The sequence below is a fragment of the Gemella taiwanensis genome (genome assembly GCF_054054385.1).
In genome coordinates this window covers 1-57,671 of sequence record NZ_JBSMTL010000010.1, presented here as the reverse complement: position 1 = coordinate 57,671, position 57,671 = coordinate 1, and the positions used below count along the sequence as shown (strand labels likewise).

General features: G+C 32.7%; 62 protein-coding genes (1 of these 62 running past the window's edge). 57 read left to right on the top strand and 5 right to left on the bottom strand.

Annotated elements, in window-relative coordinates; translation table 11 throughout:
• Together ACWOA3_RS07250 and pdhA are read right to left on the bottom strand one after the other, a co-directional pair.
• Positions 1–257: the 5' end (the start) of an alpha-ketoacid dehydrogenase subunit beta gene (locus ACWOA3_RS07250; RefSeq protein WP_003147587.1), read on the bottom strand. It extends 721 nt beyond the left edge of the window; the window shows 257 of its 978 coding nt (coding positions 1–257); the start codon lies at positions 255–257; the stop codon falls past the left edge of the window.
• Between the two features lies 1 nt (position 258).
• Complete coding sequence (gene pdhA, locus ACWOA3_RS07245; RefSeq protein ID WP_003147589.1) at positions 259–1,365, bottom strand: pyruvate dehydrogenase (acetyl-transferring) E1 component subunit alpha; 1,107 nt, start codon at positions 1,363–1,365, stop codon at positions 259–261.
• 303 nt (positions 1,366–1,668) lie between these two features.
• On the opposite strand from pdhA, the gene ACWOA3_RS07240 reads away from it, so the two are divergent.
• From ACWOA3_RS07240 to ftsH, 4 genes are all read left to right on the top strand, one after another.
• Positions 1,669–2,283: a S1 RNA-binding domain-containing protein gene (locus ACWOA3_RS07240; protein WP_456885022.1), complete on the top strand. Its 615-nt coding sequence runs from the start codon at positions 1,669–1,671 to the stop codon at positions 2,281–2,283.
• Complete coding sequence (gene tilS / locus ACWOA3_RS07235; protein ID WP_456885020.1) at positions 2,273–3,589, top strand: tRNA lysidine(34) synthetase TilS; 1,317 nt, start codon at positions 2,273–2,275, stop codon at positions 3,587–3,589. Before ACWOA3_RS07240 ends, tilS begins: the two co-directional genes overlap by 11 nt.
• Before the next feature lie 4 nt (positions 3,590–3,593).
• A complete protein-coding gene (gene hpt, locus ACWOA3_RS07230) occupies positions 3,594–4,139 on the top strand; it encodes a hypoxanthine phosphoribosyltransferase (RefSeq protein ID WP_003147592.1) in 546 nt (181 codons plus the stop codon).
• 100 nt (positions 4,140–4,239) lie between these two features.
• A complete protein-coding gene (ftsH, locus tag ACWOA3_RS07225) occupies positions 4,240–6,246 on the top strand; it encodes an ATP-dependent zinc metalloprotease FtsH (protein WP_003147593.1) in 2,007 nt (668 codons plus the stop codon).
• Between the two features lie 126 nt (positions 6,247–6,372).
• On the opposite strand, the gene ACWOA3_RS07220 is transcribed toward ftsH, so the two are convergent.
• Positions 6,373–8,598, bottom strand: coding sequence for an HAD-IC family P-type ATPase (locus tag ACWOA3_RS07220; RefSeq protein WP_456885017.1), 2,226 nt, complete (start codon positions 8,596–8,598; stop codon positions 6,373–6,375).
• Positions 8,599–8,862: 264 nt separating this feature from the next.
• Here ACWOA3_RS07220 and ACWOA3_RS07215 point away from each other — a divergent pair, with 264 nt between their 5' ends.
• Both ACWOA3_RS07215 and ACWOA3_RS07210 read left to right on the top strand, forming a co-directional pair.
• Positions 8,863–14,196 (top strand): S8 family serine peptidase, encoded by a 5,334-nt coding sequence (locus tag ACWOA3_RS07215; RefSeq protein WP_456885015.1) that lies wholly within the window; start codon positions 8,863–8,865, stop codon positions 14,194–14,196.
• Between the two features lie 223 nt (positions 14,197–14,419).
• Complete coding sequence (locus ACWOA3_RS07210) at positions 14,420–15,169, top strand: protein-ADP-ribose hydrolase (protein WP_442566453.1); 750 nt, start codon at positions 14,420–14,422, stop codon at positions 15,167–15,169.
• Positions 15,170–16,210: 1,041 nt separating this feature from the next.
• Here the strand turns inward: ACWOA3_RS07210 and glpK are convergent.
• Positions 16,211–17,707 carry a glycerol kinase GlpK gene (glpK, locus tag ACWOA3_RS07205; RefSeq protein WP_456885013.1) on the bottom strand — a complete coding sequence of 499 codons (1,497 nt, stop codon included), beginning with the start codon at positions 17,705–17,707 and terminating at the stop codon, positions 16,211–16,213.
• A 217-nt stretch (positions 17,708–17,924) separates the two neighbouring features.
• Between glpK and ACWOA3_RS07200 the strand changes: the two genes are divergently transcribed.
• The 6 genes from ACWOA3_RS07200 to pyk all read left to right on the top strand — a co-directional run bounded on the left by ACWOA3_RS07200 (position 17,925) and on the right by pyk (position 25,672).
• Complete coding sequence (locus tag ACWOA3_RS07200; RefSeq protein ID WP_456885012.1) at positions 17,925–18,338, top strand: hypothetical protein; 414 nt, start codon at positions 17,925–17,927, stop codon at positions 18,336–18,338.
• A 2-nt stretch (positions 18,339–18,340) separates the two neighbouring features.
• Entirely contained in the window at positions 18,341–19,069 is a 729-nt protein-coding gene (gene yaaA / locus ACWOA3_RS07195) for a peroxide stress protein YaaA (RefSeq protein WP_456885010.1), read from the top strand.
• A gap of 44 nt (positions 19,070–19,113) precedes the next feature.
• Positions 19,114–19,707: a flavin reductase family protein gene (locus tag ACWOA3_RS07190; protein WP_456885008.1), complete on the top strand. Its 594-nt coding sequence runs from the start codon at positions 19,114–19,116 to the stop codon at positions 19,705–19,707.
• A 48-nt stretch (positions 19,708–19,755) separates the two neighbouring features.
• Entirely contained in the window at positions 19,756–23,025 is a 3,270-nt protein-coding gene (locus tag ACWOA3_RS07185; protein ID WP_456885006.1) for a DNA polymerase III subunit alpha, read from the top strand.
• Between the two features lie 129 nt (positions 23,026–23,154).
• Positions 23,155–24,117 carry a 6-phosphofructokinase gene (pfkA, locus tag ACWOA3_RS07180; RefSeq protein WP_456885004.1) on the top strand — a complete coding sequence of 321 codons (963 nt, stop codon included), beginning with the start codon at positions 23,155–23,157 and terminating at the stop codon, positions 24,115–24,117.
• A gap of 109 nt (positions 24,118–24,226) precedes the next feature.
• The gene (gene pyk, locus ACWOA3_RS07175) at positions 24,227–25,672 is read left to right on the top strand and encodes a pyruvate kinase (protein ID WP_271966240.1); all 1,446 of its coding nucleotides are present in this window, start codon (positions 24,227–24,229) and stop codon (positions 25,670–25,672) included.
• 828 nt (positions 25,673–26,500) lie between these two features.
• On the opposite strand, the gene ACWOA3_RS07170 is transcribed toward pyk, so the two are convergent.
• Positions 26,501–27,499: a D-2-hydroxyacid dehydrogenase gene (locus ACWOA3_RS07170; RefSeq protein WP_456885002.1), complete on the bottom strand. Its 999-nt coding sequence runs from the start codon at positions 27,497–27,499 to the stop codon at positions 26,501–26,503.
• A 540-nt stretch (positions 27,500–28,039) separates the two neighbouring features.
• Between ACWOA3_RS07170 and ACWOA3_RS07165 the strand changes: the two genes are divergently transcribed.
• The 45 genes from ACWOA3_RS07165 to ACWOA3_RS06945 form a co-directional block, all read left to right on the top strand.
• Complete coding sequence (locus tag ACWOA3_RS07165; RefSeq protein WP_048803215.1) at positions 28,040–28,312, top strand: autorepressor SdpR family transcription factor; 273 nt, start codon at positions 28,040–28,042, stop codon at positions 28,310–28,312.
• Positions 28,299–28,913: a DUF1648 domain-containing protein gene (locus tag ACWOA3_RS07160; protein ID WP_456885000.1), complete on the top strand. Its 615-nt coding sequence runs from the start codon at positions 28,299–28,301 to the stop codon at positions 28,911–28,913. The genes ACWOA3_RS07165 and ACWOA3_RS07160 overlap by 14 nt, the downstream gene beginning before the upstream one ends.
• A 240-nt stretch (positions 28,914–29,153) precedes the next feature.
• Positions 29,154–31,037: an ABC transporter ATP-binding protein gene (locus ACWOA3_RS07155; protein ID WP_456884998.1), complete on the top strand. Its 1,884-nt coding sequence runs from the start codon at positions 29,154–29,156 to the stop codon at positions 31,035–31,037.
• Positions 31,038–31,475 (top strand): ABC transporter permease, encoded by a 438-nt coding sequence (locus ACWOA3_RS07150; protein WP_456884994.1) that lies wholly within the window; start codon positions 31,038–31,040, stop codon positions 31,473–31,475.
• A 203-nt stretch (positions 31,476–31,678) separates the two neighbouring features.
• Positions 31,679–32,716, top strand: coding sequence for a YdcF family protein (locus ACWOA3_RS07145; protein ID WP_456884992.1), 1,038 nt, complete (start codon positions 31,679–31,681; stop codon positions 32,714–32,716).
• Between the two features lie 158 nt (positions 32,717–32,874).
• Positions 32,875–33,342 (top strand): tRNA adenosine(34) deaminase TadA, encoded by a 468-nt coding sequence (gene tadA / locus ACWOA3_RS07140; protein ID WP_442566737.1) that lies wholly within the window; start codon positions 32,875–32,877, stop codon positions 33,340–33,342.
• 421 nt (positions 33,343–33,763) lie between these two features.
• Positions 33,764–34,579 carry a methyltransferase domain-containing protein gene (locus ACWOA3_RS07135; RefSeq protein ID WP_456884990.1) on the top strand — a complete coding sequence of 272 codons (816 nt, stop codon included), beginning with the start codon at positions 33,764–33,766 and terminating at the stop codon, positions 34,577–34,579.
• Between the two features lie 42 nt (positions 34,580–34,621).
• Positions 34,622–34,912 carry a hypothetical protein gene (locus tag ACWOA3_RS07130; RefSeq protein ID WP_456884988.1) on the top strand — a complete coding sequence of 97 codons (291 nt, stop codon included), beginning with the start codon at positions 34,622–34,624 and terminating at the stop codon, positions 34,910–34,912.
• Positions 34,913–34,982: 70 nt separating this feature from the next.
• The gene (locus tag ACWOA3_RS07125) at positions 34,983–36,029 is read left to right on the top strand and encodes a competence protein CoiA (protein ID WP_456884986.1); all 1,047 of its coding nucleotides are present in this window, start codon (positions 34,983–34,985) and stop codon (positions 36,027–36,029) included.
• A gap of 12 nt (positions 36,030–36,041) precedes the next feature.
• Positions 36,042–36,932 carry a DNA-processing protein DprA gene (gene dprA / locus ACWOA3_RS07120; protein WP_456884984.1) on the top strand — a complete coding sequence of 297 codons (891 nt, stop codon included), beginning with the start codon at positions 36,042–36,044 and terminating at the stop codon, positions 36,930–36,932.
• Positions 36,933–36,958: 26 nt separating this feature from the next.
• Positions 36,959–37,633 (top strand): hypothetical protein, encoded by a 675-nt coding sequence (locus ACWOA3_RS07115; protein ID WP_003147617.1) that lies wholly within the window; start codon positions 36,959–36,961, stop codon positions 37,631–37,633.
• A 159-nt stretch (positions 37,634–37,792) separates the two neighbouring features.
• Positions 37,793–38,974: a CapA family protein gene (locus ACWOA3_RS07110; RefSeq protein WP_456884982.1), complete on the top strand. Its 1,182-nt coding sequence runs from the start codon at positions 37,793–37,795 to the stop codon at positions 38,972–38,974.
• Between the two features lie 128 nt (positions 38,975–39,102).
• Complete coding sequence (locus ACWOA3_RS07105; protein WP_456884980.1) at positions 39,103–39,753, top strand: nitroreductase family protein; 651 nt, start codon at positions 39,103–39,105, stop codon at positions 39,751–39,753.
• Positions 39,754–39,943: 190 nt separating this feature from the next.
• Complete coding sequence (locus ACWOA3_RS07100; RefSeq protein WP_003147622.1) at positions 39,944–40,609, top strand: HAD family hydrolase; 666 nt, start codon at positions 39,944–39,946, stop codon at positions 40,607–40,609.
• Between the two features lie 78 nt (positions 40,610–40,687).
• Complete coding sequence (locus tag ACWOA3_RS07095) at positions 40,688–41,074, top strand: OsmC family protein (protein WP_003147623.1); 387 nt, start codon at positions 40,688–40,690, stop codon at positions 41,072–41,074.
• A gap of 357 nt (positions 41,075–41,431) precedes the next feature.
• A complete protein-coding gene (gene rpsJ / locus ACWOA3_RS07090; RefSeq protein WP_003147624.1) occupies positions 41,432–41,740 on the top strand; it encodes a 30S ribosomal protein S10 in 309 nt (102 codons plus the stop codon).
• Between the two features lie 19 nt (positions 41,741–41,759).
• Positions 41,760–42,422 (top strand): 50S ribosomal protein L3, encoded by a 663-nt coding sequence (rplC, locus tag ACWOA3_RS07085; protein WP_003144195.1) that lies wholly within the window; start codon positions 41,760–41,762, stop codon positions 42,420–42,422.
• 32 nt (positions 42,423–42,454) lie between these two features.
• Positions 42,455–43,078 carry a 50S ribosomal protein L4 gene (rplD, locus tag ACWOA3_RS07080; RefSeq protein WP_003147625.1) on the top strand — a complete coding sequence of 208 codons (624 nt, stop codon included), beginning with the start codon at positions 42,455–42,457 and terminating at the stop codon, positions 43,076–43,078.
• Positions 43,078–43,359 (top strand): 50S ribosomal protein L23, encoded by a 282-nt coding sequence (rplW, locus tag ACWOA3_RS07075; RefSeq protein ID WP_003144216.1) that lies wholly within the window; start codon positions 43,078–43,080, stop codon positions 43,357–43,359. The genes rplD and rplW overlap by 1 nt, the downstream gene beginning before the upstream one ends.
• A 35-nt stretch (positions 43,360–43,394) precedes the next feature.
• Positions 43,395–44,225, top strand: coding sequence for a 50S ribosomal protein L2 (rplB, locus tag ACWOA3_RS07070; protein WP_003147626.1), 831 nt, complete (start codon positions 43,395–43,397; stop codon positions 44,223–44,225).
• 87 nt (positions 44,226–44,312) lie between these two features.
• Complete coding sequence (rpsS, locus tag ACWOA3_RS07065; protein ID WP_003144310.1) at positions 44,313–44,591, top strand: 30S ribosomal protein S19; 279 nt, start codon at positions 44,313–44,315, stop codon at positions 44,589–44,591.
• 34 nt (positions 44,592–44,625) lie between these two features.
• Positions 44,626–44,961, top strand: coding sequence for a 50S ribosomal protein L22 (rplV, locus tag ACWOA3_RS07060; protein ID WP_003144105.1), 336 nt, complete (start codon positions 44,626–44,628; stop codon positions 44,959–44,961).
• A 51-nt stretch (positions 44,962–45,012) separates the two neighbouring features.
• Positions 45,013–45,666, top strand: coding sequence for a 30S ribosomal protein S3 (gene rpsC / locus ACWOA3_RS07055; protein ID WP_003144348.1), 654 nt, complete (start codon positions 45,013–45,015; stop codon positions 45,664–45,666).
• Between the two features lie 3 nt (positions 45,667–45,669).
• Positions 45,670–46,095, top strand: a complete 426-nt coding sequence (gene rplP / locus ACWOA3_RS07050; protein ID WP_003147629.1) for a 50S ribosomal protein L16 — start codon at positions 45,670–45,672, stop codon at positions 46,093–46,095.
• Positions 46,095–46,304 (top strand): 50S ribosomal protein L29, encoded by a 210-nt coding sequence (rpmC, locus tag ACWOA3_RS07045; protein ID WP_003147630.1) that lies wholly within the window; start codon positions 46,095–46,097, stop codon positions 46,302–46,304. The genes rplP and rpmC overlap by 1 nt, the downstream gene beginning before the upstream one ends.
• A gap of 15 nt (positions 46,305–46,319) precedes the next feature.
• The gene (gene rpsQ / locus ACWOA3_RS07040) at positions 46,320–46,583 is read left to right on the top strand and encodes a 30S ribosomal protein S17 (RefSeq protein ID WP_003144356.1); all 264 of its coding nucleotides are present in this window, start codon (positions 46,320–46,322) and stop codon (positions 46,581–46,583) included.
• A gap of 39 nt (positions 46,584–46,622) precedes the next feature.
• Complete coding sequence (gene rplN / locus ACWOA3_RS07035) at positions 46,623–46,991, top strand: 50S ribosomal protein L14 (RefSeq protein ID WP_003144098.1); 369 nt, start codon at positions 46,623–46,625, stop codon at positions 46,989–46,991.
• Positions 46,992–47,029: 38 nt separating this feature from the next.
• Entirely contained in the window at positions 47,030–47,335 is a 306-nt protein-coding gene (gene rplX, locus ACWOA3_RS07030) for a 50S ribosomal protein L24 (protein WP_003144415.1), read from the top strand.
• Positions 47,336–47,366: 31 nt separating this feature from the next.
• Positions 47,367–47,906, top strand: coding sequence for a 50S ribosomal protein L5 (gene rplE / locus ACWOA3_RS07025; RefSeq protein ID WP_456884975.1), 540 nt, complete (start codon positions 47,367–47,369; stop codon positions 47,904–47,906).
• Positions 47,907–47,927: 21 nt separating this feature from the next.
• Positions 47,928–48,197 carry a 30S ribosomal protein S14 gene (gene rpsN / locus ACWOA3_RS07020; protein ID WP_003144337.1) on the top strand — a complete coding sequence of 90 codons (270 nt, stop codon included), beginning with the start codon at positions 47,928–47,930 and terminating at the stop codon, positions 48,195–48,197.
• Positions 48,198–48,229: 32 nt separating this feature from the next.
• Positions 48,230–48,625 (top strand): 30S ribosomal protein S8, encoded by a 396-nt coding sequence (gene rpsH, locus ACWOA3_RS07015; RefSeq protein ID WP_003147632.1) that lies wholly within the window; start codon positions 48,230–48,232, stop codon positions 48,623–48,625.
• A 23-nt stretch (positions 48,626–48,648) separates the two neighbouring features.
• A complete protein-coding gene (gene rplF / locus ACWOA3_RS07010) occupies positions 48,649–49,185 on the top strand; it encodes a 50S ribosomal protein L6 (protein ID WP_048802797.1) in 537 nt (178 codons plus the stop codon).
• Between the two features lie 27 nt (positions 49,186–49,212).
• The gene (gene rplR / locus ACWOA3_RS07005; protein WP_003147634.1) at positions 49,213–49,569 is read left to right on the top strand and encodes a 50S ribosomal protein L18; all 357 of its coding nucleotides are present in this window, start codon (positions 49,213–49,215) and stop codon (positions 49,567–49,569) included.
• Between the two features lie 20 nt (positions 49,570–49,589).
• Positions 49,590–50,087 (top strand): 30S ribosomal protein S5, encoded by a 498-nt coding sequence (gene rpsE, locus ACWOA3_RS07000; RefSeq protein WP_003144191.1) that lies wholly within the window; start codon positions 49,590–49,592, stop codon positions 50,085–50,087.
• Between the two features lie 16 nt (positions 50,088–50,103).
• Positions 50,104–50,280, top strand: coding sequence for a 50S ribosomal protein L30 (rpmD, locus tag ACWOA3_RS06995; RefSeq protein WP_003144406.1), 177 nt, complete (start codon positions 50,104–50,106; stop codon positions 50,278–50,280).
• Positions 50,281–50,311: 31 nt separating this feature from the next.
• The gene (gene rplO / locus ACWOA3_RS06990) at positions 50,312–50,752 is read left to right on the top strand and encodes a 50S ribosomal protein L15 (RefSeq protein ID WP_003147635.1); all 441 of its coding nucleotides are present in this window, start codon (positions 50,312–50,314) and stop codon (positions 50,750–50,752) included.
• A 3-nt stretch (positions 50,753–50,755) separates the two neighbouring features.
• Positions 50,756–52,060 (top strand): preprotein translocase subunit SecY, encoded by a 1,305-nt coding sequence (gene secY, locus ACWOA3_RS06985; RefSeq protein WP_271987249.1) that lies wholly within the window; start codon positions 50,756–50,758, stop codon positions 52,058–52,060.
• A 5-nt stretch (positions 52,061–52,065) separates the two neighbouring features.
• On the top strand, positions 52,066–52,719 hold the full coding sequence (locus ACWOA3_RS06980; protein WP_003147637.1) for an adenylate kinase: 654 nt from the start codon (positions 52,066–52,068) through the stop codon (positions 52,717–52,719).
• A 15-nt stretch (positions 52,720–52,734) separates the two neighbouring features.
• Positions 52,735–52,950, top strand: a complete 216-nt coding sequence (gene infA, locus ACWOA3_RS06975) for a translation initiation factor IF-1 (protein WP_003144387.1) — start codon at positions 52,735–52,737, stop codon at positions 52,948–52,950.
• 26 nt (positions 52,951–52,976) lie between these two features.
• Positions 52,977–53,090, top strand: coding sequence for a 50S ribosomal protein L36 (rpmJ, locus tag ACWOA3_RS06970; protein WP_003144208.1), 114 nt, complete (start codon positions 52,977–52,979; stop codon positions 53,088–53,090).
• A gap of 22 nt (positions 53,091–53,112) precedes the next feature.
• Complete coding sequence (rpsM, locus tag ACWOA3_RS06965; RefSeq protein ID WP_003147638.1) at positions 53,113–53,478, top strand: 30S ribosomal protein S13; 366 nt, start codon at positions 53,113–53,115, stop codon at positions 53,476–53,478.
• 25 nt (positions 53,479–53,503) lie between these two features.
• Positions 53,504–53,893, top strand: coding sequence for a 30S ribosomal protein S11 (rpsK, locus tag ACWOA3_RS06960; RefSeq protein ID WP_003144405.1), 390 nt, complete (start codon positions 53,504–53,506; stop codon positions 53,891–53,893).
• Between the two features lie 35 nt (positions 53,894–53,928).
• Positions 53,929–54,870: a DNA-directed RNA polymerase subunit alpha gene (locus tag ACWOA3_RS06955; protein ID WP_003144079.1), complete on the top strand. Its 942-nt coding sequence runs from the start codon at positions 53,929–53,931 to the stop codon at positions 54,868–54,870.
• Positions 54,871–54,891: 21 nt separating this feature from the next.
• Positions 54,892–55,260, top strand: a complete 369-nt coding sequence (gene rplQ / locus ACWOA3_RS06950; protein WP_003144119.1) for a 50S ribosomal protein L17 — start codon at positions 54,892–54,894, stop codon at positions 55,258–55,260.
• Between the two features lie 1,708 nt (positions 55,261–56,968).
• Positions 56,969–57,671, top strand: a 703-nt coding sequence (locus ACWOA3_RS06945; RefSeq protein ID WP_456884962.1) for a G5 domain-containing protein, incomplete at its 3' end; no start/stop codon positions are given.

Below are 57,671 nucleotides of genomic sequence, written 5' to 3'. Positions count from 1 at the left end.
AAACTTAAAAATTGAATTTCAGGGATAGGTCTAAATCCTTCAGCTGCTAGTCCAATAGCAAGTCCTAAGATACCTGATTCAGCTAAAGGAGTGTCTAATACTCTTTTATCTCCATATTTTGCTTGTAAACCATCTGTAATCCTAAAAACTCCACCGTTAACCCCGACGTCTTCACCGAATATTAAAGTTTTTTCATCAGTTTTTAATTTGTAATCAAGTGCTTCTGTGACTGCTTGCGCAATAGTTTTCTCAGACATATTAGTTCGCCTCCCTTTGTTTGTATATCTCGATTTGTTCTTTAATGTTTTGGGTAGGAATTTCAAACATATTTTCTAAAAATGTTGAAACTTTTTGTTTTTCAGCTTTGTTTATTGCAACCATCGCTTCTTTAATTTGACGTTTTACATCATCGATGGTTTCTTCTTCTATTTCGCTATTCCATAATCCTTTTTTCTCAAGATATTTTCTTAATCGAATTAGTGGATCTTTTTTCTGCCATGATGATACTTCTTCATCAGTACGATAACGAGTTGGATCATCTGACATAGTGTGTGGTCCTAGACGATAAGTAAATGCTTCGATTAAAACTGGTCCATGCTCAATTGCGTATTCGCGAGCTTTAGTTACAGCGGCATACATAGCTAATGGATCCATACCATCTACTTTTATACTAGCGATACCAGCAGCAACCCCTTTTTGTGCTAGAGTTATTGCTTTAGTCTGTTTAGATATAGGAGTAGAGATACCATATCCATTATTTTGTAAAATAGTAATTAAAGGAGCATTATACACTCCAGCAAAGTTTAATCCTTCATAGAAGTCTCCTTGAGAAGATCCACCATCTCCACAAAATGCTAGTACAACATTATTTTCCCCTTTTAGTCGTTTTCCAAAAGCAACCCCAGCAGCATGTGGCATCTGTCCACCTACAATAACTTGAGGAGAGAAGGCGCATAATGATTCAGGATATTGGTTAGCTTTTAAATGACCTTTATACCATAAAAAAGCTTGTTCTATTGTTAAGCCGCGAATAAGTAGTGGCGGAATATCACGATAGGTAGGAACAAGAAAATCATTTTTTTCAAGGGCGAAGGTTGTCGCTAATTGACTAGCTTCTTGACCACCGGCAGGTGGGTAGTTACCTAGAGCCCCTTGTCTATTTAAAATAATTACTCTCTCGTCATATGTTCTACCAAAAACTAGAACTTTCATTAATTCCACTAGTTTTTCATCACTAATATCAGGAAATAAATCTGGATTAGTAACTTCACCATCTTCGTTTAGAACTTGATACATAGGGAACAATTCAGCTGGTTTCTTTATCGAATCTTCGAATGTAAATGGTCCTTGTTTAACAATTTTCATAATTTATCACTCCTTAAATTTCGTATTATTGAAAACGATTTCTATACTTTAATTATAATGGATTTATACAAAATTTACTAATTGTATTTTTTTATAGTAATATTAAAAAAATTTATATTAATTAATTGTTACTTAATGATACAGATTAATATTTTTGAGGATATAGCTTTGAATTATCTTTGATATTTCAATAGATGAATAGAGTGTGGTATAATATTTAAGTGAAACAAATAGGAATGATTTACGAGGTTTAAACTATTAAGATTATATAGTTTACATCTAAATTGATAGCGAGGTGATTGAATGAGTAAAGTTTCAGGAAAGGTAACAAAGGTTGAAAGTAAAGGGCTGTATATAAAACTAGAAAATGGTAAAGATGCATTTTTACCTAAGGAAAATATGTTTATAGGTAAAAAGAAAAAGTTAGAGGAAATTTTTTCAGTTGGTTTTGTTATTAAAGCTGAGGAAAAAAATACAAAAGATTCTTTAGTGATCTTAACACAAAAAGAGTTAAAACAAGTCGAAGGTGAGAAGAAAAAAGTAGAGAAAAACTCAAAAGAAAAACAGAATAAAAAGAAAAATAAGCCGAAGACGCCAATTAAAAAAGAAGTTAAAGAACAACCAGAGATTCAGAAAAAACAGGAAGTACAGGAAGAAAAACAGGAATCTAAACAGGAGACAAAAACTTTAAAAGACTTGAAAAAACTTCAATTCATAGGAAATATGAAGATTTCTGTAGGAAAAGGTAAGAAGAGTAATATTACCGAGCTGTCTGAGGAAAAAGAAGAGAAAAAAGAAATTCTACCAGCCCCAGAAGGGTTACTAGAAAATATAATCTCAACGACGAAGCAAGCTGAAGATAAGTTTGAAAAAATAAAGAAAGGTCTTCAAGAGAGAGGTTATCTAGATGGACATTAATATTTTATGGCAAAAAACTGATAAAATAGCACTAGGTCTGTCAGGAGGGGTAGATTCTATTGTTCTGTTTCATCTACTTGTAACGAAGTATAAAGAAAGCTATGAGGAACTGGTAGTATTCCATATAAATCATGGTTTAAGAGAGCCGTCCTATGAAGAAGCTGAATTTGTAGAGAATTTCGTTAAAAACTATAACGTGAAGTTCTACAAAAAAGAGCTAAATATGAATGAACTGGCAAGAGATAGCCACACATCAGAGGAAATGCTCGCAAGGAAACTACGTTATGAAGCATTTGAGGAAATGTCTTCATTAGAGGGTGGAGTGAAGTTAATAACTGCGCACCATAAAAATGATCAGGTAGAAAATATTCTTATGAGACTCCTTAGCGGGCGTAGTATGGATTATAACTTAATGATAGAAGAACAGACTACTATTGGAGAGTTAGAGGTTTATCGTCCATTATTAAGTGTTTTAAAGGTTGAACTTGAGCAGTACGCTGATGAAAATAACTTGAAATACTACGTTGATTCAACAAACTTCGATACAGACTACACTAGAAATAATATAAGGCACAACATCGTACCTCTATTAAAAGATGTGAATGCTGCAAGTTTTGATAATTTAATCAATTTTTCTAGTTATTATCAAAATGTTAATACTGAATTAAGAAATAAAGTATTAGAAAACAAAGCTGACTATGTGATTTTTGAAGCAGAAGGTAAGGTCGCATTAAACAAAGAAAAATTATTAAAAAATACTAAAGAAGAAATTTACTTCTTGTTAAGAGATATATTAGCAAATAATTTTAGTATTTTCGATGTGAAACAAAGAGCGCTATTTGCAATAATAGAAGACTTAAAAAGTAGAAATAACAACAAAAGTTATGATTTAAAAAATAATTTAAAAATAATTAGCGAATATAATAGTATTTATATTCATAAAATCGAAAAAAAATGTTATAATGATAGGATAGAATTAATAATAGATGAAGTAGATATTAATAAAGTTTATACATTTCATCAGAGTAATTTTCTAATAACGACAACTAATAACTCATCAGAAGTAGGATTTAACAAGGAAGACTTACCGCTCGTAGTTACGACTAAGAGAGATGGAGATAGGATTCAAAGAGGTAAGGTTAGTAAAAAACTTTCACGTCTTTTTATCGATGAAAAGATTCCTAAGGAACTTAGAGATAAACTTCCAGTAATTCGTAATAAAGATGGGGTATTAGGAGTTTTAGGAATAAATACTAAAGTTAACAAAAATAAAAAATATGATTATTATATAAACATGAAAGGATAAAACAGTGGAAAATTTATTAAAAGATATCGAGAAAGTTCTATTTACACACGAGGAAATCGTAGTTGCTAGTAAAAGAATCGCTAAACAAATTGAAGAGGATTATAAAGATAAATGTCCTGTTCTAATTTGTACATTAAAAGGTGCATTACCTTTTATGGCAGAACTTATGAAGCATATTGATATTCATGTAGTTACAGACTTCATGGATGTATCTAGTTATCACGGAGGAACTGAATCTTCTGGTGTAATTAAAATCAAAAAAGATTGTGGAATGGATATCGAAGGTCGTCACGTAATTATCGTTGAAGACATCGTAGATACAGGAAGAACTCTTAAAGCTCTTATTGAAAACCTAAAAGGAAGAAATGTTGCTTCTGTAGCATGTGCTTCACTAGTAGATAAACCTGAAACTCGTGTAGTTGATGTTGAAGCTGATTACATCGGAATAGTTTCACCAAATGAATTCCTAGTAGGGTTTGGTTTAGACTATGATGAGAGATATAGAAACTTACCTTATATCGGTGTTCTAAAAGAAGAAATTTACTCATAATAATATTTTAATCAAAAAAGGTCAAAATATTAGTCAAACTTTAGTTACATATGGTAAAATAAATTATGTTTAGAAAAATGATAGGAGGAAAATTGTCTATATGAATAATAAAAAAAGACAAAACCCTATCCTTGGTATGCTTGCGTTAATCGTTATTGCGATTGGATTATTTGCTTATTGGCAGCAAGATTTACCTGGGACAACTGAAAAAATAGACTATGCTAAACTTGTTCAGACTATTAAAGATGACAAGGTTAAAGAAATAAGTCTACAAAGAAAAGATGAGAACTACAATGTTAAAGGTACATACTCAGAAGGAAATAAGAACTTCGAGAGTGTAGTTGCAGCATCTGATTCTGAAGTACAAAAACAAATTAATGAAAAAGCTAAAGATGGAAAATTAAGTGTAGTAGAATATAAACCAGCTGAAAAAACTGGAGCAATCTTATCATTCTTAGGTAATATTATTCCATTTATCTTAATGATGGGGCTATTAGTTTTCTTTATGTCACAAATGCAAGGTGGCGGTGGAGGTAAAGTAATGAGCTTCCAAAAATCTAAAGCTAAAAAAATCGATGGCGGAGAAGCAAAAGTTACATTCAAAGATGTAGCTGGAGCTGATGAAGAAAAACAAGAACTTGCAGAAATGGTTGAGTTCTTAAAAGATCACCGTAAATTCACTAAAATGGGTGCTAGAATCCCTAAAGGTGTCTTACTTGAGGGGCCTCCAGGGACTGGTAAAACTTTACTAGCTCGTGCTGTAGCTGGTGAAGCAAAAGTACCATTCTTCTCAATCTCAGGATCTGACTTCGTTGAGATGTTCGTAGGGGTTGGGGCTAGTCGTGTTCGTGACCTATTCAAAGAAGCTGAAAAAAATGCGCCATGTATCATTTTCATCGATGAGATTGATGCTGTAGGACGTAAACGTGGAAGCGGAGTAGGTGGAGGAAATGACGAACGTGAACAAACTCTTAACCAACTTCTTGTTGAAATGGATGGATTCGATGGTGAAAAAGGTATTATCGTAATTGCAGCTACTAACCGTGCTGACGTATTAGATAACGCCCTTAGAAGACCAGGTCGTTTTGACAGACAAATTAAAGTTTCTACACCTGATGTAAAAGGTCGTGAAGCAATTCTTAAAGTACATGCTAAAAATAAACCACTTGCTAAAGGTGTTGAACTTCGTTCATTAGCAGAAAAAACTCCAGGATTCTCTGGTGCGGATCTTGCTAATATCCTTAATGAAGCAGCGTTATTAGCAGCTCGTGAAAACAAATCTAGTATTGATAAAGAAGATCTAGATGAAGCTATGGACAGAGTAATCGGTGGTCCAGCTAAACGTAGTAGAGTATATACTCCAAAAGAAAAACGTTTAGTAGCTTATCACGAAGCAGGTCACGCAATCGTGGGTATGGTACTTGATAGTGCTGATAAAGTGCAAAAAGTTACTATTATCCCACGTGGTGATGCTGGTGGATATAACCTTATGATTCCGGAAGAAGAAAAATACTTCCAAACTCGTACAGATTTAATCGACAAAATTTGTGGATTACTTGGTGGACGTGCTGCAGAGCAAATCTTCTTTAACGAAGTGTCTACAGGTGCTCACAATGACTTTGAACGTGTAACAGCTATTGCACGTGCGATGGTTACAGAATATGGTATGAGTGAAGCTGTAGGTCCAATGCAAGCTCCATTCCACGATCCATATGGTGGACGTCAACTTTCAAGTATCGGTAACTATTCAGAAGAAATGCTGAAAGAAATCGATAAAGAAGTTCGTAAAATTATTAACGAATGTTACTCAAAAGTTCTTCACATTATTGAAACTCACAGAGAACAATTAGAACTTATTGCACAAACTCTTATCGAAGTTGAAACAATCGATAGAAAAGAAATCGTTGCTCTTTACCAATTTGGTAAAATGCCAAAAGACTTAGACGAAAGAGAAGCAGAACAACTAGATAAAGTAGTTAATAAGAAATATTACGAAGAACAAGCTCGTAAAGCCAAAGAAGAAGCTGAGAAAAAAGCTCAAGAAGAAGCTGAAGTAGAAAAAGAAAAAACTGACTCAAACGAGGATAAATCTTTAGAGGAAGAATAATAAAGAAACCCTAGATTTGGAACTAACCAAGTCTAGGGTTTTGTTATGTTCTTTTGAAAAGTTATTATATCAATGTTTAGGTGATATTCACAATCTAAAGTGAGCGATAAATGAGCGATAAAATTTCTATTTTCTTCTCGTAAAGAAGTGAACTGTTGAGATTACGAGCGCAAGTATGACTATATAAATTACTTGAGAAAATACTAATGGTGTAAAGTAATTTTTCAAGATAAATATATTAACTCCTACTCCTATAATTGCAGCTATACTCAACAGAGAAAGTAGTGCGATTTTATATTTATTAAGAGGTAGGCTGACTTTAGCAACCATACAAAGTCCGTTTATTAACGCAAGAAGGAAACAGATGAATTTCGCTTGTGAATTGTCTGTGATAGCAAAGTTTGTCAGTAGCACTGTAGCTACTAAAATACCACCACCGATTGCAGCGTTTGTCAGTATATCCTTCATGAAGTTATTGCTTACCTTTTCCTTATTCGCTTCAAAAGTCAGGAAGAAGGATGGAATACCGATTGTTATCGCTGAAATTATCGTGAACTGAATCGGAATAAATGCGAACTCCAAGGCGAAGATTACACTAAGTATTGAGAAAACAATCGAGAAGAATGTCTTTGTTAGGAATAGGGAAGCCACCTTTTGAATGTTATTAATAACACGACGACCTTCCATAAGTATATCGTAGAATACTCCGAAGTCATCTGTTAAAAATACGATGTTTGATACGCTTTTTGCAGCGCTGGTAGCACCATTCATAGCAAAACTAATATCAGCCTTTTTTAAGGCAAGAACATCGTTAACGCCGTCGCCACTCATAGCGACAGTCTTACCAGCCTTTTGTAATACGGCTACCATTTTTTGTTTTTGTTCTGGAGTAACACGTCCAAAAATATCATTCTCAAGAACAGTTTTTTCGAACTCCGCATCAGTAACTTTAGTCATATCGATAGCCTTAGCATCTTCTTTGAAACCAGCTTTCTTAGCGACACCGTACACGGCTACATGGTTGTCTCCACTAATTATTTTTACTTCAACACCTTGAGATTCAAAGTATTTGAATGTTTCTTTTGTATTTTCTTTTATTTCATCCGATAGAACTACATGTCCTACAAGTTTCATATTAGTAGGGACGTTTGTACTGTCTTCAGTATAGGCTAATGATAATATTCGATAACCTTCTTTTTTCAGATTCTCGTAGTATTTATTCATTTCATCTGAGAAACCTAAAAATTCATATGCCCCGAAGAAATATGTTCCACCATTTTTTAGTTTTATAAATGAGTATTTATTTTTACTAGAAAAGGCTCCTAATTCCTCTACATCCCACTGTTTTTCACATGTTAAATAATTTTTTAAAGCTCTAGAAGTCGCATTTTCATCATCGAAGTATGCAAGATAACTTGATAATTTTTCTGCAACTTTATCATCAATTTCTACAACGTTCATATTACCTGTAGTAATAGTTCCTGTTTTATCGAAACAAAGAACATCTACTCTAGCAAGAGTTTCCACGCAGTATAGTTCTTGAACTAAAACTTTCTTTTTAGCAAGTTTCATCGCAGCAACCGCAAGAGAGACGCTGACAAGAAGTATTAAACCTTCTGGAATCATACCTACTAAAGCTCCAGCACTACGTAGGACTATTTCTACATAACCACGTCCCAGACTAGCACCACGGATGTATAGCATAATTGCGACAGGTACTAATAGAATAGATATAACTTTTAAGATCTTATCCATATAGTCACGAAGTTTCGATGGATATTTCTTAAATTCTTTAGTGCTTTTAGCAAGTTTGTTGATATAACTATCCTCTCCGACAGCAATAGCCTTTACTAAACAACTACCACTAACTACGTTACTACCACTCATTACTTTATCACCAGCAGTCTTAAAGATATTGTCACTTTCACCGGTTAATAGTGATTCGTCGACCTCGATACTACCTTCGATGATTTCAGCATCGACAGGAATCTGATCACCGAGATTTAAGTGTAAATATTCTCCAAGGACGATTTCTTCAGAATCTATATTTATTATTTCATTATCACGGTTTACTCGGTATTTACTTCTACCTAGCAAACTCAACTTCTCAAGGGCATTTTTCGAACGAACTTCTTGAAAAATACCAATTGCAGTATTTATAGTAATTACACCTAAAAACAACATATTTTCAAATCTAAGTGTCGTGGCTATAAATGCTGCTAAGACCAAGTTCATAGCATTGAAAAAAGTAAAGATATTAGAAAAGATAATCTCTTTAGTAGTTTTATAAGGTTTTATTTCACTAATATTTTTTTTCGCTTTAGTTACTTCTTCACTAGTTAAATATTTCATTCTACCTCCGCCATAACTATATTTTTTAATTAGTTTCTATTTTATCACACTTTAGTATAGTTTGGAAAATTAAAGAATACTGTATTAAAAATTATAGTGTTTGTAAAATTTAATTGGTGTAGAGTAATGAAAACAAATTAGAAACACAAGATCTATTAGTTAATTTTACTTGTATATCTGAATATTGATTTTGATTTTCAGAAATTATATGTTAAAATATAGAAATATACTTTAAATATATTTAAAAAGATAGGAGATGAAGAAATGAAGCTGGCTAAAAAAACAGCAGTAAGTGTGCTAAGTGTAGCATTACTACTAGGAAATATCAGTACATTTAATTATGGAGTATCATCAAAGATAACATTAGCTCAAGAAGAAAAAAAAGACGAGCTATCAAATGTTTCAAAAAGTGAAGAACATAAGTTCCAAAATGATGATAAGGTAAAAGTTATTGTTAAATTAAAAGGTGATGTTGATCCTAATAAGTTAAAAACTAAAGAAGGAATTAAAGAAGTTACGGAATCAACAAAAGCACCTAGGGAAAAGGCGTTAAAAGATATTAAAGATAAAGGTATCGATTATGAAAAACTGTTTGAGTACGATACATTGATGAATGGTTTTGCCTTAGAGACTACATTCTCGAATGCTAAAAAAATTCAAGAGTTAGACTTTGTAGATACTGTTGAAATGAGTGTCAGCTACAATAAACCAGAAAATATAGCAAGCGAAGAGGAAAAGAAAGACAGCACTGAAGCTAATGATTTTTCTAAAGCTTTAGACAGTTATAATCTTATTAATATACAACCTCTTTGGAATAAAGGATATAGAGGACAAGGAAAAGTTGTCGCAGTATTAGATTCTGGACTGGATCCTAATCATCCTGTGCTTAGATTATCAGATAATTCAAAATCTAAATACAAATCTAAAGATGAAATTGAAAAAATAAAAAAAGAAGCGGGTATAGACTACGGTAAGTGGTATAGTGAAAAATTACCATTTGCATTTAACTATAACGACTGGAATAATGATATTAAACAAAGTGCTTATAAATCACATGGTATGCACGTTGCTGGGACTGCTGTAGGTAATCCTAAGGAGAAATTTACAAATGGTGATTACGTAACAGGTATAGCCCCTGAAGCACAGTTAATTTTTATGCGTGTATTCTCAGATACTAAAAATGCTGGAACAGAGTCTTATATTTATACAAAAGCGATAGAAGATGCTATTAAATTAGGCGCAGATACGATAAACCTAAGTTTAGGTTCACCAGCTGGTTCAGTAGTAGAAGTGGGTGATGGTTTAGTTCGTGCAATGGATGTTGCGAAAAAAGCTGGAGTTAATATAGTCGCAGCGGCAGGAAACAATGCATTCTTTGCTAGTGGACAAACAAATCCAAGTGCAGCTAATCCTGATTACGGAACTGTAGGAAGACCATCGGTTTCTGAAGATGCAATTTCTGTAGCGAATATTAGTAATAGTGTTCTTAACAGAGAAATAGCAAATATCGAGCAGCTTAAAGATAATGCTGATTTTGATAATGGAAAAATGCCAATTTTTAGTTATACTAAACAATTTGAGAAAAAAGCATATGATTATGTATATGTTGGAGTTGGTAAAGCTGAAAACTATGCTGACAAAGATTTAACTGGGAAAATTGCCCTTATCCAACGTGGTGGAAATAGCTTTGAAGAAAAAGTTAAACTAGCTAAACAATACGGTGCAGCGGGAGCGGTAATCTACTTCAATGAAGGAGATACTATTTATAATCTAACATTAAATGGTCAGGATAAAGATTTCCCTGTAGTAACAACATACTATAAATTTGGTAATGAACTTTCTACTCATGAAGGGGAATATAAAATAACATTTAATGGAACATGGGATAAACAAGATAATCCTAAGAAAGGTGAATTCGATGAATCTACTGGTTGGGGAATGAGTGTTGATGGATATTTAAAACCTGACGTAACAGCGCCAGGAGGAGATATCTTATCATCTTATAATGATGGAAGATATGGTCTAGATAGTGGAACAAGTATGGCTTCACCACACGTTGCGGGAGCTATAACTCTTGTGAAACAAGTATTATCAGAAAGATTCCCGAACTTAAGTGCAGAAGAAATTCAAGGCTTAGCGAAGAGATTAATCATGAGTACAGCCAATCCTCAAGTATATTCTGATGGATACACAACAGCATATAGATCACCACGTCTTCAAGGTGCAGGTTTAATAGATGCGAATAAAGCAGCATATGGAGACCTTTATGTAACTGGAGAAAATAACTATGGAAGTGTTTCTTTAGGAAATGTTGGAGATAAATTTACTTTTAAATTAGTATTACACAATCTATCAGACAAAGCTCAAAACCTACAATATGCAGCTCACCTTACTACAGATAATTATTATGGTGAAGATGCAGGGGCTGACTGGAGTGGAAGACTGACAATGACACCTAAGAAGTTAGTGACAACTGATTGGGCTACAGTAGAAGTTCCAGCGAATGGTGAAAAAGAAGTTGAAATTACAGTTGATGCTACGAACTTCAAAGAAGAATTGGAAAAAGTATTCACTAATGGATATTATCTAGAAGGATTTGTAACTTTTTATGATGAAGAAAGTGCATTAAAAGCAAGTATTCCATTTGTAGGATTTAAAGGTCAGTTCCAAAATCTACCAGTGTTAGAAAAACCAATCTACTCTATGAAAAATGGAGAAAAACCAACATATGAATATGGTTATACTTCAAATCCTAATAACTGGGATTCATTAACGGAAATGAACTTCACTGGAATGTTAACAACATACAAAGAAGATAAAAAAGATAAGAGAACACTAGCAGGAGCGTATGTAAATCCTGTTACTGGCGAAAGATTCTTTACTGATAAAATTTTCTTCTCACCAAATGGTGATGAAAATTATGATGAAATAGGAATGAGAGGGGTATTTTACCGTAACTTCGAAAACCTAAAACTTTCAGTATATGCTAAAGATGATGTAGAACGTAAAAATCCACTTTACCAAAATGGTAATGGTTCTGGTAACAAAAACTTCTACAATAACACAAGTAAAAAATACACATCATTAACTATGACAAACTGGAAAGGTGTTGATAATAATGGTAACCCTCTTCCAGATGGAGAATACCAATATGTAGTTTCTTATAGTGCAGCAGTAAGTGGTGCAGATATGCAAGAGACAACATTCAATGTAGTAATCGATAGAAAAGCTCCGAAAATCACAGGTGCTAACGGTGGTTACTACGATGAAGCAACTCGTAAATTCACACCATATCCAGTACTAGAAGATGGAAGTGGAGTATTCTACAAAAAATTAAGCTATGGTAAAAATACTATTGCAGCAAATGAAGATGGAAGTTACACAATTCCAGAAGGTGTAGAATTAAAAGATCTTACTTTTGAAGTAAAAGACTTCGCAGACAACAAAGATAGTATTAATTTATCAAATGTTGAAGGTAATGGTAAAGGAAGTCTTGAAGTAGAAGTTAAGAAAGGTGATGGAACTGGAAACAATTCACGTCGCTTGCGTTACAAGATCACTAATGAAAAAGGTGAAATCGTAGGGGAAGACTTCTCTAGAAATAAACGTACATACCAAGCATTACCGTTTGGTAAATATACTGTTGAAGTAGTTATGGTTGATGGAGAGTACAAACTACTTACACCATCAAAAGTTGACTTCGAAATAACTAAAGATAGACCGACAAAAGAGGTTGAGTTTAGGGTAGATGAAATCAGCAGAAATGCTACAGAAATCAGTTTCGACAAACAAGTTCCAGCAGGAACAAAAGTTTATGCAGTAGCTCAAGATGGCACTAAAATATCACTTCCAAGAAGTTTATACGGAAAAAATGCCTTCCAGAAAAACTTAGAAAATGGAACATACACAATTCAAATAGCTACACCTGAAGGATATACTCCAGCGGAAAACAATTTTGAATTAGTAGTAAAAGATGGTCATAATAAGAAACAAGTTGTTCTAAATGTTGCAGAAAAAGTAGCAAGTGTAGGAACTACTGAGAACTCTAAAGCACAAGGTACAGTAGATTTCACTGAGAAGAAACTTTACAATAATTACAAACTTGTCGTAACAGAACCAACTGCAGAAGAAAAAGCAAATATTCAAAAACAATTAACAGAAGGTAATGTAGATCTAAGTAAATATGATGTTGAATACTTTGATATTCATATTGTAGATGCAACAGGAAAAGAAGTTAAAGTTCCTGGTGATAGAGTGGTAACTTTAGATTTAGCGAAAGCGCCAGAAAGATTCTTCCACGAAAAAGATGGAAAATTAACAGCCGTAAGCAGTGTTAATTATGCAGATGGTAAGCTAACATTCACTACTGATAGCTTCAGTAACTTCGTAGCATTAACTCCAAAAAATGCTCCAGTTGAGAAAAAAGCAGAAGTGAATAAAACGGAGCTTCAAAAAGCAATAGAAGCGGATAAAGCGTTAGATGAAACTAAAGAGTATAAAAATGCAACTATCGAAGCTAAAGATGCATATAACAAAGCATTAGAGGCAGCTAAGAAAGTTCTTGAAAATGAAAATGCAACTCAAGAAGAAGTAAATAGCGCAGTAGCAACTCTAAACGCAGCTAAAGTAACATTAGCTAATTCACAACAACAAGAAGTTAAGAAAGAAGTAGATAAAGCTAAATTAATCGAAAAATTAAAAGAAACTGAAAAACTTCAAACTGAGGTTAAATTCAAAAATGTAGGACAAGATAAAAAAGATAACTTCGTAAATGCTATAAAAGAAGCGACAGCAGTTCTTGATAATAAAGATGCAACTGTAGAAGAAGTTAAAGCAGTGTTAGAAAAATTACAACAAGCTGAAAACGCTCTTGATGGTAAAGAAGTAGAAGCTCCGAAACCAGCGGCTGAAACTCCTAAGAAAGAAGAGTCTAAGTCAGTAGTTGAAGAACCTAAGAAAGAAGAGCCAAAACCGGCAACTGAAGAACCTAAGAAAGAGGAATCAAAACCAGCGACTGAAACTCCTAAGAAAGAGGAGCCAAAACCAATGACTGAAACTCCTAAGAAAGAAGAAGGAAGTAAACCGCAACCTGAAACTCCAAAAGAAGAGCCGAAACCAACAACTGAAGAACCTAAGAAAGAAGAAGGAAATAAACCTCAACCTGAAGGACCAAAAGTAGATAAGAAAAAACTAAATGAACAACTAGGTCATTTAGCAGAGGTTAAAGAGAAAGATAGTTTTGAAAGTGCAAGTGCAGAAGATAAGAAAGCTTATCTAGATGCAGTTCAAAAAGCACAAGAGCTATTGGCTTCAGCTACAGCTACTCAAGAAGAAGTAGATAAAGCATTAGAAACATTAAAAGAAGCGGAGAAAAAAGTCTATAAAAAATCAATTAAAGATATTCTAGGTGGTTTTGTTGGAAAAGAAACTAAGAAAGAAAATACATTTAATGTAGATGAAGATTTCGGAAAAGTTTCAAAATCTAACTCATTGTTGGCAAAAACAGGATTAGATAATAATGCAACAGCTTATGCTGGAACTGCAATTCTAGTTTTAGCAGGACTGACTGTTTACCTAAAACGTCGTAAACAAAAATAAGATAAAATATATCGACTTCAAAAGCTAGAGTTTATTCTCTAACTTTTGAAGTCATATTTTTATATTAATAAATCATTACGACTATGAGTTCTTATATAAACTATTTTAAAATTTAGGATTTTTTGTTAGTCACTAAAAAGAATTATAGTATGTCTCAATTATAGACACACATCTAAGTAAGATATATAATAATAACAGGCGATACGGAGGAAGTATTTAAATTATGGAAAAACTAGATTATTTAATAAAAACACTAAATTTAGAGATAGAAATACCAGAGGGTGAACAACAGAAGAAAGATTTATTTAGAACACTGATGAATACATGGAAGGTGTCGGAGCTACCGAGTGAATTCTATGAAGTGCAAGACGAATACTTACAAGAAGTTCTAAAAAATAAAGGAATAACAAAACTAGAAGAATTAACTGAAATTGAAAAAGATATTTACGTGTGGCAAGGAGACATTACTACATTGGAAGTAGATGCGATAGTTAATGCGGCGAATAAAGCGTTACTAGGATGTTTAATTCCGCTACATAGATGTATCGACAATGCTATACACTCGCAAGCAGGATTACAACTTAGAGAAGAATGTGATGAAATAATGAAAGAGCAAGGAAGTTTTGAAAAAACAGGACAAGCGAAGATAACAGCAGGTTATAACCTACCAGCTAAACATGTTATTCATACTGTGGGGCCGATAATTTATCGTGTTGTTGAAGATGATGATAAGGAACTACTCGCATCATGTTATAGAAATTCTCTAAAACTAGCTTTAGAGAATAATCTTAAAAGTATTGCTTTTTGTTGTATAAGTACGGGAGAATTTAGATTCCCGAATGACCTTGCTGCAGGAATAGCAGTTGCTGAGGTTAAGAAATTCTTAAGTGAAAACCCTAATGCTAATTTAAAAGTAGTATTTAATGTATTTAAAGATTTAGATAAAAAATTGTATGAGGACATATTAGGTTAAGAGAATTAAGAGATAACAAGATTATATCTAACTAGGTATCGAATTTGTGATATCTAGAAAACTAAACAATAAGTAATTAAAAATAGAGTTTCGATTATATGATTTAAATTGTTATCTTAACTTGTAAAATAATAATAGCCCTCCAAAATTCATCCAAATTCTGGGGGGCTATTACTAAATTATTGATTTATATATTTACTTGTGTTAAAATAGATTTATAAAAGAGGGTACCGTTTTAAAGACGGCGACTCGGTAAAATAAATTTTAAAATAACTATCTTAACCGGTCAAAGCAAAGATGGTTATTTTTTATTGTCCTTTTTAAGTGCTGAGATGCACACGCCAACTATTGTAACAATCAAAAGATTAATTCCAATAATTGCTTGTATGATTTCATATGCAGACAACTTGCTACTCCTTTCGTCCAGATTTTGTTACTTATGAGCATAAGCACCATCTCCTTCCATAGAAAAGTAGCCACAGCAGTGGGAACTAGAAAAAGAAGATGCTAATTTTTAGCACCTTCTTTTTAAGTTCCTGTTGCATACGCTATTCGTAATATTTTTCTTCAGCCTTTGACTTTGAAAAATAAACGACTACCGCAATCCTTATTAGAAGTATTATACTCCCTAACTTCACCCTTCACCTTTGATTATAGCAGAAAGTAGAATGGGTTACAAAAGAAAACGAGGGAATTTAAATTATTTTAAGACTAGTTATAGGTTACAAGTAACTACCTATATAATGTCTCAAATTGCTTAAATAATTAAGTATAAATTTTATTGGTGTTAAAATAAAATCATAGAAGAGAGAGCCATTTACATTGACTTTACTAATAATTTCTTGACTCACTACGTTCGTAGAAATTATAGTAGTCGTAGTATAAATTATTCGCAATATTTTTCTTCAGTCTATGACTTTGAAAAATAAACGACTAACTTAAAAGACAGTGACTCGGTAAAATAATTTTAAAAAAATAATCATCTTATCTCGTCAAAGGGTAATAGCCCCCAAAATTTGGATAAATTTTGAGGGCTATTTATTATTCTTCCGCAAAAATTTGAGTTGCTTTTACCGCACGTTTCCAACCTTTATATAGTTTTTCACGTTCTTCTTTGTTCATAGTAGGAACGAATAGTTTTCCAGCTGTATTTAGATTCTTCAGTTCATCTAAGTTTTTCCAATAGCCAGTAGCAAGACCTGCTAAGAATGCAGCGCCTAATGCTGTTGTTTCTAAGTTTTCAGCACGTGCAACTTTAACACCTAGAATATTAGCTTGGAATTCTAGAAGGTAATCGTTGTTTGCAGCGCCTCCATCAACTTTAAGAAGAGGTATTTCTACATTAGCATCAATCTTCATAGTATCGATAATATCGCGTACTTGGTAGGCGATAGATTGTAATGTAGCTTTTACTAAATCTTCTTTTGAAGTAGCACGAGTTAAACCAAAGATAGTCCCACGAGCATTTGGATTCCAATAAGGAGCACCTAATCCTGTGAAAGCTGGTACTAGATATACTTCGTTGTTATTTTTAGAATTGTATGCTAATGATTCTGTTTCGGATGATTTTTTAATTAAACGTAAACCATCTCGTAGCCATTGAATGGCACTTCCTGCGATAAAGATAGAGCCTTCTAAAGCGTAATAAACTTTTCCATTTATTCCAAAACCAATAGTTGTTAATAGGTTGTTTTTAGAAAGTTCCATATTTTCTCCAGTATTCATAATAATGAATGAACCTGTACCGTATGTATTTTTTATCATTCCTTTATCAAAGGCAAGTTGTCCGAATAGAGCAGCCTGTTGATCCCCGGCAAGACCACTAATTGTAACTTCGCCACCGTAGAAATGATAATCTATAGTTTTTCCGTATACTTCTGAATTAGATTTTACTTCAGGTAGAAGAGATTCTGGTATATTTAGAATTTCTAAAATTTCTTTATCCCAAGCTAAATCTTTGATATTAAATAACATCGTTCTAGCTGCGTTTGTATAGTCAGTAATGTGAGTTTTTCCACCTGTAAGTTTCCAAACTAGCCATGTATCGATAGTTCCAAACAGTAGTTCGCCATTTTCAGCTCGTTGTTGAGCTCCAGGAACATTATCTAAAATCCAACGTATTTTAGTAGCCGAGAAATACGCATCAACTACTAAACCGGTCTTTTGATGAATCATGTCTTTGTAACCATCACTAACAAGCTTATTAGCTATATCGGCACTTTGTCTACTTTGCCAAACTATCGCATTATAAATAGGTAGTCCAGTGTTTTTATCCCAAATTACAGTAGTTTCACGTTGATTTGTAATACCGATACTATCAATTTGGTTAGGTTTTATTCCGCTTTCGATAAACACTTCTGCGATTACTGATTGTATAGAATTCCAAATTGCATTAGCATCATGTTCAACCCATCCAGACTGTGGGAAAATTTGCGGAAACTCTTTTTGACTACTCGCTATTATTTCTGCTTTCTTGTTAAAAATTATTGCCCTAGAACTAGTAGTACCTTGATCTATTGCCATTATGTATTTTTTCATACTCCACCTCGAAATAGTTATGTCACTAATATTATATCATTTTCTAATAATGTTTAAAAGCTGAAGACAATGGATAATTGTATATTGAAAGCAGGGATCTCAGTAAGAAGAGAATAGATTATTACATAGCGTATTATTAGCGTTTTTCGTGTTTTTTTTATAAAATAGAGAATGATAGTTTTTAAAATAATTTATTATAAAATAAAGGAGAAATATAATGGATAGTTTACACAAATCTTTAACAGCGTTACTAGAAAAATTAGAGGAAAATGGTGTTTTACAAAAAGAAAAATTTAATACAGTGGCTCTTAAAACAGAGGAGCTTGCGAAACATATTCGCGATCGTTTCGCTAAAGAACATGCCGATTTAGAAATTCGTAGACTTTTAGAAAAAGTACACTACGCGAATACTTATGAGGATAAAGTGCTAAAAGAAACAGCATTTTTAGTCGATGAAATTAGTGAATATATGTTCAAACTTGAAGTTGCTAATCGTGATTTTGTAGTTGGGTATTTCAATACATTAATTATTAATCCTGCTATAGAAGCAACAGAGTACAACTTTGTGTTAATGGAAGTAGAAAGCTTAATCGAAAACAGCTTCTTAGAGTTACCTGAAGAAGAGGAATAATAATGAAAATTTTAATACCGACAGCTAAAGAACTAAATAAAAAAGCAACACCACAAGAGGCGTTAGAACTTAGTGGAAAAAGTAATGAAATAGTTGCTGAATTCGCTAAGTTTAGTGCCCAAGATTTAGCTAAAGTTTATAAAATTAAAGAAGATAAGGCGACAGAAGAGTTCTCTCGTTGGCAAGACATAAAAAACAACACAGCAAAAAGTTATAAAGCATTAGAATTATTCAATGGTTTAATGTATAGAAACATAGATCGCGATAATTTCGATGAAACTGATAAAAAGTATGTAAAAGAAAATGTATTTATTACAACATCGTTATATGGTATAATTGGGGCTTATGATTTAATCCAAGAACATAGACTAGATTTTTTACAAAATGTAAAAATCTCAGGAGAGTCTTTAAAGAATTTTTGGCGAGCTAGTTATGATGAAAGTATTAAAGATGAAGATTTTGTTGTTTCATTATTATCTAGTGAATTTGAAGAAGTTTTTTCAAAGAATCAAAAAGAGAAATTTATTAAAGTTAGTTTTATGGAAGAAAAAGAAGGGAAGTTAAAAGTGCACTCTACAATTTCTAAAAAAGCAAGAGGCAAATTTTTAACAGAACTTGTAAAAAACAAAGTTTCATCAATAGAAGAAATGAAACAATTACAGTTTGATGGATTCAAATTTAATGAAAAATACTCAGAAGAAAAAGTATTAGCTTTTATAGCTAAGAGATAAGAATATATACTATGAAAGGAAAATAATCAAGAGGACAAAAAAAGATGAAATTAGAAACTAAAACCAGTAAATTATATTACGGATTTCCAGTAATATTAATAGGATATAAAGATAAAAAATGGAGATACAATGTGACAGCTTGTAGTTCATCATATTCTTTAGGTGATATGATTACAGTTGGACTTTCAACAGATAGTAATGCGGTTGGTAATATCAAGGAGTATGGAGAGTTTACCGTTAATGTTCCTTGTCAACAAATACTAAGTAAGGTAGAGATTGCTGGTTTCCATTCAGGTCAAAATAAAATTGGAATGGCAGATATGACATATGATCCAGCGAAATACATCGATGCTCCAATAATGGATGAATGTATTTTATCGCTTGAGTGCAAAGTAGAGAGTGTTTTAGAATATGGGAAATATACGAATTTTGTAGCTTCTATAAAACGCAGAGTAGTTTGCGAGAATCTTTTAGACGAAGAAGGAAATATGAAATATACACAGTTTAACCCGATTTACTTTATGGGTGATGATAACAAACGAGTATATCGATATTTTAATGAACAAAGTAAAAACCATGGAGAAAATATGGGATGTTCTTCAGAAGAAGAAGATGAATATAATCCACTTTGCGGATAATATCGATTAAACAGAATTAAAGAATATTGAGGAAAGGAGGATATTAGTATGTATTACAATTTGCAGGTGCATAGTGCCTATGATCTTTTGAACAGTACTATAAAGTATGAAAGTCTGTTTTTGAAATTAGCAAGAGATAATCAAAGGTCTGTTGTTATCGTTGATCCGAATATGTATGGAGCGATAAAAGCACATAAAGAATCTAAGAGAGCTGGAATTAACCTTATTCAAGGATTAGAAGTAAGCTTAGGATATGGAATTGGTTTTCTTAAATTTAACATACTGTGTAAATCCGAGAAGATGTTCTATAAATTATTAGAGATTTCTACTAAGTTTATGAATGGAGAAGAGTGGACTATAGAAGATTTTTCTAATGAGATGAAAGAATACAGTGATGACTTTGTTTTAATAGTTGTTGATGAACTTAGAGATAGTATGGAATTTTCATACTTAAATAATCTTTTTAGCAATTATGATTTTTACTTTGGTTTTAATGAAAGTTTTCAAGTAAGTCCTTATAGTTTTTATGAAAATATTGTTTATACGAAACCTAGTTACTATCTTAATAAAGAGAACTATCAGCAAGTCATTGTTAGTCGTGCTATTCGAGATAATAAAAAGCTAAATATACAAGAACTAACGACAATTTCAGGAGATGAATTTGTAAGAAAGCAAAAAGACTTTGAAGAAATATTAGCACTTGGAGATGAAGAATTACAAAATATTTTTAAGAAGTCATTTGAAAATCAGCAAAATATTGTTGATAAGTGTCAATATGAGTTGAACTTTTCGGGTTATCATCTTCCTAAGTATGTTTATGGAGAAAAAGAAGACATATATTCTAAGTTTTCATCAAAAGAGTACTTGCATTTCTTAGTTCAAAAAGGTGTAAAAGAAAAGTTAGTTGGTAAAGATTTATATCCTTATAAAAAACGTTATAGTTATGAACTTAAGATTATCGATGAAATGGGCTTTAATGATTATTTCTTAATTGTTTATGATTTTGTGAAGTATGCGAAAGATAATGGCATTCTAGTAGGTGCTGGACGTGGTAGTGCTGCGGGAAGTTTAGTTTGTTATTTATTAGATATAACAGAAGCGGATCCACTAGAATACAATCTTCTGTTCGAAAGATTTTTAAACAAAGAGCGTATATCTATGCCTGATATCGATATCGACTTCCAAGATACTAGACGCGATGAAGTTATAAAATATGTAGAAGAGAAGTACGGTCAGGATAAAGTTGCGCAAATTATTACTTTTACAACATTTCAATCGAAAAGTGCTGCACGAGAGTCGGCGAGAATATTGCAGTTTGATGAACAGACTTTAAAATTTATTAGTAGTAATATTAGTTCGACAAGAACATTGAAAGAATGTTACGAAATGTCAGAAGAGTTAAGGGCATTTATTAATAAGAGTAATATTAATAAACGTTGGTTTAGTATAGCGCTGAGCTTAGAGAACTTGCCGAAGAATCCATCGGTGCATGCAGCTGGGATAGTAATAAGTGATGATAAACCGCTGGTTAATTATGCTCCGCTTGCAGAATCAAATATGACGAAATATTTAACGCAATGGACGATGGATGATGTTGAGAGTGTTGGTTTATTAAAAATAGATTTCTTAGGTATTAGATATCTTACGATGGTATCGAGTATTGTTGAAGAGGTAAAAAAAGAAAATCCAACATTTGATATAACGAAGATAAATTACCAAGATCCTAAAGTGTATGAACTATTTGCTAAAGGTAAGACAGAAGGTATCTTCCAGTTTGAATCTAGTGGGATGAAAGAGAAACTGAATCTCTTGAAACCTACTGAATTTAATGATATTGTTGCGATGAATGCTCTTTATAGACCGGGGCCAATGGCTCAGATTGAAGTCTACGTGCGAAGAAAAAATAAAGAAGAGCAAGTGGTATATCCGCATCCTCATTTAGAGAAAATATTAAAAGATACTTACGGGGTAATAGTTTATCAAGAACAGATTATGCTGATTGCGGTGAATTTCGCTCATATGAGTTTGAATGAAGCGGATAATATGAGAAGAGCTGTAAGTAAAAAGAAAAAAGAAGACTTAGAGTACTATGGACGTATCTTCGTAGAGAAAAGTGTTGCTGCAGGATATGATCTGCAAGTTGCCAAGAAACTTTTTGATCTTATTGTAACTTTTGCGAATTATGGTTTTAATAAGAGTCATGCTGTTGTATATAGTATGCTAGCTTATCGCTTGGCGTATTTGAAAGTTTATTATACTAAGCACTTTATGACAGCTTTATTAAATAACGTAATTAGTAGTGAGAAAAAAATTAATGAGTATAAACAAGAGCTTAATAACCTAGGAATAAATCTAGTAAAACCTGATGTGAATAGAAGTTTATCGAATTTTAGTGTTTATAAAAATGATATTGTATTTGCTCTAACTGCGATTAAGAATGTTGGATATAGAAGTGGGTATGAAATAGTACAAGATAGAATAAATTTTGGACGCTACTTAGATATAGATGATTTCTTAAAACGTATGAATAAAAAAGTAGACTATCAAGCGGCAGTTTCTTTAGTCAAGGCAGGAGCAATGGATACTTTTGGTTATAATCGTGCTACGTTAATGAAGAAAGTGGATGATTATTATTCAGATAATAGACAGTATATAAATAATGTTCGAGTTGCCTTATCCGCTGAAAGTGGATTAACACTGAAAGTCGAAGAGGTAGAAGATTACCCAATTACAGATAGGATACAAATGGAAAAAGAAGTGACGGGTACGTACTTTTTAAAACATCCTGTTCAAGTTGAAAAAGAGAAATATTCTTATCTACCATTACAGTATATAGGAGCTGAACTTAGTGATAGTTATGTTGAAATAATTACAAGAAAAGAAATTAAGACTAAAAACGGTGATTATATGGCATTTTTAACTGTAAATGATGGGAAGAATGATTATGATGTTACTGTGTTCCCAAGTGTTTATAAGTACGCTAATGTATTTATAAAAGTAGGGAGTTTTGCGGTGATGACATTGAAAAAACAGCTTCGAAATGGAAGAGAACAATATATCTTAGAAAAAATCGCAAGTCTTAGAAATTATAGAGAGTACTGCCTTAGTAATATAAAAATTATCTATACGATAGTTGATGAAGAAATACTTAAATTTTTAAATGAGTATAAGTCGGAGGTAGGTAAAGTTAAGGTTGTAGCTTTGCTGAGCAATGATACTAACAGAGGTAAAACGATATCAATAGAAAACGAACAGGAATTTGTTCAGAAATTTTTTGAAAATTTCCCAGGAAAACGTATCAAGATAGCATATTCTTAAAAAAACAAAAAAAATCGAACAAAAATTAAACAAAATTATGTTTTTACTAGAAAAAATAACAAAAATATGATATTGTTGTTAAGTAAATTAAAAAATAATTATTAACAAATACGAGGAAGGTAAGACTACATGAAAAAAATCGCAGTTTTAACAAGTGGTGGAGATGCACCAGGAATGAACGCAGCTGTGCGTGCCGTTGTAAGAACAGCAATCTATAATGGATTAGAAGTTTATGGAGTATATCAAGGATACAAAGGATTAGTAGAAAACAACATTAAAAAACTTGAAGTAGGGGATGTAGGTAACATCATCAACCGTGGTGGAACAATGCTTTATTCAGCACGTCTTCCAGAGTTTGCTAACCCGGAAGTGAGAAAAGGTGCTATTAAAAACTTAGAAGCATTAGGAATTGATGGATTAGTAGTAATCGGTGGAGATGGTTCATACCGTGGAGCTATGGCTTTAAGTAACGAAATGAATATCCAAACTATTGGAGTTCCTGGAACAATCGATAACGATATTTGTTGTACTGACTTTACAATTGGATTCGATACTGCACTTAACACAATCGTTGACGCTATTGATAAAGTTCGTGATACAGCATCAAGTCACGAGCGTGCATTCATTATCGAGGTAATGGGTCGTAATGCAGGGGACTTAGCACTATTCGCTGGTATCGCTGGAGGAAGTGAAAGTCTTCTAATTCCAGAGAAAAAAGAAGATATCGAAGAAGTTGTTGCTCGTATTAAAGCGGGTGAAGATCGTGGTAAAAAACACTCAATCATCGTTCTTGCTGAAGGTGTAATGGGTGGACAAGAACTAGCTGCAAAACTTAAAGAACTTACTGGAGAAGAAGTAAGAGCGACTATTTTAGGACACATTCAACGTGGTGGTACTCCAACAGCTCAAGATAGAGTATTAGCATCTCGTCTAGGTAATTATGCTGTTCAACTATTATTAGCTGGAGAATCAGGACGTGCAGTAGGTATTCAAAATAACAAACTTGTAAGTACTAAATTCGAAGACGTATTTAGTGATGTTCACAACGTGGATCTTTCAATCTACGAAGTTTCTAAACAACTTTCAATTTAGTTTGAAAAACGTTTTCTTTAGATGAAAATAGTATTATTCAAGAAAATATTTGAAAACATAATGAAAATGAGTTAAAATATTAAAAGATAAAAAATTAAGAGGTATATTTATGATACAGAAAAAAACTAAAATAATTTGTACAATTGGACCTAAGTCTGAAGATAAAGCAAAACTTACTGAAATGGTAGAATTAGGGATGAACGTATGTCGTCTTAACTTCTCACACGGTGACTACTCTGAACACGGAGCAAGAATTCAAACTATTAAAGAAGTAAGAGAAGCTACAGGAACTAACTTAGCTATCCTTTTAGATACTAAAGGACCTGAAATCAGAACTAACAACATGGAAAATGACGCAATCATGTTAGAAACTGGAAAAGACGTTATCGTTTCTATGACAGAAGTTCTAGGAACTCCAGAAAAATTCTCAATCACATATGGAGAATTAGTACACGACGTTAAAGCTGGAGACACTATCCTACTTGACGACGGATTAATCGGATTAACTGTAAACAGCGTAGACGCTGAAGCAGGATTAATCTACACTACAGTACAAAACGGTGGAGTACTTAAAAACAAAAAAGGAGTTAACGTTCCAGGTGTATCTACAAAATTACCAGGTATTACTCCAAAAGATGAAGAAGATATCCGTTTCGGATGTAAAAATGATATTGACTTCGTTGCTGCTTCATTCGTTCGTACTAAAGAAAACGTACTAGAAGTTAGACGTATCCTTAAAGAAGAAGGATGTGAACACGTTCAAATCATCCCTAAAATCGAATGTCAAGAAGCTATTGATAACATCGATGAAATCATCGAAGTATCTGATGGTATCATGATTGCTCGTGGTGACCTTGGGGTTGAAGTACCAGCAGAAGAAGTACCAATTATGCAAAAAGACATCATTGCTAAATGTAATGCAGCTGGTAAATTCGTAATCACAGCTACTCAAATGTTAGACTCAATGCAAAAAAATCCACGTCCAACACGTGCCGAAGTATCTGACGTAGCTAACGCAATCTACGATGGAACTGATGCAATCATGTTATCAGGAGAATCTGCAGCAGGAGCTTACCCAATCGAATCAGTTCGTACAATGGCTACAATCGCTAAACGTACTGAAGAAATGCAAGATTACTCTCGTATCTTAAAAGATCGTTCTAAAAAAATCGTTTCTAAAGATATCACAAACGCAATTGGAGTATCTGTAGGATACACAGCTCTAAACTTAGACTTACACACAATCGTAACTTACACTGAATCAGGACAAACAGCTAGATTAATTTCTAAATACCGTCCAAATGCAGCTATCTTAGCTGTAACTCCAAGTGAAAAAGTTGCACGTGGATTAAGCTTAGTATGGGGTGTAGACGCTCAAATTTCTGAACAAGTTAAATCAACTGACGAAATGTTAGATACAGCTAAAAACATCGCAGAAACTTCAGGATACGCTAAAAAAGGTGATGCTATCGTAATCACTGGAGGTATCCCAGTAAACACTTCAAGAAGTAATGTTGGATCAACTAACTTCTTAAAAGTTTCAGTAATCGACTAATAGTAAATAAAATAAGAAGAAGTAGGATAAATTCTTACTTCTTTTTTTTCGTCATATAAAAAACTAAGATAATGAATACGATGTTGAATAAAAAAACAAAAAGTGGCCCGTAATGGACCGCTTTTCGTTATATGAACACAAAATAAGAATTTAGGGTAAATTGTTATTTTGTAGTAATCGGAATTTCTTCCGATATTAAATTAAAAGTTTTATTGTTAAATAAATTTAACAATCGAAAGGAAATTATGACTATAACGAGTATAGCCGTAAAAATGGAAGAATAATATACTTCCACAGTTTTAAGAACAATCTAGATGATTGTATGAGGCATATAGACATATCCTCTTCTATCTATTAACTCATATAATGCTTATCATATGCTATTAAGAAATTTTTCAAAATTTACGTTTAAGATGATGTGGATTTTTTGAAGAACTTCTGAAATGATATTTTAGTAATAATTAATATCAAAATGCAACAAATAGTATAATTGAAAAAAATATAAATAATATTAATTATACTAAGATATTTTAATGATAAAATTATCCTACTAACTGTTTACATCTTTATTGTAACAAAATGAGTGTGGTTGTCAAATGAAATAAGGTTTTACAAAAATAGTCGATACAAATATATTTCTATATTTAAATATGTATATACAATATAGAATGTTATCATATAGTTAATAGATAAAAATATTTAGGTTATGCAAACTTACAGATAATATCATTTGAATAGTCACAAAAATATAAAAAGGAATAACCGATAAACATTATCAAGTATATTCCTTTTTATGAAAAGATTTAGAATCAATGAATATAATACAAACTATCTGTTGACAATATTAGGAGAATCTCCAGTAGTAATTACTTCTACTGCAGCGTTTAATGCACCTTCTACAAGATTTTTAACTGCTGTTTCTGTGTAGAATGCAGTATGTGGAGTGTAGATGATATCATCTCTATCGATTAATTGTTGCATTAATGAATCATCGAAGTCTTTGTTTGTGAAGTCTTTAGGAACGTAGTTTCCTTCGTTTTCGTATACATCAAGGCTAGCTCCTAATAATTTTCCGCTATCTAGAGCGCGAATAACAGCTTTAGTATCAACAAGAACGCCACGAGCAGCATTCGCAAAGATAGATCCATCTTTCATTTTACTGAAGAAATCATCATTTACCATGTGAGTATATTCTTTTGTAGCAGGTACATGAATAGTTACAACATCAGATTGAGCTAGTAATTCGTCGATGCTGTCAACATACTCTAAAACTTCACGAGCAGCGTCAGAAGGATATAAATCATAACCAATAACTTTGCAACCTAGTCCTTTAAATAGAGTTGCAGCTTGGCGTCCAATGTTCCCTGTTCCTAGGACACCTACAGTAAGAGTTTTTAATTCTCGAGAAATTATATTTTTATTCCATGTGAAATCATGTTTTTCAACATTGTTAAGTATTTTTTTAATATTTCTACTAATATATAAGACAGTAGTAACAACATGTTCTGCAATTGCGTTAGGAGAGTAACGAGGAACGTTAGTCATGCTAATTCCTAATTCACGCATATATTTTATATCATAAATATCAAATCCTGCCATTCTGTTTGCTATAACTTTAACACCTTGCTCTTTTGCATAATCGTATACTTCTTTAGCAAAAGGTCTATTTTGGAACATTACTGCTCCTTGTTTCCCTTCTAATAGGTGTTTTGTTTCTGCTTGAAGCTCACCTTCATGTAGATCAACTTCCACCTCTGGATGTTCTTTTAACCATGCATCAACAAATGGTCTTTCGTCTTCTCTCAAGTTAAATAGTGCTAATTTCATAATGGAATCTCCTTTTAATTTTTTTATATTTTAGATGAATAGTAGATTAAAATAACGTATTAAATTATCATTTTCTGGCATCTAGTATTCATCCAAAATATAATATATAAAGATAGTACAGAAGATTTTAGATAACGCTTACAATTATTATTTTAAAGAGAAAAGAAAAGTTTGTCAACAGTGTTAAATATATAGTACAGAGAATATATTACACAAAAATTAATACGCTTTCAAGATTATTGTCACAATATTTACTTAGAAATTCTAGGTGAAAACGTGTTTGATGTAGAATGGAATTATGTAATAGATATTAATCAAAATATCATATAGATAAATATAATCTTATTATTTTAAAATATAATCATAAAAATATTTTAATTTATAGTACAGTTATTAGGGTGTTTTTAACAAATTCTAAGGACTATTTAGAAATTTTTCTAAATAGTTCTTGACTTTAATATAAGGTAGAGTTATAATCTATTTAGAAAGATATCTAAATAGAATTGCAGTTCAAACTTTAAAAGAGGTGATAAAAATGGGATGAGTGAAACTTTAAAAGCAATATCTGATCCAGTAAGAAGAAATATACTAGAAATGTTGAAAGAAGAGAAGAAAAGTGCAGGAGAGTTAGCTTCAGAATTTAATCTATCTGGGGCGACTGTATCGTATCATCTAACTCAATTGAAAAAAGCAGGTTTGATATTAGAATCTAGACATAAAAATTTTATATACTATGAATTAAATGCCAGTGTATTCGAAGAAGTGCTTGTCTGGATCTATGGTTTAGGAGGAAAAAACGATGAGAGTAGATAAAAAAAGTTTGTTTTTAAGTGTCGGTATTTGTTTATTGCCTATATTGATTGGAGTTTATTATTATGATGTGCTACCTGAACAGATAGCTGTACATTTCAATTTTAATGGAGAGCCTAATAATTTTGTGAGTAAGACTCGTGCAATTATTGAGATGCCTGTATTTTTTACGGTAGTACAGATTATAATTTCACTAGTAGTGGATTTTGATAAAACTCCTAAAAAGGGTGCGTTAATTATTAAGGGAATTGTACCTTTGATAAGTGTTCTAGTTCAAGGTGGATTAATAGCATATGCTTTAGATAATAATTTTAATGTTACACAATTAACAGCGTTTGTTATAGGTATAGTGTTTATTATTCTTGGTAATTACCTACCAAAAAAAGAATTTTGGGGAAAATACAATTTTAATCTTTTTGGTTTAGAAAAAGGTGTAAATGAGCAAAAAGTGATTAGAGCCTATGCATTGCTTATGACCTTTAGTGGAGTTGCTATATTTATTAGTGGATTCTTTAGTTCAACAGTAGCATTAGTTTTAATAGTTATTTCTGCAATTGCCTCTACGGTTTTACCTTTTTACTTGGTTAAAAAATATAAAGGTTAGCAACTTATTCTATTTTAAACTCTTAAAGTAGATTTCAGCTGAAAATTATTCTTAGGTAAAATTCCAGTTCTTTTCTTTGAACTGGAATTTATTTTGGAGATTAACTTAAGATTAATTTTAGATTTAATCATTTAGGGTATTACTTTTAGCGATTAGAAGTTTATGGTATAATTGAAACTATGAAATGATTTACGTAAACTAATTATCATTTTTAATGAAATTAGATTAGGAGGACATAGAGTGTTAGAACTTAAAAATATAGTTAAGAAGTATAATACTGGTGGTAGTGAAGTAGAAGTACTAAAATCTGTAAATATTCATTTTAGAGAAAATGAATTTGTATCAATTTTAGGTGCGAGTGGAAGTGGGAAAACGACGCTATTAAACATTATAGGTGGTTTAGATAAATACACATCTGGTGATATGACTCTTATGGGGCGTTCTACTAAAGAGTTTAAAGATAGAGATTGGGATAGTTATAGAAATGGAACTATCGGTTTTGTATTCCAAAGTTATAATTTAATATCTCATTTGAGTGTTATTGAAAATGTAAAATTAGCTTTGTCTATCTCAGGACATTCTAATTCAGAAAATCACGAGAGGGCTAAGAAGGTATTGGAAGATGTTGGATTAGCGGAGCATCTGTATAAAAAACCTAATCAACTTTCTGGAGGTCAGATGCAAAGGGTGGCGATTGCTCGTGCGTTAGTAACTGATCCAAAGATTATTCTTGCTGATGAGCCTACAGGAGCATTAGACAGTAAGACTAGTGTTCAAATTATGGAACTTATTAAAGAAATAAGTAAGACGAAGTTAGTTATAATGGTAACGCACAATCCAGAAATAGCGAAAAAATATAGTGATAGAATAGTGCGAGTTAAAGATGGAGAAATTCAAGAAGATACAAATCCCTATGAGGCTAATGAAATTACTGATAATGAATTTTCTCTGAAGAAAACTTCGATGGCATTTGGTAGTGCGATTAAATCAAGTTTTAAAAATCTTCTTACGAAGAAATTCCGTACATTTATGACGGTTGCCGCTAGCAGTATAGGTATTATTAGTATAGGTCTAGTATTATCTATTTCATCGGGAATGGATAAATATATTCAAACGATGCAAAACGAAAATTTATCATCGATGCCGATTATGATTAGTGCAAATCAGGTAAATTTCGGGCTTAGTGTTGATGATGACAATTCAGAAAAAGATTCTAATGGTTCAGAATTAGTACCGAAGTCTAGCCGTGATATACATAGAAACTTGTATTCGGTGGACGCATTAGGTAATGGAGAAACATTTATAAACTATATTCAAAATAATGCAAAGGATTATTATTCTGCGATTGAATTTACTCAAGGATATACAATACAGGCATTGACTAAAAATACAAAAGGTGATGTAATTGCTGTAAAACAAGATCAAGATGCATTCGGTGATAGTATTTTTGGAGTATTACCAGAAGATAAGAATATGATTATGAATCAATACGAAGTGGTGAAGTCATCTAAAGATAATTTTGAATATCCTGGTGATAATGAAGTTGTGTTATTTACTGCGAAGAATAACGAAATCGATAAATCTACGTTGAAAGCATTAGGTTTTGATGAAAATTCAAAAGTTAAGTATGAAGATATTATTGGAAAAGAATTTAGCGTTATAGATAATAATAACTATTATAGAAAAATCGGTGATGGTTTTGTTCCGCGTGATGTTGATACTAAGATGTATGATTCGGGAACTAAGGTTAAGGTAGTAGCTATACTTAAAGCTAAAGATAGTTTCACTAGACCTCAGATGACAATCGGATATGCAAAATCATTGCAAAATAAGATGCTGGAAAAAGAGGCAAAATCGGATATTGTAGTTGCGCAAGAAAAGGACAAAACTGTAAATGTTGCGACGCGTCAGAAAATTGATGCGGATATGGCTGATCAGATTCTTGCGACGATAGGTGGGAAATCTACGCCAAGTGCAATTATGCTTTATCCAAAATCTTTTAATGATCGTGATAAAATAGCAGAAGTTATTAATAATTTTAACAAAAAAGTGGCTGAGAAATACGGATCAGACAGTGCAGATTATCACAAATATAGTATTACATATGCGGATATGGCGAAGTAGATGACAACGATAATGTCACAGATGATTAATACAATTTCATTAATTTTATCAGCATTTGCGGGAATCTCATTGATAGTATCATCTATTATGATTGGGATACTAACGTATGTATCTGTAGTAGAAAGAACGAAGGAAATTGGTATTTTACGTGCAATCGGTGCTCGTAAAAAAGATATTACAAGGATCTTTATCGCAGAAGCAGGATTAATCGGATTTATTTCCGGTGCTGTAGGTGTAGTGGTGACTATGCTTCTATCTATTCCTATTAGTAGAGCTATTGCTAAGGGATTAGAAGTGGAGAGCTTCACTGCGTCATTAAATGCTCAAGCATCAATAGGGTTAATAGCTCTTAGTTTAGTACTAACACTTATAGCTAGTATCATTCCATCGAGAATAGCTGCGAAGAAAAATCCAGTAGAAGCGTTGAGAACGGAATAGTGAATAATATGAGGAATAGTAGATTGTGTTATAATCGCGAAGTTGTGAACAAATGTAACTTTTTGTTATTATAATGAATCTAATATTCCTCGTTTTTATATTTATTGTTAAGGTAATTTTAAGAGGTGTTTTTAGACATGATTGACACTTATATTATATTTGCAATATAATCTATAATATACATATGCAAGAAGGAGGTTTTTATGGTAATAGGTTCTTTTATTGTGTTCGTGGTATTTCTGTTGCTGTTCTTATCGGTTTTATACTTGGATAGAAGAAATCTATTTTTAGGAATATTTTTTATAGCGACAGGTTTAAGTTTTATTTTTTATATAATGACTCTTATTACTAATAATGCAACAGATAATAAGTTTGTTTATAATTTAGGTGTAGTATTACTTGTCATTGCAATTGTAATATTCACATTATTACCAATTGCAGTAGTAATAATGTTTTTATACAATTCATTTATGCTTATTAAAAGAGAAGGTTTGAGAGTAGGTAACTTACTGAGCCTAGCTACATTTTTCTTGCTTGTAGGTTATATAGTTTATTGGCCACGTGTTGCTACTTATACACGTGATAATATTGCGTTAAACACACTTTATGTTTATGTTAGTTTAGTAGTTTTATATTTCCTATGTATAGCAATGTCTTACTTGGTGTCCAGTATTTTAAACTTCATTAATATCTTGCCGAGAAAGATTGATTATGTAGTAGTTTTAGGTGCAGGGTTGATTGGGGAGAGAGTAACTCCACTTCTTGCTAGCAGAATTAGAAAAGGGATAAAAGTTTATAAAGCTAATCCTAGGAGTAAGTTGATTATGTCAGGTGGTCAAGGCCCTGATGAAGTAGTGTCGGAAGCATTTGCGATGAAAAATTATGCTCTTGAGCAAGGTGTTGATGAAAAAGATATAATTTTAGAAGATAAATCGACTTCTACAGAAGAAAACATTATTTTTTCAAAGAAATTTATTCCAGCTGACAAAAGTTTCGCTGTTGTGACGAATTATTATCACGTTTACCGTGCGTTAGTTCAAGCAAGAACGTTAGGATTTAGATGTATTGGTTATGGAGCACCGACAAAGTTTTATTTCAGTCTTAATGCTTTTATTAGAGAATTTATAGGATATCTATATTTCAAAAGAAAGCTACATGCTATAGTCCTAGGTGTGTTAACATTCTTGTTTATAGCAGCTGTTTTATTTGTGGAGATATATTATTGTATTAATTATCGTTAGAATTTAAGAGTATTGACTTAACAAAATCAGTTTTAAAATTGTTTTTGTTAAGTCTTTTTTATTTAATTGATGTTGGTAACTTTATAATTTACCACTCCTAATGATTTCTAAATATGATATAATTAATTGAAAAAGAATTTGTGGAAGGATGTAGTGGTGTGAAAGATCATTCTTATTATATGGAGATGGCGCTAGAAGAAGCGCGGAGAGCGTATGCTAAAGGAGAAGTTCCGATTGGATCTGTATTGGTTATTGATGGTGAGGTTATCGCGAAAGCTCACAATACTCGTGAGGAGCATCAACAGGCTTTAAATCATGCGGAGATGTTAGCTATAAAAGAAGCGTGTGAAAAACAAGGTTTTTGGAGATTGGATAATAGTTATTTATATACTACGGTAGAGCCGTGCGTTATGTGCAGTGGAGCTATTGTTCAAGCTAGAGTTGAAAATGTTATTTATGGTGCAAGTGACCCTAAATATGGATGTTGTGGAAGTTGTATTGACTTGGTTGGTGAGAACAAGTTTAATCATCAGGCAGAAGTTATTTCAGGAGTGTTAGAAGAAGAGTGTTCGATGCTTATGAAAAACTTTTTTAAAGAACTTAGGGAAAAGAAAAAGAAACAGTGATTTAATATATTAGAGTTAGTCCAAAGATCTTAAATTTTATAAAAGTTTATATGAAATCACATAGGTGCAATAGGTTATTGATATGTGAATTCGTTTTGTAGAAGCTTTTTAGATATCTAATAAGTTTCGCGATGATAACTCGGTAAAATCGATTTTTCTGAAATTATAATTTTGGAGCAACTTTCAAATAAAATAATAAAAAATATTAATATATAAATATAATGACGATAAAAACATTTTATTAGGAGATGTCGTCATTTTTTATTTTAAAATAGTGGGATGGAATCGGTAATTACTTAATAAAAATAAACTTTAGAAAGAAACTGAAAAAGATGAAATTTTCTAATATTTAAGTCGTTTTTTGCTACCATTCTTAAATAAAATTTGATACAATTATCTTAGAAAGTATAGAGGAGTTTCAATGAAAATAGAAAATGTAATAAAAAAGTTTAATCAAGAGGAAATATACCTTTGCCCAAAGTGTTTATCAGAATCTCATATAGAGGGTATCAGTCTTGTTTGCAATAAAAATCATCGTTATGATTTTTCAAAAAAAGGCTATATTCATCAGATAAACAATTATAAACCGACGAAATACAGTGAAGAGCTATTTATGGCTCGTAATGAGGTTTTTAGTAACGGTTTTTACACAAATGTATTAAAAAACATTCAAAATTTAGTAGGAAAATATGCTAAAGATGTTGTATTGGATATTGGTTGCGGAGAAGGATATTATATTAAAAAGTTAAAAACAGTATTTCCTGAGAAATATTTTTATGGGCTAGATAATAGCAAGGATGCGATCGAGTTAGCTGTTAAAGAGGATAAATTGAATCCTTATATGGTGGCTAACTTAGCTAATCTTCCGTTTAAAGATGGAAGTGTATCGTGCATTCTTAACATATTAACACCTGCTAATTATGAGGAGTTTTTCAGAGTATTAGGTGATGATGGATATTTGATAAAAATTATTCCGAATACAAATTACCTAAGAGAGATTAGAGAGTTGATTGGTGGGAAGGAATACACAAATAGTGATACTGTAAAATTGATTGAAGAAAATTGCAAGATTGTGGACAGGATAACGGTAAGTGATACATTCCAATTGACTAAAGAGCAAGCTGCGAGTTTTCTTAAGATGACACCTTTAACATTTTCTAAAGAAATTACAGATTCTGATATTAATCAATTGAGAGAAATTACTATAGATCTAGAACTTTTAGTCTGCAAGAAGTAGGTTAAGTTGTAACGGAAGGAAAATTATGAAGGAGGATAGAGCATGAATACTGAAAAATATGACCAATATGATCAAGTTGTTGAAGTGAAAAAATATGTAAAAAAACCATGGGCAACAAGTTGTCTTGATTTTTCTATAAAAGATGAAAATACATATCTTATGAGAGAGGCTAGTATTCGTCAGACAAATTACTATTTATGTAAAAAAGATGATAGAGTATATCTAGTAGATAGTGATAACCATAAAGATGAAATAAGCTGGGTTAATCTAGATAAGTTTGTTGAAATAGAAGAAGGTGATGCAACCTATAGAAGGTATAGGGTATTAAAGTAAATTGACAATTGAATAAGTAGACGTTAGTTATAGTTTGTAAGTGTAGTACAGAAAAAAGAGGAGAAACATTATGTACGTGGCATACGATAGTAAGGATGAAGTTTTTAATGCATTGGATAAAGATATAGAAAAAAATAGAGAGTATCATTGTCCTATATGTGGGGGAAGAGTAATTTTTAAAAAGGGAGTAAAGATACAGTCGCATTTTGCACATGCTAAAAATTGTTCATGCGAGTTTGAGACTTATAAAAAAGAGAGTAATGAACACCTTGAAGCGAAGAAGGATCTTTATGAACATTTTAGAAAAAGATATCGTAATGTGGAAGTCGAACATATTTTTAAAACAGGAGAAAATGATATTCAGATAGCGGATGTATTTATTAAAGATAACAGTATAGCTTTTGAATATCAAAGATCAGTTATTCCTTTTGAACTTATTAAGGCGAGAACGAGAGGATATATGAAAGCTGGATTAAAATTAATCTGGTTAATTGATACAAACAAATTTATAAAAGAATTGAAGAGTTATGATGGTATAAGTTATATTAGATATGCGCCATTCGTGGATAATTTTTTAAATTATTATCAAGGAAAGGTATTCTTTTACGGTTGGGATAATATAAATAAAAAATTTGAATTTTACCAAATTTGGGCTCATAATTTGAAAAAAAGAAATGCTGTTTGTATAAAAACTAGTTTGAGCATTGATGAGTTTGATGTACCACTTGATTTGAAACTGCTGGATAAAGATTTAACGTCTAAATTGTATCCAGAGGATGTTGAAAACTATGTCTACGAACAAATAAAATATGATAAAACTGTAAAAAATAAAGTTTTGAGTATGTTTTATAATCAACATATAGAGTTGAATAATATACCTGAAGTAATAGGTGTGAATATGTTGGAACAAGTTCTTATTAGAACTCCACTTGTCTATTGGCAAGGATTGATGTATAGATTCTATAAAGAAGGTAAGAGTTATTCTGAACTTATAAGAATAATGAGTAATATTATAGAGTTTAAAGATAGTATTTATATTAATAATGTTCAACAAGGAGAGATTTTCTTAAAAGTATTCAAAGTGTACTATGCTTTATTAGTTGAAAATGAAAAGTAAGAGGATAAAACTATGGGGGAGTATAAAGGTAGTTTTACAGAAAAAGAAAAAAAGGTATTACTTTCGTTAATAGCGATTGAGAGAATTACAACACTCAAGTTGCATAAAGTTTTTAAGGATTTAAATAGTATAGAAAAAATTCTCGAATTATCTATACCAGAGTTAGCTGTATATTTTGGTGATAATGCTGAGGAGGTTTACACTAAGCTACATAATAATATGGAGTTTGATTTTGAAGGTTATTTTGAGTTTTATAATGTAAAGTATATGTTTTGTGATGATATTTATTATCCGAAAGAATTATTTAGGATTTATGATTATCCATTTGTTATATTTTACAGGGGAAATAAAGATTTGCTTTTATTTAGAAGAAAGATATCTATAGTAGGAAGCAGAAACAATACCGCATATTCAAATGATGCCTTGCAGAGCATAGTACCATACTTAACTATGAATAATTTTGTTATAGTTAGTGGTCTTGCGACTGGTGTCGATAGTCTTGCTCATGAGGGCGCTCTAAAAAGTAAGGGGTACACCATCGGTGTAATAGCTCATGGGCATAATATAATTTATCCGGAAAAAAGTTATAAACTTTATAAGGAGTTAGAACGAAACCATCTTATTATATCTGAGTATTTTCCAACTTCACCTATAAGAAAATATAAATTTTTAGAAAGGAATAGGATTGTTGCTGGTCTTTCTAGTGCATTATTAGTAACGGAAGCGGCAAGAAGAAGTGGAACACAAAGGACGGTGGATTTTGCTTTGGATGTAGGCTCTGATGTATTCTGCCTGCCGGGGAAATTTGACGATAAGATGAGTTATGCAATGAATGAATACATTAAAGAGGGGGCGATACTTGTAAATAAATTAGAGGATTTTGGTAACGAATTAGGATTTTAGTGTAGATATTTGAGAGGATGATTAATATGACAGATATCTTATTTATTAATCCACTAGGTTGGGATAGATGTATTTGGGCGAGAGTCTTAGAAAATATGCCAGACCAAACCTTTGATTTTATTGAATTTACCGAAGAGAGTTTTAAATCTATATCAAAAAAAGAAATTGAGAAGGTACTATTAAATAAAATGACAAAAGTAAGAAGAGGGGGCTTTATAGTTGCTGCTTCTTATGGTACGGTCGTTTTACTTAACGGTTTAGAGATTTTTAGTGAATACCTTGATGGTGTTAATTTGATTATCATCGAGGGCTTAGAACCTATACCTCCTGAATCGGTGTTAAAAACATATTTTGAACCAGAGATAAAGTTCACTGGTAAAGAAGAATATCTATCAAAGACACTTAGTGTAGAAGAGATGCAAGATGAGTTTTTAGTGGAATTAATTCTAAGAAAACTCAAAAAAGAAGGTAGTGAATATATGGTAAGGCCGAACTCGCAAATAGAGTATAATTATTTATCTTTATATGCGGGGGTAGATAATTTAGAACTATTAAAAAGAAGTAGAAATATATTTAATAAACTTTCAGTTTTTTCTTACTTCAAGTTAGTAGGGATGAATTATACACAAATAGAGGAGTCGGATCATCTTCTTATGGTTACTAAACCGCAGATGATCTTGGATATATTATTAGGGAAATAGAGAATAATGACATATTTTATAATGGAAAGTTTATTAATGTGTAAGAGGAACACATTATTAAGATATAAAATAATTATATAAGGCAAGTAGCTGATTGAAATATTATTGGCTACTTGTTATTGTAGATAGATAAAGTATTTAATTAGGAGGAGTATTATATTGAGGAAAGTATTAGTATATTTATTAGGGGTGCTGAGTATTTGCGGTATTATTTTTTCGTGTATTTACTTTTTAACGACATCGGATAAAGAAGGGGGGACTCAAAAAAAGGAAAGTGACTCGAGTGTGAAAACTGCGCGAGTGGTAGCTAATGGGGATATTCTTATTCATGATGCACTTTATTATACTGCTAAAAAGGAAGATGGAAGTTATGATTTCAATCCATTCTTTGAATATGTTAAGCCTTGGATTGAAGGTGCTGATCTGGCGATAGGGGATTTCGAAGGTACTATTAGTGACCGTTCTCCATTAGGGGGATATCCGTTGTTTAATGCTCCTGTTCAAATTGCAGATACAATGAAAGAAGTAGGGTATGATGTTGTTGATTTAGCTCATAACCATATATTGGATGCAGGTTTGTATGGGTTGAAGTATACGGATAAAGTTTTTAAAGATAGAGGTCTTGATACTGTTGGAGTTCACGCTGATAAAAAGCGTTCGGAAGATAGAATTCTTATTAAGGAAGTTAACGGAATTAAAATAGCGATTTTAGCCTATGCTTATGGTTATAATGGAATGGATGCTAATTTAACTGCGGAGGATAGAAATAACTATTTATCAGATCTTGATGAAGAGAAGATGAAAGAAGAAATCCAAAGAGCTGAGAAAGAAGCGGATGTTACAGTAGTGATGCCTCAGATGGGGGTCGAGTATAAGTTAGAACCTACAGAAGAACAAAAAGCTCTTTATCATAAAATGATAGAATGGGGTGCGGATGTAGTATTCGGAGGACATCCTCATGTTATAGAGCCTGCTGAGACTATAGAAAAAGATGGAGATAAGAAATTCATAATATACTCTATGGGGAACTTCGTTTCAAACCAACGTATGGAAAGAATGGAAAACAAATGGCCTGAGAGAGGTTTATTGATGGATGTTACATTTGAAAAATCAAAAGATAAAACAACTGTTAAAACTGTAAAAGCTCATCCAACACTAGTTTATTCTAAACTAAATGGTAGAAATATAAATGGAGCTCCGTTGTATGACTATAAAATTATGGTATTAGAAGATTTCATTAACGGTGGAAAACTTAGAGATCAGCTTGATGATAAAATGAAGGAAAAAGTAGATATCTCATATAAGGAAATAACAGAACACGTTAATTTAAAATGGGAATAGAATGCTATACGGAGCGTGTAGCAAATAACGATTTTTATAAATTATTTCTGCTAGAGCCTTTTGTTTGATAATAATTCTCAAGTATAGTAAAATTATTGAGTTAATTACTTGAAGAAGGAGGAAATCTAGTGAGGAAATTTTTTGGTACTCTATTAGGTAAGAAAAGGCCAGAGTTTTTTGAAGTGATAAAAGGAAGAAAATCAGTTAAGTATTTTGATCCGAATGTCAAAATTAAACGTGAAGAAATAATAGAAATGTTGAATGAAGCTAATCTTGCTCCATCATCATGCAATTTACAACCTTGGAGATACATTGTTGTAGATACACCAGAAGGAAAAGAAAAATTAGGAAGTGCTAATTATAATAAGATTCAAAATGATACATCAGCTGCTATGATTATAGTCTTAGGTGATTTAAATCACTATAGTAAATTTGACGAAATTTATGGAGAAGCTGTCGAAAAAGGTTATATGACTGAAGAGGTAAAAGAAGGTTTTGAAAAAGGAATGCGACCTCAATTAGAAAACTTGCCAATTGATAAAAATAGAGAAGGTGTATATTTTGATTGTGGATTGTGGACTATGCATTTCGCAAACATTGCTTATGCTAAAGGATACGACACTAATATTATTGGCGGATTTATTAGAGAAAAAGTAGCTGAATTATTTGAATTAGAAGAAAACTTGATTCCTGTGATGCTTATAGCTCTAGGTAAAAAAGAAAAAGATGCAAGACCAACTGTAAGGATGAAGGCAGAGAATCTTGTAAGATTTGAATAATAGTTTTTAACTGAAGCAACTAATGTTTGGTGTGCTAAAGTTAAACTTAGATAAATAAAAATATACAGAAAGAGTGCTTAATCATAATTATTTGTGGTTATGGTGCTCTTTTTGTCCAAATTACTTTGAATTTTGTTAGTTACATTATAAAATAGTAAATATATGTATAAATAATAAAAGGAGAAATAAAGTGGAAAAACTAGAGGCGGTTATTTTTGATTTTGATGGAACGATAGTAGATACAGAGAAAGTTTACTATGAAAATATGCGTGATTTAACAAAAGAAGTGTTAAATGAAAAATTAGATAAGATGGACTATATAAAAAACGTTTCTGGAACGAATGAAGAAACGAGTAGAAAATATTATAATGATACATATGGTATGTCTAGTGAAGATTATGATAAATTCGAAGCAGAGATTACAAAGCGTATACTAGATAATTATCATAATGCACCAGTGCTGCCAGGAATTGCTGAGGTGATGGAGTATCTATATAATCATGGAATAAAGATGGCTGTTGCTTCAAATGGAAAGAGAGAACATATTGAGACAGGACTTCGAAGAAAGGGTTTTGAGAAATATATTTCAGCAATTGCAACAAAAGAAGAAGTAAAGAATCCTAAACCTGCACCAGATATTTATTTACTAGCGGCAAAAAAACTAGGTGCGGATATTAATAATACAATTGCAGTTGAAGATTCACGACCGGGAGCGTTAGGAGCTGCTGCTTCAGGTGCAACGTTAATACTTCAGACAAATGATATTACTAAATATATGGATTTCACAGGTGTGAGCTATAAGTATAAAGATGTAGATTTAGTAGAAACAGTTAGAAGTATAGTCAAGAAAAAATAGTGTACAAATATTTAGTGTAAGAGTATAATAAACTTATTAAGAATAATCTTAAAATCATATATACAAAGGGAGACTGTTATGTATACGTCTAATTTAAAAATTAAAGAAGGTTTTACTTCACATGCAACTACACCGCTTGGTGGAGAATATAAAATGTTTATAGAAGAAAGTAAAGATGGTCCTATGGATTTATTTGCTACAGCATACAACGGATGTGTAAGTATGTGTGCAAAAGGATATTTCTTCAGAGCATATGAATTAGTAGATCTAGCGATTGAAACTGAACTAGTTGTGGATTATGATAATAAAAAAATTGTAGCTAATGTTCATGTAGATCGAACTGAGGAACAACTTGCTGCAGGAGATAGACAAGGGGTATTAGATAATATTAAACTTCGTTGTAAAGTTTCACATTTATTGTCTTCTGATTTAGAAATTCAATATAATATTTTACCTTTAAAATAAATTAGAAATTAAAAATACTTAGGGTGCAAAAACTCTAAGTATTTTTAATTATTCTAAAGAAAAATAAATTTTTTCTTCTATATAATATAGATAAAATTAGAAAGTAAATTAAAGGTTAAAAAGAAAGTAAAAAATAGAAAACATATTCATAAATTTTTTAAAAAATTTTTCGTTAAAATACTTGCAATATATGCTTTTACCATGTATAATAATAAATGTTGGTCTTGCAAAAGACTTGCGTTGAAGCGAAAGGTTACTGACACGCCCGGCCGCTTTGCCATGGCATGGCGTGCTGGAGAACTTTCGTGGAGAAGTTGCTACTAGATAGCAGCGAATAAATGTATAGGAGGAGAAATGATGGCAAAACAAAAAATTCGTATTCGTCTTAAAGGATATGATCACAGATTAGTAGATCAAAGTGCAGAGAAAATTGTTGAAACTGCAAAACGTTCTGGAGCAAAAGTTTCTGGACCAATTCCATTACCAACAGAAAAAGCAGTTTACACAATCTTACGTTCAGTTCACATTTACAAAGATAGCCGTGAACAATTCGAACAACGTACACACAAACGCCTAATCGATATTATTGAACCAACACAAAAAACAGTTGACGCTTTAATTAGCTTAAACTTACCATCAGGTGTTGACATCGAATTAAAATTATAATTATAGGAGGTGACTTTCGATGACCAAAGGTATCTTAGGAAGAAAAGTAGGTATGACTCAAATCTTCGCTGAAAATGGAGAATTAATCCCAGTAACAGTAGTTGAAGCGAAAGGTAACGTCGTATTACAAAAGAAAACAGAAGAAGTTGAAGGATACAACGCAATCCAATTAGGATTCGACGACAAACGTCCTTACGATAAAGAACGTAAAGACCGTTTAGTAAAAGTTGCGAACAAACCTGAACAAGGTCACGCAGATAAAGCTAACACTGCTCCAAAACGTTTCGTACGCGAAATCAGAGATGCAGAAGTTGCTAATTATGAAGTAGGTCAAGAAGTCCAAGTTGATATTTTTGCAGCAGGGGACTTAGTTGACGTAACAGGAGTAAGTAAAGGTAAAGGATTCCAAGGGGCAATCAAGCGTCATGGACAAAGCCGCGGACCAATGGCTCACGGTTCTCGTTACCACCGTCGTCCTGGGTCAATGGGACCTGTAGCACCTAACCGTGTATTCAAAGGTAAAGCATTACCAGGTCAAATGGGTGGAGTTACAGTTACTACTCAAAACTTAGAAATCGTAAGCGTAGATGTAGAAAATGGATTAATCCTAGTTAAAGGATGTATTCCAGGATCTAAGAAAAGCTTCGTAAAAATCCAATCAGCAGTTAAATCTGGTAAATAATCGGAAAATATACGGAAGGAGGAAAATAGATAATGCCACAATTAGATTTATTTAAACAAGACGGTACTAAAGTTGGTGCAGTTGAAGCTAGTGAAGCAGTATTCGGGATTGAACCAAATCAACACGTTTTATTCCAAGCTGTAACATTACAAAGAGCATCACTTCGTCAAGGTACACACAAAACAAAAGGACGTTCTGAAGTTTCAGGTGGTGGTCGCAAACCATGGCGTCAAAAAGGGACAGGTCGTGCTCGTCAAGGATCTATCCGTTCACCACAATGGCGTGGAGGTGGAATTGTATTCGGACCTACACCACGTAGCTACAGCTTCAAAATGCCACGTAAAATGCGTCGTTTAGCATTACGTTCTGCTTTATCTTCTAAAGTAGCAGCTAACGAAGTATTTGCATTAGAAAGCTTATCATTTGATACAATTAAAACTAAAAACTTTAAAGAAATGTTATCAAACCTTAGCCTAGAGAAAAAAGTATTATTCGTAGTTACTGAACTAGAAGAAAATACTGTTTTATCAGGAAGAAATATTCCAGGAGTTGAATTCGTTGAAACAACTGGTCTTAACGTATTAGACATCTTAGGAAGCAACAAAGTTGTATTCACTAAAGATGCAGTAGAAAAAGTTGGGGAGGTATTAGCATAATGGAAGCACGCGATATTATCAAACGCCCAGTATTAACTGAAAAAAGTTATTTATTAATGCAAGAAAATAAATACACTTTCCTAGTAGACACACGCGCTCACAAAACTCAAATTAAACAAGCTATCGAAGAAATCTTCGGAGTTAAAGTTGAGAAAGTAAACGTAATGAACTACAAACCAAAATTCCGTCGTGTTGGAAGATACGGTGGTTACACTAACAAACGTAGAAAAGCTATCGTTAAGTTAGCAGAAGGACAAACAATCGAAGGATTATTCGCTTAAGAATAACAAATACCACTAAGGAGGAAAAATGACAAATGGCAATTAAAGTATATAAAGCTATAACTAACGGTCGTCGTAACATGACATCATTAGATTTTGCAGAAATTACAACTAACAAACCAGAAAAGTCATTATTAGCGCCGCTACCGAAAAAAGCGGGAAGAAATAACCAAGGTAAAATTACTGTTCGTCACCACGGTGGAGGACACAAAAAACAATACCGTATTATTGACTTCAAGAGAAATAAAGACAACGTACCAGCAAAAGTTGCTACTATCGAGTACGATCCAAACCGTTCAGCGAACATCGCTCTATTACACTATGTAGATGGAGAAAAAAGATACATCATCGCTCCTAAAGAATTACAAGTAGGACAAATCTTAGTATCTGGTGAAACTGCTGATATTAAAGTTGGTAATGCATTACCACTAGCAAACATCCCTGTAGGGACATTAATTCACAACATCGAACTTAAACCTGGTAAAGGTGGACAATTAGTACGTTCAGCTGGAGCAAGTGCTCAAGTACTTGGTAAAGAAGGTAAATACGTATTAGTACGTCTTAAATCAGGAGAAGTTAGAATGATCTTAGCAACTTGCCGTGCTACAATCGGTGAAGTTGGTAACGAACAACACGGACTAGTAAATATCGGTAAAGCCGGTAGAACTCGTTGGTTAGGTAAAAGACCAACTGTACGTGGATCTGTTATGAACCCGAACGATCACCCACACGGTGGTGGTGAAGGACGTACTTCAATCGGACGTAAATCACCAATGTCACCATGGGGTAAACCTACTCTTGGTAAGAAAACTCGTTCTAAAAAAGCTCGTTCAAACAAATTTATCGTACGTGCTAGAACTAAATAATAAAATTAATCAAAGGTTAGTTGGTGAGGAGCAAGTGCTCTTTACCACACCCTTAAGTATGCAAAGTATCGGAAAGGAGATAACACAATGGCTCGTAGTTTAAAAAAAGGACCATTCGCTGATCACCACTTATTAGCAAAAGTTGAAAAAATGAACGAACAAGAAAAGAAACAAGTAATTAAAACTTGGTCTCGTCGTTCAACAATCTTCCCAACATTCATAGGACTTACTTTTGCAGTATATGACGGAAGAAAACATGTACCTGTATATGTGACTGAAGATATGGTAGGACACAAATTAGGTGAGTTTGCACCAACAAGAACTTACAAAGGTCACGTAGCAGACGACAGAAAAACAAGAAGATAATTATAGAAATTAGTAAAATCAAGGAGGCACATTCATGGAGTCAAAAGCAATCGCTAAGACAGTCCGCATCGCTCCTCGTAAAGTAAGACTAGTATTAGACTTAGTACGTGGAAAAAAAGTGGGCGAAGCATTAGGAATTTTAGAATTCACAACTAAATCAGCTTCTTTACCAGTAGCTAAAGTTATTAAATCAGCTGCTGCTAACGCTGAACACAACTATGGAATGAATGTAGAAGACTTAGTAGTATCACAAGCATTTGCAAATGAAGGACCAACTCTTAAAAGATTCCGTCCAAGAGCAAAAGGTGCTGCAAGTTCAATCAACAAAAGAACAAGTCACATCACTATCGTTTTAAGTGACAACAAATAATAAAAATTAAGAAATTATAAAAGCTAAACTAGTTAAAGGAGGCTACAAACTGTGGGTCAAAAAGTACATCCAATAGGCTTACGTGTTGGAGTTATTCGTGATTGGGATTCAAAATGGTATGCGGAAAAAGATTTCGCTGCTAACTTACACGAAGATTTCAAAATCCGTGAGTTCATCAGTAAACAATTAAAAGACGCTTCAGTTTCTAAAGTAGAAATTGAAAGATTTGATAAGAAAGTAAACATTTCAGTACACACTGGTAAACCAGGTATGGTTATCGGTAAAGGTGGTTCTGAAATCGATAAATTAAGATTAGAATTAAACAAATTAACTGGAAAAAGAGTACACATTAATGTAGTTGAAATCAAAAAAGTTGATATCGACGCTAAATTAGTAGCTGAAAACATTGCTCGTCAATTAGAAGCTCGTGTATCATTCCGTCGTGCTCAAAAACAAGCTATCCAAAGAGCTATGAGAGCAGGAGCTAAAGGAATCAAAACTCAAGTATCAGGACGTCTTGGTGGAGCAGATATCGCTCGTGCAGAACACTACTCAGAAGGTTCAGTGCCACTACACACATTAAGAGCAGACATCGACTACGCTCACGAAGAAGCAGATACAACTTATGGTAAACTTGGAGTTAAAGTTTGGATTAACCGTGGTGAAGTATTACCAACTAGAAAATCTGAAAAAGGAGGTAACTAATTTATGTTAATGCCTAAACGTGTTAAATATCGTCGTCAACACAGACAATCAACAAAAGGTAAATCTAAAGGCGGAAACGTAGTAGATTTCGGTGAATATGGATTACAAGCGACTACTGCAGCAAGAGTTACTTCTCGTCAAATAGAAGCTGCTCGTATAGCGATGACTCGTTATATGAAACGTGGTGGTAAAGTTTGGATTAAGATCTTCCCTCACATGCCTTACACTAAAAAACCATTAGAAGTACGTATGGGATCTGGTAAAGGTGCAGTAGAAGGATGGGTTGCAATCGTTAAACCAGGTAGAGTGATGTTCGAAGTTGCTGGAGTAAGTGAAGAAGTTGCACGTGAAGCTCTAAGACTTGCATCTCACAAGTTACCTGTTAAATGTAAATTTGTAAAACGTGAAGAAACAGGTGGTGAAGCATAATGAAAACAAATGAATTCAAATCAATGATTAGAGAATTAACTTCACAAGAGTTAGAAGCAAAAATCAAAGAATTAAAAGAAGAGCTTTTCAACTTACGCTTCCAATTGGCAACTGGTCAATTAGAAAATACAGCTCGTATTAGTCAAGTTAGAAAATCAATCGCTCGTATGAAAACTGTTATTCGCGAAAGAGAATTAGCGAATAAATAATAATAGGAGGCAAACATGACTGAGAGAAATGATAGAAAAGTTTACGTTGGAAAAGTAGTTTCTGATAAAATGGACAAAACAATCACAGTTTTAGTAGAAACTTACAAAAAACATCCTCTATACGGTAAACGTGTAAAATATTCTAAAAAATTCAAAGCACATGATGAAAACAATGTTGCTAAATTAAATGATATCGTTAAAATAATGGAAACTCGTCCATTATCTGCAACTAAAAACTTCCGTTTAGTAGAAGTAGTAGAAGAAGCAGTTATAATCTAATAAAACTAGGATAAACCCTAAGAAGGAGGCAAAAAGCGCATGATTCAACAAGAAACACGCTTAAAAGTGGCTGATAACTCAGGAGCAAAAGAAGTTTTAACAATTAAAGTTCTAGGTGGTTCAGGACGTAAAGTTGCTAATATTGGTGACGTAATTGTATGTTCTGTTAAAAAAGCAACACCAGGTGGAGTTGTTAAAAAAGGTGAAGTAGTTAAAGCCGTAATCGTTCGTACAAAAACAGGAGCTCGTCGTAACGACGGTTCATATATTAAATTTGATGAAAATGCTTGTGTAATTATCCGTGATGATAAGAGCCCACGTGGTACACGTATTTTCGGACCAGTTGCTCGTGAATTAAGAGACGGTAACTACATGAAAATCGTATCACTAGCTCCAGAAGTATTATAATATAAAAAAAGTACAGTAAAGAAGGAGGTTAACAAGAAATGTTCATTAAAAAAGGTGATAAAGTTGTAGTAATTACTGGTAAAGACAAAGGTAAAGTTGGTACAGTAATCGAAGCTCAACCTAAAAAAGATCGTGTTGTTGTAGAAGGTGTTAACATTATTAAAAAACACGTTAAAAATTCTCAAGACGCACCTCAAGGTGGAATCGTTGAAAAAGAAGCAGCAATTCACGTATCAAACGTAATGTTACAAGATCCTGAAACTGGAAAAGCGACAAGAGTACGTTTCGAAACAAAAGATGGTAAGAAAGTACGTATCGCAGTAAAATCAGGAAAAGAAATATAATAATAGTTGAAGAAAGGAGGCACTATTTTAGATGGCTCGTTTAGAAGATAAATTTAAATCTGAGATAACAAAAGAATTAATGACAAAATTTGAGTACAGCAGTGTAATGCAAGTACCAAAAATTGATAAAATCGTAATTAACATGGGTGTAGGTGATGCTGTGCAAAACTCTAAAGCCCTAGACAACGCAGTAGCAGAATTAGCTTTAATTTCTGGTCAAAAACCATTAGTAACAAGAGCTAAAAAATCAATCGCTACTTACAGACTTCGTGAAGGTATGCCTATCGGGGCTAAAGTTACTTTACGTGGAGAAAGAATGTATGAATTCTTCGACAAATTAGTAACTGTAGCACTTCCACGTGTACGTGACTTCCACGGTGTTTCTAAAAAAGCATTCGATGGTCGTGGTAACTACACACTAGGTGTTAAAGAACAATTAATTTTCCCTGAAATTGATTACGATAAAGTAAGTAAAGTACGTGGTATGGACATCGTTATAGTAACTACAGCTAACACAGATGAAGAAGCTCGTGAGTTATTAACACAATGTGGAATGCCATTCGCAAAATAAGAAAGGTGAGGTAAAAGACACATGGCTAAAAAAGCAATGGTAGAGCGTGAATTAAAACGCCAAAAATTAGTTGACAAGTATGCAGCTAAAAGAGCGGAATTAAAAGCTAAAGGTGATTACATCGGACTTAGCAAACTTCCAAAAAACTCAGCTCCAGCTCGTTTACACAATCGTTGTAGCATAACTGGACGTCCTCACGGATACATTGGAAAATTTGGAATCAGCCGTATTAAATTCCGTGAATTAGCTTACAAAGGACAAATTCCTGGAGTTAAAAAAGCAAGTTGGTAATATATTAGTAGAAGAAAGGAGGATTTATCCTAATGACAATGACAGATCCTATCGCAGATATGCTAACACGTATTCGTAATGCTAACATGGTTAAACACGAAACATTAGAATTACCTGCGTCAAATATTAAAAAGCAAATTGCAGAAATATTAAAACAAGAAGGTTTTATCAGCGATGTAGAATACATCGAAGATAACAAACAAGGAAAACTTAAACTTACTCTTAAATACTCAAAAGGTGAAAGAGTAATCAAAGGAATTAAAAGAATTTCAAAACCTGGTTTACGTGTATACGCTAAAGCAGATGAACTGCCAAGAGTATTAAACGGACTAGGAATAGCAATTGTATCAACTTCAACTGGAGTTGTAACTGATAAAGTTGCTCGTAAAAATAACACAGGTGGAGAAGTATTAGCTTACATCTGGTAATATTATAAGGAGGTGCCAATTAAATGTCACGTATAGGTAATAAAGTTATTACAGTACCTGCAGGGGTTGAAGTTAGCATCGTTGATAACTTCGCAACAGTTAAAGGACCTAAAGGTGAATTAAAACAACAATTTGATAAAGACATGACTTTCAATATTGAAGGAAGTGAAATCACAGTAGTACGTCCATCTGACTCAAAACGTCACCGTACAGTACACGGAACAACTCGTGCTATCTTAGCAAACATGGTTGAAGGTGTATCAACTGGATTCAAAAAAGAACTTGAATTAATCGGGGTCGGATACCGTGCTCAAATGCAAGGTAAAAAATTAGTACTAAGTGTTGGATATTCTCACCCAGTTGAATTCGAAGAAATCGATGGAATTACATTAGGTGTTGAAGGAAACACTAAAGTTAGTATCGAAGGTATTAACAAAGAAGTAGTAGGACAATACGCAGCTAAAGTTCGTGCAGTACGTCCTCCAGAACCTTATAAAGGTAAAGGTATTCGCTACGTTGGTGAATATGTTCGCCGTAAAGAAGGAAAAACTGGTAAATAATAGATAACAGAAAGGAGTGTTTCAAATATGATTACGAAACTTGATAAAAATAAAGTTCGTAAAAAAAGACACGCAAGAGTACGTGTTAAAGTTCAAGGAACTACAGAAGTTCCACGTTTAAACGTATACCGTTCAAACACAAACATTTACGCACAAATTATTGATGACACTAAAGGTGTTACATTAGCATCAGCTTCTTCATTAAAACTTGAAAATGTTTCTAAATCAAGTGTAGAAGCAGCTAAAGAAGTTGGAAAATTAATCGCAGAAGTAGCTAAAACTAAAGGAATTGAAAAAGTTGTTTTCGACCGTGGAGGATACCTATATCACGGACGTGTTAAAGCATTAGCTGAAGCAGCACGTGAAAACGGACTTGTATTCTAATAAAGGAGGGAAATAAGTAGATGCGTCAAGAAGAAATCAAAAAAGAATTTGAAGAACGCGTAGTTGCCATTCGTCGTGTAGCTAAAGTTGTTAAAGGTGGACGTCGTTTCCGTTTCTCTGCTTTAGTAGTAGTAGGTGACAAAAATGGTCGCGTAGGATTTGGTACTGGTAAAGCTCAAGAGGTACCAGATGCAATCAGGAAAGCAGTTGAAGCTGCAAAACACAACTTAATTACTGTACCAGTAGTTAACGGAACAATACCTCACGAAATCATCGGGCAATTTGGAGCAGGTTCAGTATTAATTAAACCAGCTGCACCTGGTACAGGGGTTATCGCTGGGGGACCAGTTCGTGCCGTATTAGAATTATCAGGTATTTCAAATATCTTATCAAAATCTCTAGGTTCAAACACACCAGTAAACATGGTTCGTGCTACAATCGAAGGATTAACAAGATTACAAACAGTTGAACACGTAGCAGCTTTACGTGGTAAATCTGTGGAAGAATTATTAGGATAAGAGGAGGGAAAAGAACATGACATTAAAAGTAACCCTAACTCGTAGTACTATTGGTCGTCCAAAGAATCAAAGAAAAGTAGTTGAAGCTCTTGGTCTTAAAAAAATGCACCAAACAGTTGAACACAAAGACAACGCTGCGATTCGTGGTATGATTAACAAAGTTTCACACTTAGTAACAGTAGAAGAAAAATAAGAATTATTAATACAAGGAGGTGCTAGTCTAAATGAAATTACATGAATTACAACCAGTTGAAGGTTCTCGTAAAGAGCGTAACAGAGTAGGTCGTGGGATTGGATCAGGAAATGGTAAAACTTCAGGACGTGGTCAAAAAGGACAAAAAGCACGTAGTGGCGGTGGAGTTCGCCCAGGATTTGAAGGTGGACAAAACCCATTATTCAGACGTATTCCAAAACGTGGATTTAACAATGTAAATAGAAAAGAATTTGCAGTTGTTAATCTTAACGACTTAAATAAATTTGAAGATGGTACTGTAGTATCACCTGCTCTATTATTAGAAACTAAAGTTATTAAAAAAGAACTTTCAGGTGTTAAAGTATTAGCTAACGGTAAATTAGAGAAAAAATTAACTGTACAAGCTCACAAATTCTCATCTTCAGCGAAAGAAGCTATCGAAGCAGCTGGAGGAGTTTGCGAGGTGCTGTAGTATATGTTTAGTGCATCACTAAATTTATTTAAAGTTAAAGAAACTCGTAACAAAATCTTATTTACCCTATTTGGTATATTATTATTCCGTATCGGTTCTTATTTACCGGTACCTGGGGTAGATGCAGACGTCCTAAAAAACCAAGACGCATCTGGATTATTCGGAATATTTAACACATTTGCAGGAGGGGCTTTACAACAGTTTTCTGTATTTGCTATGGGTATTATGCCCTACATTACAGCATCTATCGTAATTCAACTTATGCAAATGGATGTTATTCCTTCATTAACAGAGTGGTCTAAACAAGGTGAAGTTGGACACAAGAAAACTCAAAAACTAACAAGAGTCTTAGCAATTATCTTAGCATTTATCCAATCGCTTATTATGTCTTATGGATTTAATAATGCATACCAAGGATTAATTAAAGATACTTCAATTCTAGGATTCATTACAGTAGCCGTAGTATTAACAGCTGGTACAGCATTATTACTATGGATTGGTGATCAGATATCTCAATATGGTGTTGGTAATGGTGTATCTATCATTATATTAGCGGGTATTATTGCTCGTTTACCAATGGAATTCATACAAGTTTATGAATCTCAAATAAAAGATGCTGAGAACTTAACATTAGCAATTTTAAAAATTGTTATTGTAGCAATTATTGTAATAGGTATCGTTGCTGCTGTAGTATATATACAAGAAGCAAACCGTAAAATTCCTATTCAATACTCTCAAGCGAGAGCGGGTCGTAGAATGTTAGGAGCAAGATCAACTTACTTGCCTCTTAAAGTGAATAGTGCAGGGGTTATCCCAGTAATCTTCGCTATAGCATTTTTACAATTACCTAGAACTATTGCGATATTCGCACCTAATAACGAAAAGTTACAAAGAATTGTATCATATTTCGATTTCAGTCATGTTCTAGGATTAACATTATACGTAGTATTAATTATTGCGTTCTGTTACTTCTATGTAATGGTGCAAGTTAACCCAGAAAAAATGGCTGATAATTTAAGAAAACAAGGAAGTTTTGTTCCAGGGGTTAGACCAGGTAAAAAAACTGAACAATACATTACAGGTATTTTATACAGACTAACGTTTGTAGGTTCAATATTCCTAGCAGCTGTTTCGGTTCTTCCGACAATATTCACCAGCATTGCAAAATTACCAGCATCTGTTCAAATTGGTGGTACAAGTTTAATAATTGTTGTCAGTGTAGCGCTAGAGACAGTTAAACAACTTAATACTCAATTAACAGAGAAGAACTATAGAAGTTTTATTACAGGGCGAAAAGGTGGTAAATAATTATGATGAATATTATATTAATGGGATTACCAGGAGCGGGTAAAGGTACTCAAGCAGAGCAAATTAAAGCGAATTATCCAATTCCGCATATTTCAACGGGAGATATGTTTAGAGCTGCTATTAAAAATGAGACTCCGCTTGGAAAAGAAGCAAAAAGTTATATTGATAAAGGACAACTTGTTCCTGACAGTGTAACTATAGGATTAGTTGAAGAAAGATTGAATCAAGAAGATGCAAAAGAAGGCTTTTTACTTGACGGTTTTCCAAGAACAGTAGAACAAGCTGAAGCCCTTGATCAAATTTTAGCAAAAACTAATAGAAAAATCGATAAAGTATTAAACATCGATGTAGATCCAGCTATTCTGTTACCTCGTTTAACAGGTAGAAGAATCTGTAAACAATGTGGAAACACTTATCACTTGATTTTCAACCCTACAAAAGTTGAAGGTGTTTGTGATAATGATGGTGGTGAACTATACCAAAGAAGTGATGACAACGAAGAAACAGTTGGAAATCGCTTAGAAGTTAATATTAAACAAACAAAACCTCTTTTAGACTTCTACAGTCAAAAAGAAGGTGTAGTTGAAAATATTAATGGTGACCAAGACATCAAAGTAGTTTTCCAAGACGTACAAAAAATATTAGACAAACTGAAATAATCAGGGAGGAAAAGTATGGCAAAAGATGTCATTGAAGTAGAAGGTTTAGTAGTAGAAAACTTGCCGAATGCAATGTTTAAAGTAGAATTAGAAAATGGTCATATTATTTTAGCTCATGTTTCTGGAAAAATCAGAATGAATTATATAAGAATTTTACCAGGTGATAAAGTTACAGTAGAAATGAGTCCGTATGACCTGACAAAAGGTAGAATAACTTATAGATTCAAGTAAGTTATAAACTCAAGGAGGAAATAACGATGAAAGTAAGACCATCAGTAAAAAAAATCTGTGACAAATGTAAAGTAATTCGTCGTGGTGGTAAAGTATTAGTGATTTGCGAAAACGCAAAACATAAACAAAAACAAGGATAATTAATTAGGAGGTGCAAACTTAATGGCACGTATAGCAGGAGTCGATATTCCACGTGAAAAACGCGTTGTTATATCACTAACTTATGTATATGGTATAGGTTTAAAAACTTCTCAAAAAATCTTAAAAGAAGCTGGAGTTTCTGAAGATGTGAGAGTTAAAGACTTAACAGGTGAACAACTAGATAAAATTCGTGAAATCGTAGATAACTACAAAACAGAAGGTGACTTACGTCGTGAAGTTTCATTAAACATCAAACGTCTAATGGAAATCGGATGTTACAGAGGAATCCGTCACCGTCGTGGACTACCAGTAAGAGGACAAAATACTAAGAACAACTCTCGTACTCGTAAAGGTCCTAAGAAAACAGTTGCGAACAAGAAAAAATAATTAGGATAGGAGGAGAAACACAACTATGGCTCGTAAACAACAATCACGTAAACGTCGTGTGAAAAAAAATATACAAAATGGTGTTGCACACATTCGTTCTACATTCAATAACTCAATCGTAACAATTACAGATGAACATGGTAATGCAGTATCATGGTCAAGTGCAGGAGCGCTAGGATTCAAAGGTTCTAGAAAATCTACTCCATTCGCAGCACAAATGGCAAGTGAAGCAGCAGCTAAACAAGCTATGGAACACGGAATGAAATATGTAGATGTAACAGTTAAAGGTCCAGGTGCAGGACGTGAAGCAGCTATTCGTGCATTACAATCTGCTGGATTAGAAGTTACATCAATCAAAGACGTAACTCCAGTTCCTCACAATGGATGTCGCCCACCTAAACGTCGTCGTGTATAATAATAACATAGACAAAATTTAGGAGGTTTAACATAATGTTAGCAATAGAAAAACCAAAAATTCAAATCATTGAAGAATCATCAGATAAAAGATTTGGTCGCTTTGTAGTTGAACCACTTGAACGTGGATATGGAACTACATTAGGTAATTCATTGAGAAGAATGTTAATCTCATCATTACCAGGAGCAGCAGCAAGAAGCATCGATATTGAGGGAGTTCAACACGAATTCCAAGCAATTAAAGGTGTTGTAGAGGATGTTACTGAAATCATTATGAACGTTAAAAACATTGCTTTTGTAGTTCATTCTGAAGAAGAAAAACAAGTTTCAATCAGTGTTAAAGGTCCTGCGGTTGTTACTGCAGCAGACATCGCTATCGATTCTGATATCGAAGTAGTAAATACTGATCAACACATTGCAACAGTATCAGAAGGTGGACAATTTGAAATGATTATTTACGTTGGAAAAGGACGTGGATTTGTACCAGCTGATGGAAACAAAAAACGTGACCTACCAATCGGAGTTATTCCAATTGATTCAATTTACACACCAGTATCAAAAGTTAACTATACAGTAGAAAAAACTAGGGTAGGTCAAAGCACTGACTTTGATAAACTAATCTTAGATGTTACTACTAATGGTTCAATTACAGCTAACGACGCTTTAGCATTAGCATCAAAAATTCTAATTTCACACTTAGAATTATTTATGGAAATGTCTGAAGAAGCAAAAGCTGCTGAAATATTGGTAGCTAAAGAAGAAGATAATAAAGTTCAAATGTTAGAAATGACAATTGAAGAATTAGACTTATCAGTACGTAGTTATAACTGCTTAAAACGTGCAGGAATTAACACAGTACAAGAATTAGCTAACAAAACAGAACAAGAAATGATTAAAGTAAGAAACTTAGGTCGTAAATCTCTAGAAGAAGTTAAAATTAAACTTCAAGAGTTAGAACTAGGATTCAAAGAAGAATAAAACTAACAAGGAGGCACACTAATGGGTTACAGAAAATTAGGACGTACATCAGCTCACCGTAAAGCGATGTTAAGAAACTTAGTAACTGCTCTACTAGTACACGGTAGAATTGAAACAACTGTTACAAGAGCGAAAGAAGTTCGTTCATTAGCAGAAAAAATGATTACATTAGGTAAAAAAGGTGATCTAGCAGCAAGACGTAATGCAGCTAAATTCATCCAACCTGTTGCAGTAGCAACTGAAGAAGGTAAGAGTCAATTAGCTCTTAAAAAATTATTTGAAGAAGTAGCACCTAAATATGCAGACCGTAACGGTGGATACACTCGTATTCTACGTGTTGGACCACGTAAGGGTGATGGTGCAGAAACAGCTATTATAGAATTAGTTTAATAAAAATTTTTCATACAACAATAACATACTACATACACACACAACTAAACAACACATACAACAAGAATTTAAACTAATTTTTTGGCAAAAGAGTGCTTGAAATGCGTAGGAAAAGGCTACGTCGTCTAGCTCTAATGTATCCTAGCATATCGCTAGGATACCCTTTTGTCCCTTTAAAAATTAAATCTAATTATACTTTAAAAGATTACCAGGCAAGGTAGTCTTTTTTTGCTTTGTACGTAAGGATTTCTAGTGCCAAAGGCACGACGAAATCCTTACGTACAACGTACGCAACGAAGACTTACTTTTAGAGAAACAAAGTGACGAATAAAAGTAGCAGTGATAACTACTAACCATCTTAGTCGCGTTGCTTCTGATGATTAGAGTTATTGTTGCATAAGTTACTCGATAAAATTTCTCTGCATCCTTTGGATTTGTGAAATTTAACGATTAACTCATAGTCAAGACTGCGAGACAGTGTTGAGATTTCTAGAATTTTCGATTCGTAGAAATCGTTACGTGCAAAATACGCAAGGACGTACCGAGCAAAGAGATAGTTAAAACTTATTGAAATACGTCTATTGCGAGAGTTGTTAATATTTCTAGTTGCAATGATATTATAAATAAATTAGTCGAAGTATCTGTTTCTCTGTTAAATTCGCTTTATTATGAAAATAAGGAGAAAGCTATGCTATTTTAATAGTAGAATAGCTTTTTTTATTTTATTTCTCTTTTTTTGAAGGTAACAGTAACAACTTGATAATATTTAGAATTTGATTATCGTAAAATGATATTTAAATGATGAATATAGGGAGTATCTACTATAGAGGGTACTATAATCATAAGAAGTATATTTGATATCTTTATTTATGCTGTTGATTATTTCTGAAAAATTATTAGTTAGAACATTATTATACATTGTATTTTACTCTGTCTTTTATATTTCTTGAATGTTTTTTAATAGCCTTTAATATATAAGTTAAAGATGATTAGCGTAAATTTAAGGCTTGAATCCATCAGAATTACTATTATTAGAACTCTAAAAAAAAACTCTTATATAACTGAAAATCTTGATTAATTATGTAATTGAGGATATTATGTTCTATGTTGTTAGATTTAAAGTTTTGTATAGCTCTTTATCTTTTTTTTTAATACTGTTCATAAATAAAATCTTATATTTACTAGAATTTTTATTTACTAATTGAATAATTATATATATATCAATAATTATCTTCATAATTGTAAATAATACTCTGATTGAAGTCTCTGCTTAAGAGTTTTGTGAACGTATGCAACTTAAATTTAAAATATATAGAATCGCTATTTTAAAAAATTAACTTAATTAATAATTCTAAAGGAGGCTATTTCCCTAATTTTTCTTCTAAGTAAGTGATAATAGATATCGATTATTAATTGATTTATAAAATAAAAAATAAGTTTTATTAATTGAATAAATAAAAAATAAATTTTTATGTTTAAGAGTTTACATAAACTAAATTTCACCTATGTATATAGGAATAATAAGTATTTATAGATAGACTTATTTTATAAATATAATATATCTATTATATAAAAATATTATAAGAGTATTAAAAAAACGCGGGGTTGTTTTATTGAAAGGGTTATTATTGTATATTATAATGAACCTGGTCGTTTCTATATAAAATACAAAAAAATAAAAAAAAATATAAATTAAAGGAGAAGTAACATGAATAAAAAGAAATATATTTCAGTGTTTGCAGGTTCCATATTATTATTCAATGGAGTTTTTGTTTCATTAAATGTTCCTAATTTAACAACTAACTCGATAGTAGTAGCAGCCGAAGATGAACCACCTGCTGACGAGGAAATTCCAGATGCTGAACAGCTAGGATATCAAAAACAGCTTAAAAAATTACTTGATGAAGCTGACGGATATATTAATGATAATGATCATGAGAGTTTTGATCCATTCTTTGAAGAAGAAGCTGAGACTCTTAGAAATTTAGTGACTTCTATTAAAGATGAATATAAGGTTCAAAAGAATATATTAATTAATCGTTATAATAAAGTTTTAGAATTTGCTGGAAGATCATCTGAAAAAGTTCCACTAGTAGGAGGAGAAGAAAATAAACCTACCCCACCGGCAGTGACAGAAGTAGAAAAAGAATTCACAGAAACACGACCAATTCCATTCGAAACTGTTAAACAAGACGATGCAACTTTAGACAAAGGTGTAGAGAAAGAAAAAACAGCAGGAGTAGAAGGAGTAAAAACCATCACTTACAAAGCTAAATTCAAAGAAAATAAAGAAGTAGCGAATACTAGAACGAAAGTAAAAGAAGAAGTAACGAAACAACCAGTAAACAAAGTAGTCCTAGTAGGAACAAAACCAGTGGTGACAGAAGTAGAAAAAGAATTCACAGAAACAC

Coding starts and splice junctions, on each gene's coding strand:
- ACWOA3_RS07115 (WP_003147617.1), top strand. CDS start 36,959: ATGACAGATATCTTATTTATTAATCCACTAGGTTGGGATAGATGTATT.
- rpsH (WP_003147632.1), top strand. CDS start 48,230: ATGACAATGACAGATCCTATCGCAGATATGCTAACACGTATTCGTAAT.
- rplQ (WP_003144119.1), top strand. CDS start 54,892: ATGGGTTACAGAAAATTAGGACGTACATCAGCTCACCGTAAAGCGATG.
- ACWOA3_RS07160 (WP_456885000.1), top strand. CDS start 28,299: ATGAGAGTAGATAAAAAAAGTTTGTTTTTAAGTGTCGGTATTTGTTTA.
- ACWOA3_RS07165 (WP_048803215.1), top strand. CDS start 28,040: ATGAGTGAAACTTTAAAAGCAATATCTGATCCAGTAAGAAGAAATATA.
- ACWOA3_RS07145 (WP_456884992.1), top strand. CDS start 31,679: ATGGTAATAGGTTCTTTTATTGTGTTCGTGGTATTTCTGTTGCTGTTC.
- rplO (WP_003147635.1), top strand. CDS start 50,312: ATGAAATTACATGAATTACAACCAGTTGAAGGTTCTCGTAAAGAGCGT.
- yaaA (WP_456885010.1), top strand. CDS start 18,341: ATGAAAATTTTAATACCGACAGCTAAAGAACTAAATAAAAAAGCAACA.
- ACWOA3_RS07095 (WP_003147623.1), top strand. CDS start 40,688: ATGTATACGTCTAATTTAAAAATTAAAGAAGGTTTTACTTCACATGCA.
- pdhA (WP_003147589.1), bottom strand. CDS start 1,365: ATGAAAATTGTTAAACAAGGACCATTTACATTCGAAGATTCGATAAAG.
- rplB (WP_003147626.1), top strand. CDS start 43,395: ATGGCAATTAAAGTATATAAAGCTATAACTAACGGTCGTCGTAACATG.
- ACWOA3_RS07170 (WP_456885002.1), bottom strand. CDS start 27,499: ATGAAATTAGCACTATTTAACTTGAGAGAAGACGAAAGACCATTTGTT.
- ftsH (WP_003147593.1), top strand. CDS start 4,240: ATGAATAATAAAAAAAGACAAAACCCTATCCTTGGTATGCTTGCGTTA.
- ACWOA3_RS07125 (WP_456884986.1), top strand. CDS start 34,983: ATGTACGTGGCATACGATAGTAAGGATGAAGTTTTTAATGCATTGGAT.
- ACWOA3_RS07190 (WP_456885008.1), top strand. CDS start 19,114: ATGAAATTAGAAACTAAAACCAGTAAATTATATTACGGATTTCCAGTA.
- rplF (WP_048802797.1), top strand. CDS start 48,649: ATGTCACGTATAGGTAATAAAGTTATTACAGTACCTGCAGGGGTTGAA.
- rpsQ (WP_003144356.1), top strand. CDS start 46,320: ATGACTGAGAGAAATGATAGAAAAGTTTACGTTGGAAAAGTAGTTTCT.
- ACWOA3_RS07130 (WP_456884988.1), top strand. CDS start 34,622: ATGAATACTGAAAAATATGACCAATATGATCAAGTTGTTGAAGTGAAA.
- ACWOA3_RS07135 (WP_456884990.1), top strand. CDS start 33,764: ATGAAAATAGAAAATGTAATAAAAAAGTTTAATCAAGAGGAAATATAC.
- infA (WP_003144387.1), top strand. CDS start 52,735: ATGGCAAAAGATGTCATTGAAGTAGAAGGTTTAGTAGTAGAAAACTTG.
- rpsN (WP_003144337.1), top strand. CDS start 47,928: ATGGCTAAAAAAGCAATGGTAGAGCGTGAATTAAAACGCCAAAAATTA.
- pyk (WP_271966240.1), top strand. CDS start 24,227: ATGATACAGAAAAAAACTAAAATAATTTGTACAATTGGACCTAAGTCT.
- rpmC (WP_003147630.1), top strand. CDS start 46,095: ATGAAAACAAATGAATTCAAATCAATGATTAGAGAATTAACTTCACAA.
- ACWOA3_RS07220 (WP_456885017.1), bottom strand. CDS start 8,598: ATGAAATATTTAACTAGTGAAGAAGTAACTAAAGCGAAAAAAAATATT.
- secY (WP_271987249.1), top strand. CDS start 50,756: ATGTTTAGTGCATCACTAAATTTATTTAAAGTTAAAGAAACTCGTAAC.
- rpmD (WP_003144406.1), top strand. CDS start 50,104: ATGACATTAAAAGTAACCCTAACTCGTAGTACTATTGGTCGTCCAAAG.
- rplR (WP_003147634.1), top strand. CDS start 49,213: ATGATTACGAAACTTGATAAAAATAAAGTTCGTAAAAAAAGACACGCA.
- rpsE (WP_003144191.1), top strand. CDS start 49,590: ATGCGTCAAGAAGAAATCAAAAAAGAATTTGAAGAACGCGTAGTTGCC.
- rplD (WP_003147625.1), top strand. CDS start 42,455: ATGCCACAATTAGATTTATTTAAACAAGACGGTACTAAAGTTGGTGCA.
- pfkA (WP_456885004.1), top strand. CDS start 23,155: ATGAAAAAAATCGCAGTTTTAACAAGTGGTGGAGATGCACCAGGAATG.
- ACWOA3_RS07215 (WP_456885015.1), top strand. CDS start 8,863: ATGAAGCTGGCTAAAAAAACAGCAGTAAGTGTGCTAAGTGTAGCATTA.
- rplX (WP_003144415.1), top strand. CDS start 47,030: ATGTTCATTAAAAAAGGTGATAAAGTTGTAGTAATTACTGGTAAAGAC.
- rplV (WP_003144105.1), top strand. CDS start 44,626: ATGGAGTCAAAAGCAATCGCTAAGACAGTCCGCATCGCTCCTCGTAAA.
- ACWOA3_RS06980 (WP_003147637.1), top strand. CDS start 52,066: ATGAATATTATATTAATGGGATTACCAGGAGCGGGTAAAGGTACTCAA.
- rplE (WP_456884975.1), top strand. CDS start 47,367: ATGGCTCGTTTAGAAGATAAATTTAAATCTGAGATAACAAAAGAATTA.
- tilS (WP_456885020.1), top strand. CDS start 2,273: ATGGACATTAATATTTTATGGCAAAAAACTGATAAAATAGCACTAGGT.
- rpsM (WP_003147638.1), top strand. CDS start 53,113: ATGGCACGTATAGCAGGAGTCGATATTCCACGTGAAAAACGCGTTGTT.
- rplC (WP_003144195.1), top strand. CDS start 41,760: ATGACCAAAGGTATCTTAGGAAGAAAAGTAGGTATGACTCAAATCTTC.
- rpsK (WP_003144405.1), top strand. CDS start 53,504: ATGGCTCGTAAACAACAATCACGTAAACGTCGTGTGAAAAAAAATATA.
- ACWOA3_RS06955 (WP_003144079.1), top strand. CDS start 53,929: ATGTTAGCAATAGAAAAACCAAAAATTCAAATCATTGAAGAATCATCA.
- rpmJ (WP_003144208.1), top strand. CDS start 52,977: ATGAAAGTAAGACCATCAGTAAAAAAAATCTGTGACAAATGTAAAGTA.
- rpsS (WP_003144310.1), top strand. CDS start 44,313: ATGGCTCGTAGTTTAAAAAAAGGACCATTCGCTGATCACCACTTATTA.
- rplN (WP_003144098.1), top strand. CDS start 46,623: ATGATTCAACAAGAAACACGCTTAAAAGTGGCTGATAACTCAGGAGCA.
- ACWOA3_RS07150 (WP_456884994.1), top strand. CDS start 31,038: ATGACAACGATAATGTCACAGATGATTAATACAATTTCATTAATTTTA.
- ACWOA3_RS07200 (WP_456885012.1), top strand. CDS start 17,925: ATGGATAGTTTACACAAATCTTTAACAGCGTTACTAGAAAAATTAGAG.
- glpK (WP_456885013.1), bottom strand. CDS start 17,707: ATGAAAAAATACATAATGGCAATAGATCAAGGTACTACTAGTTCTAGG.
- rplW (WP_003144216.1), top strand. CDS start 43,078: ATGGAAGCACGCGATATTATCAAACGCCCAGTATTAACTGAAAAAAGT.
- ACWOA3_RS07210 (WP_442566453.1), top strand. CDS start 14,420: ATGGAAAAACTAGATTATTTAATAAAAACACTAAATTTAGAGATAGAA.
- dprA (WP_456884984.1), top strand. CDS start 36,042: ATGGGGGAGTATAAAGGTAGTTTTACAGAAAAAGAAAAAAAGGTATTA.
- ACWOA3_RS07240 (WP_456885022.1), top strand. CDS start 1,669: ATGAGTAAAGTTTCAGGAAAGGTAACAAAGGTTGAAAGTAAAGGGCTG.
- rplP (WP_003147629.1), top strand. CDS start 45,670: ATGTTAATGCCTAAACGTGTTAAATATCGTCGTCAACACAGACAATCA.
- rpsJ (WP_003147624.1), top strand. CDS start 41,432: ATGGCAAAACAAAAAATTCGTATTCGTCTTAAAGGATATGATCACAGA.
- ACWOA3_RS07185 (WP_456885006.1), top strand. CDS start 19,756: ATGTATTACAATTTGCAGGTGCATAGTGCCTATGATCTTTTGAACAGT.